Origin of the sequence: Pandoraea cepalis, assembly GCF_902459665.1 — a bacterium.
Classification (GTDB): domain Bacteria; phylum Pseudomonadota; class Gammaproteobacteria; order Burkholderiales; family Burkholderiaceae; genus Pandoraea; species Pandoraea cepalis.
On the sequence record NZ_CABPSL010000011.1, the window covers coordinates 115,343 to 166,561 of the forward strand.

At 65.2% G+C, this 51,219-nt stretch carries 45 protein-coding genes (1 of these 45 running past the window's edge); 16 read left to right on the forward strand and 29 right to left on the reverse strand.

All coding sequences use genetic code 11. The features are described from left to right. Positions 1-15 carry the final stretch of a LysR family transcriptional regulator gene (locus PCE31106_RS14910; protein ID WP_150563787.1) on the forward strand. 912 nt of this gene lie to the left of the window's left edge, so only the last 15 of its 927 coding nucleotides appear in the window; its start codon lies off the left edge, out of view; the stop codon is at positions 13-15. Between the two features lie 41 nt (positions 16-56). Here PCE31106_RS14910 and pdxA read toward each other — a convergent pair whose 3' ends face one another. The 3 genes from pdxA to PCE31106_RS14925 form a co-directional block, all read right to left on the reverse strand. Further along, a complete protein-coding gene (gene pdxA, locus PCE31106_RS14915; protein ID WP_150563788.1) occupies positions 57-1,058 on the reverse strand; it encodes a 4-hydroxythreonine-4-phosphate dehydrogenase PdxA in 1,002 nt (333 codons plus the stop codon). 91 nt (positions 1,059-1,149) lie between these two features. Next, complete coding sequence (locus PCE31106_RS14920) at positions 1,150-2,424, reverse strand: four-carbon acid sugar kinase family protein (protein ID WP_150563789.1); 1,275 nt, start codon at positions 2,422-2,424, stop codon at positions 1,150-1,152. Next, the gene (locus PCE31106_RS14925) at positions 2,421-3,410 is read right to left on the reverse strand and encodes a 2-keto-3-deoxygluconate permease (RefSeq protein ID WP_150551945.1); all 990 of its coding nucleotides are present in this window, start codon (positions 3,408-3,410) and stop codon (positions 2,421-2,423) included. Before PCE31106_RS14925 ends, PCE31106_RS14920 begins: the two co-directional genes overlap by 4 nt. A 337-nt stretch (positions 3,411-3,747) precedes the next feature. Between PCE31106_RS14925 and PCE31106_RS14930 the strand changes: the two genes are divergently transcribed. After that, complete coding sequence (locus PCE31106_RS14930; RefSeq protein WP_150563790.1) at positions 3,748-4,512, forward strand: DeoR/GlpR family DNA-binding transcription regulator; 765 nt, start codon at positions 3,748-3,750, stop codon at positions 4,510-4,512. A gap of 70 nt (positions 4,513-4,582) precedes the next feature. Here the strand turns inward: PCE31106_RS14930 and PCE31106_RS14935 are convergent, their stop codons facing one another. Both PCE31106_RS14935 and PCE31106_RS14940 read right to left on the reverse strand, forming a co-directional pair. Then, on the reverse strand, positions 4,583-4,735 hold the full coding sequence (locus tag PCE31106_RS14935) for a hypothetical protein (protein WP_174975204.1): 153 nt from the start codon (positions 4,733-4,735) through the stop codon (positions 4,583-4,585). After that, complete coding sequence (locus PCE31106_RS14940) at positions 4,732-5,658, reverse strand: PhzF family phenazine biosynthesis protein (RefSeq protein ID WP_150563791.1); 927 nt, start codon at positions 5,656-5,658, stop codon at positions 4,732-4,734. The genes PCE31106_RS14935 and PCE31106_RS14940 overlap by 4 nt, the downstream gene beginning before the upstream one ends. Before the next feature lie 334 nt (positions 5,659-5,992). On the opposite strand from PCE31106_RS14940, the gene PCE31106_RS14945 reads away from it, so the two are divergent. After that, the gene (locus PCE31106_RS14945; protein WP_150563792.1) at positions 5,993-6,892 is read left to right on the forward strand and encodes an AraC family transcriptional regulator; all 900 of its coding nucleotides are present in this window, start codon (positions 5,993-5,995) and stop codon (positions 6,890-6,892) included. 21 nt (positions 6,893-6,913) lie between these two features. On the opposite strand, the gene PCE31106_RS14950 is transcribed toward PCE31106_RS14945, so the two are convergent. From PCE31106_RS14950 to PCE31106_RS14975, 6 genes are all read right to left on the reverse strand, one after another. Then, positions 6,914-7,666: a cupin domain-containing protein gene (locus PCE31106_RS14950; RefSeq protein ID WP_150563793.1), complete on the reverse strand. Its 753-nt coding sequence runs from the start codon at positions 7,664-7,666 to the stop codon at positions 6,914-6,916. Between the two features lie 89 nt (positions 7,667-7,755). Then, positions 7,756-9,228, reverse strand: coding sequence for an NAD-dependent succinate-semialdehyde dehydrogenase (locus tag PCE31106_RS14955; protein ID WP_150563794.1), 1,473 nt, complete (start codon positions 9,226-9,228; stop codon positions 7,756-7,758). Positions 9,229-9,315: 87 nt separating this feature from the next. Further along, positions 9,316-9,810, reverse strand: a complete 495-nt coding sequence (locus PCE31106_RS14960) for an Lrp/AsnC family transcriptional regulator (protein WP_130025303.1) — start codon at positions 9,808-9,810, stop codon at positions 9,316-9,318. A 119-nt stretch (positions 9,811-9,929) separates the two neighbouring features. Next, positions 9,930-11,333, reverse strand: coding sequence for an aminotransferase class III-fold pyridoxal phosphate-dependent enzyme (locus PCE31106_RS14965; protein ID WP_150563795.1), 1,404 nt, complete (start codon positions 11,331-11,333; stop codon positions 9,930-9,932). Positions 11,334-11,496: 163 nt separating this feature from the next. Then, positions 11,497-12,423 carry a 2-hydroxyacid dehydrogenase gene (locus PCE31106_RS14970; RefSeq protein WP_150563796.1) on the reverse strand — a complete coding sequence of 309 codons (927 nt, stop codon included), beginning with the start codon at positions 12,421-12,423 and terminating at the stop codon, positions 11,497-11,499. A 13-nt stretch (positions 12,424-12,436) separates the two neighbouring features. Next, positions 12,437-13,321, reverse strand: coding sequence for a GNAT family N-acetyltransferase (locus PCE31106_RS14975; RefSeq protein ID WP_150563797.1), 885 nt, complete (start codon positions 13,319-13,321; stop codon positions 12,437-12,439). A 333-nt stretch (positions 13,322-13,654) separates the two neighbouring features. Between PCE31106_RS14975 and PCE31106_RS14980 the strand changes: the two genes are divergently transcribed. The 11 genes from PCE31106_RS14980 to PCE31106_RS15030 all read left to right on the forward strand — a co-directional run bounded on the left by PCE31106_RS14980 (position 13,655) and on the right by PCE31106_RS15030 (position 26,465). After that, complete coding sequence (locus PCE31106_RS14980; protein WP_150563798.1) at positions 13,655-15,133, forward strand: aldehyde dehydrogenase family protein; 1,479 nt, start codon at positions 13,655-13,657, stop codon at positions 15,131-15,133. 310 nt (positions 15,134-15,443) lie between these two features. Then, positions 15,444-16,112 carry a haloacid dehalogenase type II gene (locus tag PCE31106_RS14985; protein WP_150563799.1) on the forward strand — a complete coding sequence of 223 codons (669 nt, stop codon included), beginning with the start codon at positions 15,444-15,446 and terminating at the stop codon, positions 16,110-16,112. Between the two features lie 48 nt (positions 16,113-16,160). After that, entirely contained in the window at positions 16,161-17,438 is a 1,278-nt protein-coding gene (locus PCE31106_RS14990) for an NAD(P)/FAD-dependent oxidoreductase (RefSeq protein WP_150563800.1), read from the forward strand. Positions 17,439-17,512: 74 nt separating this feature from the next. Beyond that, positions 17,513-19,126, forward strand: coding sequence for an ABC transporter substrate-binding protein (locus PCE31106_RS14995; RefSeq protein WP_150563801.1), 1,614 nt, complete (start codon positions 17,513-17,515; stop codon positions 19,124-19,126). A 115-nt stretch (positions 19,127-19,241) separates the two neighbouring features. Continuing rightward, on the forward strand, positions 19,242-20,198 hold the full coding sequence (locus tag PCE31106_RS15000) for an ABC transporter permease (protein WP_150563802.1): 957 nt from the start codon (positions 19,242-19,244) through the stop codon (positions 20,196-20,198). Then, on the forward strand, positions 20,195-21,139 hold the full coding sequence (locus PCE31106_RS15005; RefSeq protein WP_150563803.1) for an ABC transporter permease: 945 nt from the start codon (positions 20,195-20,197) through the stop codon (positions 21,137-21,139). Before PCE31106_RS15000 ends, PCE31106_RS15005 begins: the two co-directional genes overlap by 4 nt. After that, positions 21,136-23,022 (forward strand): ABC transporter ATP-binding protein, encoded by a 1,887-nt coding sequence (locus PCE31106_RS15010; RefSeq protein ID WP_254441072.1) that lies wholly within the window; start codon positions 21,136-21,138, stop codon positions 23,020-23,022. Before PCE31106_RS15005 ends, PCE31106_RS15010 begins: the two co-directional genes overlap by 4 nt. After that, positions 23,019-23,393 (forward strand): (2Fe-2S)-binding protein, encoded by a 375-nt coding sequence (locus tag PCE31106_RS15015; protein WP_150563804.1) that lies wholly within the window; start codon positions 23,019-23,021, stop codon positions 23,391-23,393. The genes PCE31106_RS15010 and PCE31106_RS15015 overlap by 4 nt, the downstream gene beginning before the upstream one ends. Continuing rightward, positions 23,378-24,817, forward strand: coding sequence for an FAD/NAD(P)-dependent oxidoreductase (locus tag PCE31106_RS15020; RefSeq protein WP_150563805.1), 1,440 nt, complete (start codon positions 23,378-23,380; stop codon positions 24,815-24,817). The genes PCE31106_RS15015 and PCE31106_RS15020 overlap by 16 nt, the downstream gene beginning before the upstream one ends. Beyond that, the gene (locus tag PCE31106_RS15025; RefSeq protein ID WP_150563806.1) at positions 24,814-26,031 is read left to right on the forward strand and encodes an NAD(P)/FAD-dependent oxidoreductase; all 1,218 of its coding nucleotides are present in this window, start codon (positions 24,814-24,816) and stop codon (positions 26,029-26,031) included. The genes PCE31106_RS15020 and PCE31106_RS15025 overlap by 4 nt, the downstream gene beginning before the upstream one ends. Before the next feature lie 92 nt (positions 26,032-26,123). After that, positions 26,124-26,465, forward strand: a complete 342-nt coding sequence (locus PCE31106_RS15030) for a helix-turn-helix domain-containing protein (protein WP_246176629.1) — start codon at positions 26,124-26,126, stop codon at positions 26,463-26,465. 26 nt (positions 26,466-26,491) lie between these two features. Here the strand turns inward: PCE31106_RS15030 and PCE31106_RS15035 are convergent, their stop codons facing one another. The 3 genes from PCE31106_RS15035 to sauS form a co-directional block, all read right to left on the reverse strand. After that, entirely contained in the window at positions 26,492-27,868 is a 1,377-nt protein-coding gene (locus tag PCE31106_RS15035) for an MFS transporter (RefSeq protein WP_150563808.1), read from the reverse strand. A gap of 128 nt (positions 27,869-27,996) precedes the next feature. After that, on the reverse strand, positions 27,997-29,604 hold the full coding sequence (locus tag PCE31106_RS15040) for an AMP-binding protein (protein ID WP_437343821.1): 1,608 nt from the start codon (positions 29,602-29,604) through the stop codon (positions 27,997-27,999). Between the two features lie 8 nt (positions 29,605-29,612). Further along, positions 29,613-31,076, reverse strand: a complete 1,464-nt coding sequence (sauS, locus tag PCE31106_RS15045; protein WP_150563809.1) for an acylating sulfoacetaldehyde dehydrogenase — start codon at positions 31,074-31,076, stop codon at positions 29,613-29,615. Positions 31,077-31,363: 287 nt separating this feature from the next. On the opposite strand from sauS, the gene PCE31106_RS15050 reads away from it, so the two are divergent. Next, positions 31,364-32,128 carry an IclR family transcriptional regulator gene (locus PCE31106_RS15050; protein WP_017235448.1) on the forward strand — a complete coding sequence of 255 codons (765 nt, stop codon included), beginning with the start codon at positions 31,364-31,366 and terminating at the stop codon, positions 32,126-32,128. Here the strand turns inward: PCE31106_RS15050 and PCE31106_RS15055 are convergent. The 6 genes from PCE31106_RS15055 to PCE31106_RS15080 form a co-directional block, all read right to left on the reverse strand. Next, complete coding sequence (locus PCE31106_RS15055; RefSeq protein WP_150563834.1) at positions 32,118-33,506, reverse strand: four-carbon acid sugar kinase family protein; 1,389 nt, start codon at positions 33,504-33,506, stop codon at positions 32,118-32,120. The genes PCE31106_RS15050 and PCE31106_RS15055 overlap by 11 nt on opposite strands. A 35-nt stretch (positions 33,507-33,541) precedes the next feature. After that, positions 33,542-34,822: a ribulose-bisphosphate carboxylase large subunit family protein gene (locus PCE31106_RS15060; protein WP_150563810.1), complete on the reverse strand. Its 1,281-nt coding sequence runs from the start codon at positions 34,820-34,822 to the stop codon at positions 33,542-33,544. Beyond that, positions 34,819-35,373 (reverse strand): VOC family protein, encoded by a 555-nt coding sequence (locus tag PCE31106_RS15065; RefSeq protein WP_026132269.1) that lies wholly within the window; start codon positions 35,371-35,373, stop codon positions 34,819-34,821. Before PCE31106_RS15065 ends, PCE31106_RS15060 begins: the two co-directional genes overlap by 4 nt. A gap of 163 nt (positions 35,374-35,536) precedes the next feature. Beyond that, on the reverse strand, positions 35,537-37,456 hold the full coding sequence (locus PCE31106_RS15070) for a TRAP transporter large permease (protein WP_150563811.1): 1,920 nt from the start codon (positions 37,454-37,456) through the stop codon (positions 35,537-35,539). Position 37,457: 1 nt separating this feature from the next. Beyond that, complete coding sequence (locus tag PCE31106_RS15075) at positions 37,458-38,510, reverse strand: TRAP transporter substrate-binding protein (protein ID WP_017235443.1); 1,053 nt, start codon at positions 38,508-38,510, stop codon at positions 37,458-37,460. A gap of 111 nt (positions 38,511-38,621) precedes the next feature. Continuing rightward, positions 38,622-39,437 (reverse strand): SDR family NAD(P)-dependent oxidoreductase, encoded by an 816-nt coding sequence (locus tag PCE31106_RS15080; protein ID WP_150563812.1) that lies wholly within the window; start codon positions 39,435-39,437, stop codon positions 38,622-38,624. Between the two features lie 217 nt (positions 39,438-39,654). Here PCE31106_RS15080 and PCE31106_RS15085 point away from each other — a divergent pair, with 217 nt between their 5' ends. Then, positions 39,655-40,677, forward strand: a complete 1,023-nt coding sequence (locus PCE31106_RS15085) for a LacI family DNA-binding transcriptional regulator (protein ID WP_017235441.1) — start codon at positions 39,655-39,657, stop codon at positions 40,675-40,677. Positions 40,678-40,803: 126 nt separating this feature from the next. On the opposite strand, the gene galE is transcribed toward PCE31106_RS15085, so the two are convergent. From galE to PCE31106_RS15130, 9 genes are all read right to left on the reverse strand, one after another. Then, the gene (gene galE, locus PCE31106_RS15090) at positions 40,804-41,826 is read right to left on the reverse strand and encodes a UDP-glucose 4-epimerase GalE (RefSeq protein WP_150563813.1); all 1,023 of its coding nucleotides are present in this window, start codon (positions 41,824-41,826) and stop codon (positions 40,804-40,806) included. A gap of 30 nt (positions 41,827-41,856) precedes the next feature. Next, the gene (gene glmS, locus PCE31106_RS15095; RefSeq protein ID WP_150563814.1) at positions 41,857-43,689 is read right to left on the reverse strand and encodes a glutamine--fructose-6-phosphate transaminase (isomerizing); all 1,833 of its coding nucleotides are present in this window, start codon (positions 43,687-43,689) and stop codon (positions 41,857-41,859) included. A 162-nt stretch (positions 43,690-43,851) separates the two neighbouring features. Further along, entirely contained in the window at positions 43,852-44,751 is a 900-nt protein-coding gene (locus tag PCE31106_RS15100; RefSeq protein ID WP_254441074.1) for an endo alpha-1,4 polygalactosaminidase, read from the reverse strand. A gap of 26 nt (positions 44,752-44,777) precedes the next feature. Continuing rightward, the gene (gene pelG / locus PCE31106_RS15105; protein WP_150563815.1) at positions 44,778-46,157 is read right to left on the reverse strand and encodes an exopolysaccharide Pel transporter PelG; all 1,380 of its coding nucleotides are present in this window, start codon (positions 46,155-46,157) and stop codon (positions 44,778-44,780) included. Further along, positions 46,157-47,704, reverse strand: coding sequence for a GT4 family glycosyltransferase PelF (pelF, locus tag PCE31106_RS15110; protein ID WP_150563816.1), 1,548 nt, complete (start codon positions 47,702-47,704; stop codon positions 46,157-46,159). The genes pelG and pelF overlap by 1 nt, the downstream gene beginning before the upstream one ends. Continuing rightward, positions 47,704-48,705 (reverse strand): hypothetical protein, encoded by a 1,002-nt coding sequence (locus PCE31106_RS15115; protein ID WP_150563817.1) that lies wholly within the window; start codon positions 48,703-48,705, stop codon positions 47,704-47,706. The genes pelF and PCE31106_RS15115 overlap by 1 nt, the downstream gene beginning before the upstream one ends. After that, positions 48,698-50,110 (reverse strand): PelD GGDEF domain-containing protein, encoded by a 1,413-nt coding sequence (locus PCE31106_RS15120; protein ID WP_150563818.1) that lies wholly within the window; start codon positions 50,108-50,110, stop codon positions 48,698-48,700. The genes PCE31106_RS15115 and PCE31106_RS15120 overlap by 8 nt, the downstream gene beginning before the upstream one ends. Before the next feature lie 11 nt (positions 50,111-50,121). After that, the gene (locus PCE31106_RS15125; protein WP_150563819.1) at positions 50,122-50,667 is read right to left on the reverse strand and encodes a penicillin-binding protein activator LpoB; all 546 of its coding nucleotides are present in this window, start codon (positions 50,665-50,667) and stop codon (positions 50,122-50,124) included. A 30-nt stretch (positions 50,668-50,697) separates the two neighbouring features. Beyond that, entirely contained in the window at positions 50,698-51,156 is a 459-nt protein-coding gene (locus tag PCE31106_RS15130; protein ID WP_150563820.1) for a hypothetical protein, read from the reverse strand. Between the last annotated feature and the right edge of the window lie 63 nt (positions 51,157-51,219).

The following is a 51,219-nucleotide window of genomic DNA, read 5'->3' on the forward strand; positions in this document are numbered from 1 at the left end:
ATGGGGGTGGAATGATCCACTGACGACGATGCGCGAAGCGTCGGCGTCAGCGGCATTCATGCCCGACGCGTCGCCAGTTCGGCCCCTTGGCGCAGCGCTTCGAGCAGGCTGCGCTCGTCGGCAATGCCCTTGCCTGCGATGTCGAACGCCGTGCCGTGGTCGACCGACGTGCGCACCACCTGCAAGCCGACCGTCACGTTCACGCCCGCCTCCAGGCCCAGCACCTTGACCGGGCCATGCCCCTGATCGTGGTACATGGCGACCACGAGATCGAAATCGCCGCGCCCGGCGCGGAAGAACAACGTATCGGCGGGCAACGGACCTTCGATATCCCAGCCGCGCTCACGCAAGCGTTGCACGGCCGGCACGATCTTCTCTTCCTCTTCCCCGTAGCCGAACAAGCCGTTTTCGCCCGCGTGCGGGTTGATGCCGCACACGGCAATGCGGGGATTCGCGATGCCCGCCTTGACCAGCGTAGCGTGACCGCGCTCGATCGTACGCTGAACCAGGCCCGGCTCGATCTTGCGAATCGCATCGATGATGCCGATGTGGGTCGTGACGTGAATCACCCGCAGGTTCGGCGCGACAAGCATCATCGACACCTCTTCGATCCCCGTCAGGTGAGCGAGCATCTCGGTGTGTCCGGGGAACTTGTGCCCCCCCGCGTGCAGCGCTTCCTTGTTCAGCGGTGCCGTGCAGATCGCGTCGATTTCCCCGGCTTCGGCCAGCTTCGCCGCGTGCGCGATGTACCGGTACGCGGCATCGCCCGCGATCGCCGACAGTTGGCCAAACGGCAAGTCCTCGGGGATCAGGCCCAGGTCGATGCACTCGATCACGCCTGGCGTGAAGCGCGCTTGCGCGACCGTCTCGATACGACGCACGCTCAGCGGCATCTTGACGATGGCGATGGCCTGCTCGAGACGTCGCGCGTCGCCGATCACGACGGGGCGGCATTGCTGGTACACGCTGTCGTGCGCCAGGCTCTTCACGATAATTTCCGGGCCGACGCCAGCCGCGTCACCCATGGTGATGCCAATGACGGGGAGATATTGATTCATGGCGTTTGCGTTGATATCCATTTCGTTGGGAGGACGTCCGGAAAGTATTCCGGGATGATGTTCTGTTGTTGCGTTACCGGCTCGCGTTGCCTCAATGGCGCTCGCGCAGGTCGGGCGTCGTGCGCAAATATCGGTAGGCGCTATGCAGCGCCGCTTCGCCGCCGAAAGCGCCGGCCTTCGTCACGATGCGCATCGGCGCCCCATTGGCCGGCCGCCCCACGGCGACGCCAGGCTCCACTTCAGCGAGCAGTTCGAGCGCGCCGATACCCACCGCGCTCAACATCGCGCGCGCCGTCTCGCCGCCGGTGACGACAAGGCCCGACAAGCGCGCGAAGTGCGGCGCGATCAACGCCGCCAGCGAGGCCGAAAGCTGCGCACCCTCTGCCGGATCGAAGGCATCGTCACGCCCGATTCGCACCAGCAGGTCGCTTCCCTGCCCAATGGCATCGCCAATCGCCGCACACCATCGTGCGCTGTCGGGATGCGACGCCCCGGCGCGCAGAACCGCGGGCGGCACGATCCATTCGACCACCGCGTGCTCCGCGCATAGCCGCGCGCACTGCTGTTGCGACACGGCGGACAGGCTGCCCACCAGCGTCAGCAAGGGACCGGTCGTCCCGGCGTCGCTCGTCACGCGCGCATTGTCTCGCACGTCGCCCGTGCCATCCGTTGGCTCGAACAATGCCGATTGTTCAGCCAGTGCGCGAGCGAGACCGCCCGAGCCGACCCAAAAGATGTCCGTCAGCCCGACGCTCGCGCGCGCCAGCATGACGAGATCGTCATCGGTCTGCGCATCGACGATCAACGCCGTCACGCCGTTGGCGCGCGCCTGCGCAACGACATCGGTCAACGCTGCACGCGCCGCCACAAAATCCTTGCGCAGCAAATCCGAGGACACGATCTGCGCCCTCACGCCCGCCGCCGCCAACATCGGCGCGAGTCGCGCCTCCTGAGCCTCATGCTCCAGTCGCCAGGTGTCGGTCTCGGCCAATGGCACACCGCGCACGAACACTTCTCCGTCTCGCACGACACGCCCCGTGGCAGGGAACGCCGGCGCCACAATGGCCAGGCCCGCGAGCGGCTGCAGCGCAGCGACTTCCGCGACCCAGTTGCCACGCAGTGTCGAGTCGATCTTCTTGTAGAGACGCCGTTCTGGCGCGGCAAGCCGCTGCCAAGCCGCGACTGCGCGTGCGGCGGCCTCGTGCGCCGACAGACGGCGCGTGTCGATGTCGATCGCCACCACTTGCGCCGTCGCATTGAAGCCTTCGATATCGAGCGACACGACGCTGCGACGACCGGCGTTGGTAAAGCCGATCGCGCAGTCGGCCGCGCCGGACAAGTCGTCGGCGACAATGAGCATGCTCACTGCACCGCTCCCTTGGCCGCAGCCCCCAGACCCCGGGCCGCCACACGCTTGGCAACCGCGGCCGTCAGGATCGGCGAGACGATGGCCGTCACCACCACGCAGGCGGCCACCAGCAGCGTTGCGCTCTTGGCGGCGGCCTCGTAGACCGGATTGGCGGCAGCGATCAGCGCCGGCACCGCGGCGGCATTGCCAGCCGTATTCGCGGCGGCCGTACCCGCCACGCCCGTCCCACCCGTCAGGCGGTCGACGATGTAAAGCGGAATACCGGTGACGACGACGACGGCAAAGCCGAGCAGGATGCCCAGCAGGCCCGCCTGCCAGACCTTGTGCAGATCAAGCCCCGCGCCGAGCGCCAGCGCGAAGAACGGAATCATCACCGGCACGGCACGCCCCAGAAAATCACGCATTTCACGATCGAGATTGCCCAGCAACATCCCTACGGCCAGCGGCAGGATGCTGCCCACCAGCGTCGGCCACGGGAACGCGGACAACCCCGCGACACCCAGCGTGACCATCGTCAGGAACGGGCCCGATTCCAGCGACATGATCGTGTAGGCGCCCACGTCTTCCGAGCGACCGTACTGCCCCATCAGCGCCATGTACAGGCCACCATTGGTGTCGTTCATCGCCGCGACCACGGCCAGCGTGGAAATGCCCGCGAACATGCCCGACGCGACCGGTGCCTCACCCAGGAAATGCCCCAGCACGATACCGACCACAATCGCCGCGCCGATCTTGGCCGCGAACAACGCCCCGCCTTTCTTGATCAGGTACGGCGTTGCCTTGACATCGATGCTGGCGCCCATGCAGACATAGAACACCGCGAGGATCGGCAGCGCGCCCGTGAACAACGCGTTGGTAAACGAGCCGAAGAACGTCGGCATCCCCGGCATGAAGGTGGCAATCAACGAACCGATCAGCAAGGGAACGATCATCATCCCCCCCGGCACGCGCTCGATGGCGCGCTTGATACGAATTTGAGCCATGGTTGTCTCCCGACCAATGTGGATATAAACCAATCGATCATTATTTTGATCGATTTGATCAGACGGAAGTCTAATCGCTGCCAGAAAAATGTGCAAATATTGTGAGAAGTGGGGAGTTTCCAGGTGAACCCCACTCCCCAAGGGCTTTCATTACTTCGGGATTGTCGACAAAATGATCGAATCAATCATTTTCTCGACTCCCAGCGTGAGTGTATCGTCGTCGTTCGGGGCGGCGCGTTGGACGATGGCTGCACGCGGGGACGCTACACTATGCGCGCCGCGCGGCGAACCCGTCCTTCGCTCGCATTTCTCTCGTTTTCTCAGCACCGATCCACCCATGAAAGTTGCGAACCGCCGTGAGGCGATTTTCAAAGCCGTCCTGTCAGGCATGACGGATGTCGCTGCCTTGTGCACCCATTTCGGCATGTCGGAGGCAACGGTGCGCCGCGACCTGCGCGCCCTGGCCGACGAGCGTCGCGTCGTGCGCACCTACGGCGGCGCCGCTGCGCCGATACGCATGCACGAACCCGAGGAGTCGTTGGAGCTGCGTCGTGAGAGCTTCCGCGAACAGAAAGATGTCATCGCACGTGCCGCCGTGGCACACGTCGCCGACGGCGATACGATCTTTCTCGATGGGGGGACGACCACCGAAGCGATGGCGCGTTTTCTTGCCGGGCGTGAGGGGGTGCACGTCGTCACGAACAACTTGCTCGTCGTCGGTGCGCTGGCGGCCAACAAGGTGCCTGTGACGCTGATCGGCGGCGACGTGCGACCGTCGAGCATGAGCGTACTCGGGCCGTTGGCACAACTGGCGCTCTCGCGCGTGTCGGTCGACAAGGCATTTCTGGGTGCCGACGGCGTCGTTGCCGGACGCGGCCTGTGCGAGGCCTCCGCCGAGCAGGCGTGGCTCAAGGAGTGCATCGTCCGCCAGTCGGCCGACGTGTATGTGCTGGTCACCGCCAATAAGCTCGATCGCGCGAGTCAGCAGCACTGGACGCCGCTGGAACGACTCTGGACGCTCATCACCGAAGCGCGCGCCGACGATGACAGACTGGTGCAATTCCGCACGCATCCCGAGATCACGATCGAGTCCGCAGACTGACGCACGGCTGACTTGAGAGGCCGCCGGATGTGACAGGCATAGCCAACATCGATGCCAGGCAACATCTCGATCAGTCCAGTCGACGACGATGCGAACCGCGCATCTCGCTCATCGCACTGAACTTGACGTCGCCAAGACCCAGTCGCGCGCGCGGCTGCAGCGCCGCGACCACCGACGGCACATCGAGAACACTGGCCACTTGTGCATTGCTGAAGGTCTTCATGTCGTCGGCTCCAGCATGGCAAACTCCACCGCGCCACTGATCCAGCAGCCCGCCTCGATATGATCAGCATCACGTAATGCCACGCGGATACACGACGGACGCCCCATCGCGAAGCCCTGATAGACCCGCATCGACGATTCGCCTTCGCTCAGCAAACCATAGTGAATCGCGCCGTACAGCGTCGCCGCGGCAGCAATGCCGGTGGCCGCGTCTTCCGGATAACCCGACAACCGTGGAAACTGGCGCGCATGCAGCGTCAGTGGCCGCGCTCGTTCGAGCGCGAACGGATACAGCCCCGTCGAGTCCAGTGCGTCGCACAACGTGCGCACGTCGTCCAGGGCGGGCGACAACGCATTGAGCACCTGCACCGACCGGACCGGGATCAGCGTTTTCGTGCGACTCGTTCGAGCATTGACGATGCCCAGGGACGCAAGATCGTCCGCGTCGATTTTGAGCACCCGACATACGGCGTCCACGAGTGCCCGATCGCCAATGGGCTCGACAATGCCACGCGGCTGGCCGACATCGATACGCCGCGACGTCTCGTCGTAACGTACGTCAACGAGGCCGCTTAGCGTCTCGACGGTAGCATGGGGTGTCGTCCACCGACCGGCTTGGCGCAACAACCACATCGCGCCGAGCGTCGCATGACCGCACATCTCCATTTCGTGCGCCGGCACAAAAAAGCGGAGCCGAACGGTGTGGCGCGGGTCGCGGCTTTGACAGACGAAGGCGCTTTCGTGACCATAGCGCGATGCGATGGCCATCATCTCATCGGATGACAAGTCGTCCGCATCGAACACGACAGGCGCAGGATTACCGCCGCCCGCACCTGCGGAAAACACGCTGACGAAACGCAAATCCGGCGCATCGTGGCGGCGCACGGGCAAATCGGTTGGGGGGTAAGTGTCTTCCAAGTTCATCGGGGCGTTCCGGGAGTCAAGTAGCGCAAGCATGCCGAAGCCTTGAAAAACCGTCGCGCCCGATCGGGCCACTCGGCACGCCCTATCCGGCCAAAGGCGGGCGGCGCCCGTATTTTCGCCCCCCCAGGATTCGACGGTCGCCCTGCAGGGAACCGGCAGCCGTTGCCGTTTTCCGTCACCCGGCAGCCTGATGCCGCCGCGCCTCTCCCGCGCCTCTCATCGCCCTTCGCCAAGCGTTATACTGAGCCTCGACTGCCAACACGCCATCCACCGCATTGCGTTCACGGCCGTCTGCGCGGGCTGCAAGTGTCCCGTCACGCAAAGGAAGCGCCTGGTGAAACCCTATCCGACTGCCCCTCGTCATCTCGATGGCGACCGCGTCGCCGATGTCCGGCATGTCTCGGTCGGCGAATACCGCACGCGACCGCATCGACACGACGATGAATTCATGTTCCTGCTCCCCAGGACGGGACAACTCGTACTCAACGTCGAATCGAATGTCGCGCCGGTACGCGTTGCGCCGAAATCGTTCGTCGTCGTGCCGCCTCAACGCCTGCACGACACGCGAGGCTACCGCTCCGATCAGGCGCATGTGGCGGTGTACGTCGCGAGCGATTTCGTGGTCTTTTGCGAACGCAAGGCGCGACGCAAGCTATCGTGCGCGCGCATCTCGATATGGTCGGCGCCATTGCTGTTGCTCGACGCAGCACGCGTCGCCACGGGAACGGCGCGCTCAAGTGAGGGCCCGACGAGCGAGCTTGCGGAATTCCGCGCGGAGCTTGCCGCCCGCACCTTGGCCGCAAGCTGTGTGCAAGCCGGCTTGATGGCCGCCGCGTTGCCATCAAACCGCGCCGATGCGCGTGCCGAAATCGTGCGCGACATCTGCGCATTTCTCGATGAAACGCTCGATCAGCCGATCTCGCTGGAACGTATCGCCTACGAATTCGGGCTATCGCAGCGTTCTCTGACGCGAGTCTTTCGCGAGGGCACCGGCGAGTCCGTCGTCGACTATCAATCCCGGCGACGCGTGGAAATCGCGGCAACGCTTCTGAACTCGCCCGGTATGACGGTGCTCGCGGCCGCGGCGGCCGTCGGCCTGGAGTCGCCATCGTATCTCGCGCGGCTATTCAGAAAGTATGGTTATGGGCCGCCGAACGGTTATAAGGGCGACGCCACGCCGATCGGGTCTGCCGCCTCCCTTGCGGCGATCACGCGCGGCGTGCCGACGTCGTAGCGACACCGTCGGCGGGAGGCGTCAGGTGGGGCGGTAGATCGCGTACACCTTTGCCACGTTGCCCCGACTTTCCCAGCTGCACTGCGCGTGCTGTTCGACGAGAAAGATGTCGCCGCGCGAGAACGTGCCGCTGCGTCCGGTTTCGTCCACGAAGGTCACGCTGCCTTCGAGCAGATGCATGAGTTCGTAGTGGGCGTAACGCATCGCGATGCGATGATAGGGCGTCGAATCCCACGTGCCGCACGTGAATGTCGCATCCGATGAACGAAAGTCAGTGAAATTGCGGCACACGGGCGCCGGCGTGAGGAGCAGTTCAGCGGCAGGCGCCCCCGAGGGCGCCAACGACGGGCTCGGATCGATCTGCACGAGACTGCGATCGGTAACATTCCCGCCCTCGCAGCGCATGAAGACGATCGATGTGGAACCCTGCGTCGACCACATGAATGCCGAGCCCCGAGGGAGCACCGCGCTGCCCCCCGGCCCGAGCGTGAATGCGCGCTCCCCCTGCTGGAACATGATCGCGCCTTCGGAGACGATGACGAATTCGTCCGCTGGGTGAGACGACACCGCTCCGTTCGCCGCGTCGAGGGCAATGACGCCGACCGTCACAGGGCCCGGCAGCAGATCCGCCAGACGGCGGCTTGCCAGAAAGCGGTCGTCGCTTGCCGACGTCGCCGGGGCAGTGCCCTGGCGCGCATCCGACGCAAAGGCCTTGAGGTCCAAAAACGATCGGGGGCGATCACACGGCGCCATGGCGCGTTGCAGTTCGGGCATTTTGTCTTCCAGCGAGGTTCATTGGGTGAGCGCGGTTGCCGCCCGGGACTCGGGGACGGCACCGAAAGTCATCGTGCAGGCAAATCCCGTCAGCCCAGATTGCCCTGACAGAGATACTTGATGGCGAGATAGTCGTCCAACCCGTACTTCGATCCTTCCCGACCGTATCCCGATTCCTTGATACCGCCGAATGGCGCCACCTCGCTCGCGAGCGCGCCCTCGTTGATACCGACAATACCGGCTTCGAGCGCGCTCGCCACCCGTTCGATGCGCCGCAGATTCTCGCTGTAAAAGTAAGCCGCGAGGCCGAAAGGCGTATCGTTGGCGCGCGCAATGCCCTCGCCTTCCGTCTCGAACCGGAACAGCGCCGCCACCGGCCCGAAGGTTTCCTCGCATGACAGCGCCATGGCTTCATGGGCGTCGCACAACACGGTGGGCGCATAGTAGTTCGGCCCCAGGGCCGCGAGACGCTTCCCGCCGGTCATCACGCGCGCCCCCTGAGCGAGCGCGTCGTCCACGTGACGCGCAATCTTCTCGACCGCTCGCGCATTGATCATTGGGCCGATCTGCGCGAGGGCATCCGTCGCGGGTGCCACCCTGAGCGAGGCCACGGCCTCGGTCAGCAACCCGGCAAAGCGGTCGTAAACGCCCGCCTGGACATAGATCCGATTCGGGCTCACACACGTCTGACCGCCATTGCGGAACTTGGCCGCCATCAGCCCGGCGACGGCCGCCGGCAGATCCGCATCGTCGAAAACAATGAACGGCGCATTGCCTCCCAGCTCCAGCGACAGCTTCTTGAGCGTGGCCGCCGACTCACGCGCCAAATGCTTTCCGACAGGTGTCGATCCCGTGAACGTCACCTTGCGCACACGCGGATCGGCGAGCCACTGCGCCACGGCATCGACCCCCTGCTCTCGCGACGCGACAATCATATTGAGTACGCCGGCCGGCAGACCCGCCTCGTGCGCGAGATAGGCCAGTGCCAGCGCAGTGAGCGGTGTGTCCTCGGCGGGTTTGGCAACCACGGTGCAACCGACGGCGAGCGCCGGGGCGATCTTTCTCGCAATCATCGCGAGCGGAAAATTCCACGGCGTGACGGCCGCGACGATCCCGATCGGTTCTTTCACGGCGCTCATGCGCTTGCCACGCGTCTGAGTCGGGAGTAGATCGCCATACACGCGCGTCGCTTCGTCGGCAAACCACGCGACATACGACGCGCCGTAGTTGACCTCCCCAAGTGCCTCGGCCAGCGGCTTGCCCTGTTCCCGCGAAATGAGGCGAGCAAGATCGTCGCGATGCGCCACGATCGCCGCATGCCAGCGCCGCAGGAATGCCGCGCGCTCGGCGGGTAACGTCGCTCGCCACGCCGGCAGCGCGCGTTCGGCGGCGTCTACCGCCTCTCGCGCATCGGCCGGTCGCGCGTCGGATACCATCGCAACGGTATCGCCCGTCGCCGGGTCGACGACAGTGAAGCGCTGCGCGGTGGCAGCGCCCCGCCATTGTCCAGCGATCCATTGTTGCGTGCGCAGCAAATCGCCACGCGTGAGGTCAAGCGTCATGATGGGGTTCTCCGACTTGCGGGATAGGGTCGCACGTCTGCCGCCCCGCCACCGGGGGGCAGACGACTGCGCAAGCCGACGACGATGTCAGCCTTGCGGCGGGAATAGAGTTTCGAGCGGGTAGTGCGTCTTGACGAAGGGTGACTTGATGATCACGAAGCTGAAATACTTCTCGATGCCGATATCGCGTTCGAGCAGCCCCTCGATGATGCTTTGATAATGACTCACGCTGCGTGTGACGAACTTCAGCAGGTAGTCGTAGCCACCACTGGCGAGATGGCATTCGACGATCTCGTCGACGTCTCGGATGGCATCGACAAAGCGGATGAAATCCTCCCGTCGATGGTCGGCGAGCGTGACCTCGGTAAACACGATCTGAATGTCGCCGAGCTTTTCGAGTTGAATCCGTGCGCCGTAGCCGACGATATAACCCGCCTTCTCCAGGCGCTTGACGCGAATCAGGCAGGGGCTGGGCGACAAGCCCACGGCGTCGGCGAGTTCCACGTTCGTGATACGCCCGCGCTTTTGCAGTTGGCAAAGAATGCGCAGATCGATGCGGTCGAGTTTGCTGTCCGTGCCCATCGTAATTTCGAAGCGCCAACAAGGGCGCGGTCAATCGTGAATCGTGAACGATCTTAACACAGCGGATTGGCCGCACAGGCGGGATCCTCACCGTACCGGCTATCACGTCAACCTCCTGTTTACGCGGCTTTCCGGGCACCTGACGCGGCGCGTCGAGCAGCGCTGACCGCATCGTCCGCCAGCACTTCGTCGAGCGTCGCTCTCACACGCTCGACCATGAGGGCCACGTCGTGCTCGGTGAAACACAGCGCCGGCGCAAATCCCAGAATGTTGTCGGCGAACGCTCGGAAGATCACGCCGTTCCGATACGCCGCGGCCGATATCTTGTCGGCCAGTCGCAGCGACGGATCGAAACGCGCCTTGCTTGTCTTGTCCGCAACGAGTTCCAGGGCACCCAGCAATCCGCGATGCCGCGAGTCGCCGACCAGCGGATGATCGAGCAGCGAATCCAGACCGGCCCCAAACGCGTGGGCCACGGCCTGGCCGTTGGCAATCAGACCGTCTTCGTACAGACGAATCACCTCGAGCGCCACGGCGGCACTCACGGGATGCGCAGAATAGGTCTGGCCGTGCCCCACCACCTGCCCCTGCTCGCCGTCGGCGATCGCCTGATAGATGGCGTCGCTCATGAGGACTGCGCCCATCGGCGCGTAGCCCGCGGTCAACCCCTTCGCGATCGTCATCATGTCGGGCTCGACGTTCTCTGCCTCGCACGCGAACATCGGCCCGGTACGACCGAAGCCGGTGATGACTTCGTCGGCGACGAACAGGATATCCAGGCGGCGGCAGGCATCGCGCATCGCCTTGAGCCAGCCCACGGGGGGCACGATCACACCACCGGAACCCTGTATCGGCTCACAGAAGAATGCGGCAACGTGATCGCTGCCGCCCAGTTCGGCAACCTTCGCTTCGAGCGCGGCAACACTTGCCGCGATGAGCGCCTGCCCGTCGCGCCCGAGCGGGTCGCGATACGCATAGGGCGACGGAAGGTAGTGTTGCGTCGGCAACGGCACGTCGAAGCCGCGATGAAACGACGCGATCGCCGTCAGACCCGCGCCGATCGACGACGAACCGTGGTAGCCGCGTTCAAGCGAGATGAAATGCTTCTTCTGTGGGCGGCCCGTCACATTGCAATAGTGCGTGATGAAGCGCAGCGCTGCGTCGACGGCATCTGAACCACCGAGCGAAAAATACACATGCTGCAGCGAGCGCGGCGCGATCGACACCAGCTTCTCGGCGAGTTGCGCGGCCGGTGCACTGCCGAAGTGAAAGTAGCCCGTGGCATACGCCAGTTTCGCCATCTGGGCCGAGGCAGCGTCGACCACACTCTGCTGTCCATACCCCACATTGACGCACCACAACCCGGCAAAGGCATCGAGCAACTCGTTGCCGTCGATGTCGCGCAGATAAACACCGTGCCCGGATTCGAGCAACGTGGCCCCTTGCTGCTCGTGGGCGCGAAAGCTGACGACGGGATGGATGAGATGCCGGCGGTCGGCATCGAGGAGTGATTGCTTGGACATGGGATCTCTCGGCGTGTCGGATGGGACGGGGGATGAACCTGTGTCCATACTAAAGAGCCGGCAGCGCAGATGCGTCGCCAAATTAAGCCGTAAAAAAAACGCGCGCCGCGAAATTGCGGCGCGCGCAGCATTTTGTGCTGCCGGTGTGGGCACCCCGGCGCGCTCAGTACCCCTGTGTGCGATCGATCTGCCCGACCATCGGTACGCCGGCGCGATGCCTGCGCAGGTTTTCCAATACCACTTCCACCGCAGTCTCCGGTCGCGTGGCGCTGGCGATATGCGGGGTGATGCGCACCTTCGGATGCGCCCACAGCGGATGCGACGGCGGCAGCGGTTCGGGGTCGGTGACATCGAGAATCGCGCCCGACAGATGCCCACTGTCAAGCAACTCCATGAGCGCGTATTGATTGAGATGAGGGCCACGTCCGACATTGATCAGCCAGGCGCCGCGCGGCAATCCGCTCAGCAAGCGCTTGTCGAGAATGCCACGGGTCGCCGACGTCAGCGGCAACAGGCAGACAAGGATGTCGGTGCGGGCAAGGAAGGCGCCGAGCGACTCGTATCCCGCGTAGCCATCGACCCCATCCACCTGCCGCGGCGTTCGGCTCCACCCTGCGCAGTCGAACCCGAAAGCACGCAGGCGCGACAGCACTGCCTGCCCGAGCATGCCGAGTCCCAACACCCCAACACGGCGCTCGCTTGCCGGCTCCACGCTCAGTTCCGTCCACTCACGCATGGCTTGCTGCCGTGCGTAGGTAAAGATGTCGCGGTGAATCGAAAGGACCGCCTGCGTCACATACTCGACCATGCCTTCGACGATGCCGGGCTCGACCATGCGAACGACCGGAATATGATCCGGCACCCGCGACAGGTCGAACTGGTCGATGCCCGCGCCCGTCGAGAATACGACTTCCACGTTCGGCAGCAGCGTGACGAGATCTTCCGGCGGCTTCCAGGCAGCGAGGTAACGCACCTCGCGCGCGTCGCCAACATCGGGCCACAGTCGGAACGCCGTCTCCGGCGCCCGCTGGGCGAACAACCGCGCCCACACCGCACCGCGTGCCGGATCGGCCTTGTAAAGAAACGACATCTGCGCTCCCGCGTCAGCCGATGGCTTGATTGATGATGGCGAATTGCCGAACCTCGTCGTCGACGACCGGCGTGCCGTTACGGGCCATCTTCACGACCGTGTCGACGCGTTCGAGCCCAAGCACCTCGAGCCACTCGGTCAGTCCGCTGTCGGAGGGCGTGTCGATGCGCACAAAACGGCCTTCATGCAACGTCAGCCAGTGGGCAATCATGGCCTCGGCACGCTGACGGGTGAGTGACTCGGCGTCCGCGCCGCTGACGACCACCACCGGGCCGATCACAAAACCGCGGCCAAAGCGCCTGAACAACGAGAAGCCGAGCAGCTCGCCGTCGCGCTCGATGGCAATGCCGTCGGCGATATCGAGAAGCGCGGGCAGAATGCGCCCCCTGTCGAATCCGCTCGCGCGGCTGGCGAGGGTGACGAGCCGGTCGGGATCGTTGGCACTCAGCGGCCGCAAACGTTCGCCGGGCGGCAGCTCCATGAGCGGCGGGCGACGAGCCGTTCCCTGGTGCTGATCGATGCTGCCCACCGCATTGAACCCGAGCTTTTCATATAGCGGCTGTCCGGCCGGGGTGGCATGCAACAGCGTCAGGCGGGTTCCGAGTTGATCGAGCATGCGCTCCATCAACGCGCGCCCGATGCCGCGCCCTTGCTGTTCCGGCGAGACGATCACCATACCGAGCGAGCCGCCGGCCTCACCGTGCTGCCAATACAGTGCGGTACCCACGACATCGTCGCCATCCAGGGCGACGAAGCCTTGTCCCTGGCGCGCCAGAAATCGCCAGTCATCGGGTTTGTGCGGCCAGCGCACGGCGCTGGACAGACGATAGCCAGCCGCCACATCTGTGGCCGTAAATGGCCGGTAGACGAGTTGGGAAGATGCATGGAATTCGGACACGCCGAGCCTCCTTGGGGCATTGCCGGATGCGAAACAGTGGGCCACGCCCACCACGACTGCACTATGGCGACCTGAGCAGACGCTGCATAGGACGATTCTGTTGTTCGCCCGCACGATCGAAGGCCGCAGGACAAACGGCGCATTCATGCCGCCATCGCCCGCAAAAACCCATGCCGCGTGCGGTCCACGTCATTGTTTCGATGCAATCTGCCAGCCCGCTGCCCCTACCATGAAGAGCGTCGCCATGCTCAGGCGGCCACGATTACCCGTGCCCTTCCCCTTTGTCGATTGCCCGCCCCGGCGCGTGCGCCGTAACGGCTCCGGAGAATCATCATGGACAGTTTCGATCCCGCGCAGGTGGGTATTCCCACCGGTCATTTCATCGACGGCAAGTTAGTGGAAGCCGGTGGCACCCCACTGGACGTCATCTGCCCGTCGAGCGGTCGCCCCTACGCCGACCTCTCGCTCGCCTCACCCGACACGGTAGCCCGCGCGGCAGACGGCGCATGGCACGCCTTTCGCCACAGCGGTTGGGCCACCTGCGCACCGCGCGAGCGCGCGCGCGTGCTGCGTCGCCTCGCCGATCTCGTCGAGTCCGACGTGCGCACACTCGCGCCGCTGGAGGCCATCGGCTCTACGCGCCCGGTCCGCGAAACGGCGGCCTGGGACGTGCCCTACACCGCCGAGTGCCTACGCTTTTACGCGGAGCACGCCGACAAACATGGGGGCGAGCTGGCGGCCACCGACCCGGCACACCTCGGCATGACGATCACCGAGCCGATCGGCGTCGTGGCGGCCATTGCACCGTGGAACTTCCCGCTTGTCATGGCCGCCTGGAAGATCGCCCCAGCGCTGGCGGCGGGCAACGCGGTCGTGCTCAAGCCGTCGGAGATGACACCGTTCTCGGTACTGCGTCTTGCCGAACTGGCCATACAGGCGGGCGTCCCGGCCAATAACTTCAACGTCGTGCAGGGAGACGGCAGGACGACCGGCGACGCACTCGTACGCCACCCACGCGTCGGAAAAGTCACCTTTACCGGATCCACGCGGACCGGGGCCGCCATCATGGCGGCCTGCGCCCAATCGGGGACCAAGCCCGTGACGCTCGAACTGGGCGGCAAGAGTCCACAAGTGGTCTTTGCCGATGTGCCCGATCTCGACGCAGTCGCACGACGCGTTGCGATGGGCATCACCGGCAATGCGGGCCAAGTGTGCAACGCAGGCTCCAGGCTTGTGGTCGAAGCGGGCATCGCCGGCGCACTGCTCGAAAAGCTGCGCGCCATCTTCGCGTCACTGCATCCGGGCGCCACGTGGTCGGCGGGCACAACGCTATCGCCCATCATCAGCGAAGCCCAGGTGCAGCGCATCGACGCGCTTGTCGCGCGGGCACGCGACGCAGGCGCCAGCGTGTACTGCGGCGCCGAGCGCGCGACCGCTTATCAGAATGGCGCTTGGTATACCCCCACCGTCTTGACCGGCGTTACGCCGCACGCTGAGATCGTGCGCGAGGAGGTGTTCGGCCCGGTGCTCACGGTGCAGACGTTCACTTCGGAAGAAGAAGCATTGCAACTGGCGCAGCACGACGACTACGGACTGGCGGCGGGCGTTCACACGGCCAACCTGGGGTGCGCCTTGCGCATGGTGCGCGGCATCGACGCGGGCAACATCTGGGTCAACCGTTACGGCCGGTCGTCGGACTTCGTGCTCCCCACGGGCGGCTTCAAGCGCTCCGGCCTGGGCAAGGATCTTGGCCGTCAGGCGTTCGAAGCCAATCTGCGAAGCAAAGCCGTCCTCATCGACTTGAACGGATGAGCGTCTGGTGTTCGCGTTTGCCGCAGCGCCTTGTCGCCCAGCGTTGATGCGGGTTAACACGGCATCGGAAAAGCACAAAGCATTTCGTGCTGTTCATGCCCCCCAAAACGCATCGAATTCTATTTTTGCCTTGGATATTTCAACGCCAAGCCGAGATTTTGACCTGATTTAATTTTTCACAGGGACGTCGCAGATCGCGCATCAGGCCGCAAGCCCGCTTCGCCATTCTCGACCCACGCCGGACCGCTTTGACGCAATCCCTTTTGCCCAAGAATCCCCCGGGATTCGCCTTACACAGAGGATAAAGATCATGATCGACTTCGAGCCGAAATTCATTACCTTCGACTGCTACGGCACGCTGGTCAAATTCCGCATGGCCGACATGGCCCGCGAGATTTACGGCAACCGTCTGCAGGGCGAGGCGCTCGAGAATTTCGTCAAGGTGTTTGCCGCCTATCGTCGCGATGAAGTTCTCGGCGCATGGAAGCCGTATCGCGACGTCGTCGTCGATTCGGTGCGCCGCACCTGCGAACGCACCGGCGTGGTGTTCAACGTCGACGAGGCCGAACAATTCTATCTGGCCGTGCCGACCTGGGGTCCGCACCCTGATGTGCCGGAAGGCCTCTCGCGCCTGGCCAAGAAGTACAAGCTGGTGGGCCTGACGAACGCCGCGAACGAACAGATCATGAGCAATATCGAGAAGCTGGGGGCCCCCTTCCACGCCGTGATCACCGCCGAAGAGGTCGGCGCTTACAAGCCTCGCATGCAGGGCTTCGAGTACATGTTCAAGAAGCTCGGCGTGCAACCGCACGAAATTCTGCACGTCTCGTCGAGCCCGCGCTACGACCTGATGACGGCCCACGACCTCGGTATCAAGCACAAGGCCATGGTGCTGCGTGGCCACGAACCCGAAGCGCCGTTCTACGAATACACGCCGGTCAAGGACATCATCGATCTTGCCGTGCAGCTCGGGTTGTAATCGACGCTTGCGTTGCCCTTCCCTGCGGCCTTGGACCCTCGCCCCGACATGAAACTCGAATCGTACTGGCTCGACACCATTGCACGCTTTACCGGTACCCAGGAGGGTCCGGTGGAGGGTCGCGCCGACGTGGTGGTGATCGGCGCGGGCTTCACGGGACTGTCCGCTGCGCTGGCGCTGAGCCAGCGCGGTGCAACGGTCACCGTGCTCGATGCGGGCGCTGTCGGCGCGGGGGCATCCGGTCGCAACGGCGGCCACTGCAACACCGGCGTGGCGCAGGACTACGTCGCGCTCACGGCGCAACTCGGTGCCGAGCGTGCGCGGGCCTGCTATCGCGCCTATGCGGCGGCCGTCGACACCGTGGAACGTGTGATCCGGGAGGAAGGCATCGACTGCGACTACAGCCGTCGCGGCAAACTGAAGCTGGCCGCCAAGCCTCACCATATGGCGCATCTGGCGGCGACCGCCGAGTTGATCGCGCGCGATGTCGATCCCGACGTTCAACTGATCGACCGCGCCGGCATCGGCGCCGAAATCGCCTCGGACGCCTTCCACGGCGGCCTGCTGCAACGCCATGGCGGACAGATGCACATGGGCAAGTTTGCGGCAGGTCTGGCGTCGGCAGCCGTCCGTCACGGCGCTCGCCTCTACGAACATGCGCCGGTGACACAGATTGCGCGTCAGGGCGACGGGACGTATCGGGTCAAATCGGATCGCGGCGAGGTGGTCGCCACGCAAGTCCTCGTCGCCACCGGCCCGTCCCGTCATGGCCCATTCGGTTGGTATCGCCGGCGCATGGCACCGGTCGGTTCGTTCATCATCGTGACCGAGCCGCTGGGCGCCGCAACGCTCGACCAGCTCCTGCCGAACCGCCGCGCCTACGTCACCAGCCGCCTGATGCACAACTACTTCCGCACCACCCCGGATCACCGGCTCGTACTCGGCGGGCGAGCCCGCTTCACCGCGTCGGAGCAACCTTCGGACGAGCGCAGCGGACGCATATTGCGCGCCAACCTCGCCACGCTGTTCCCGTCGCTCGCGCAGGCACGCATCGACTATTGCTGGGGTGGACTGGTCGACATTACCGCCGACAGGCTGCCGCGCGCCGGGCAGCACGACGGCATCTATTACTCCATGGGTTACAGCGGTCATGGCACGCAGATGGCCACGCACATGGGGCAAATCATGGCCGATGTGATGAACGGCCGCGTCGAGGCCAACCCCTGGCGTGAATTCGACTGGCCCGCGATCCCGGGACACACCGGCAAACCGTGGTTCCTGCCGCTTGTCGGCGCGTATTTCCGCATCAAAGACATTTTCTATTGATTGACCCGGCGCGCAATCGCCGATGAAGGCTGGCAGTCCTGATCCCTCGGCAACCCCACAAGTGGAGATGTGCAATGAATTCAGATAAAACGGTCAACGGTGTCGACCTGAGCGCAGCACCGGACGAGAACCTGAGTCAGCGCGGCGCGCAGCGCCGGGATCTGCTGCGCGCGATGGCCGCCAGCGGGCTGCTGACCCTGACCGGCACGGGCCTGCTGAGTGTGAGCGGTCAGGCCTTTGCCCAGACGCCGAAGCGCGGCGGCAAGATTCGCGTCGCCACGCAATCGGCGTCGGCCGCCGATACGCTCGATCCGGCCAAGGGCGCGCTCGCTACCGACTACGTCCGTGCCAACATGATCTACAACGGGTTGACCGAACTGGATTCGAAGCTTGGCGCCCAGCTTGCGCTCGCTCAGTCGATCGATACGAAGGACGCCAAGGTCTGGGTGATCAAACTGCGCAGCGGCGTGCAATTCCACGACGGCAAGCCCCTGACGCCGGCCGACGTCACGTATTCGATCCTGCGGCACAAGGACCCCGCGACCGCGTCCAAGGCGAAAACGCTGGCCGACCAAATCAAGGAAGCGAAGGCGACCGGGCCCAACGAGGTGACCATCACGCTCGAAGGCCCGAACGCCGACCTGCCGGTGATTCTCGCCACCTCGCACTTCCTCATCATCAAGGACGGCACCAAGGACTTCACGACGGCCGTGGGTACGGGACCGTTCAAGGTGAAAGAGTTCTCGCCAGGGGTACGCACCGTCGGGGTGCGCAACGAGAAGTATTGGAAGTCCGGACAGCCTTATCTCGACGAGATCGAGCTGATCGGCATCGGCGACGAATCGGCCCGCGTGAACGCCCTGCTCTCCGGCGACGTCCAGTTGATCAACGCCGTGAGTGCGCGCTCGACCGAGCGTATCAAGACCACACCGGGATACACGGTGCTCGAAACCAAGACGGGGCAATACACCGACCTGATCATGCGTGACGAGGGCGGCATCACCGGCAACACGGATTTCCGCCGGGGCATGATGCATCTGTTCGACCGCGAGCAGATCCGGAAGACCGTATTCCGCGGCTTTGGTGCGATCGGCAACGACCAGCCCATCGACCCGAGCAACAAGTACTACATGGCCGGACTGCCGCAACGGACCTACGACCCCGAGAAGGCGGCCTGGTACTTCAAAAAGGCCAACCTGCCCACGGCGCCGCTTCAGGTCTACGCCACGCCCGCCGCCGAAGGGTCGGTCGAAATGGCGATGATGCTTCAGCAAATCGGCCCGAAGGCCGGCCTGAATCTGCAGATCACCCGCGTACCGGCCGATGGCTATTGGTCGAACCACTGGATGAAGCACCCGCTCACTTTCGGTTCGGTGAATGCTCGCCCGAGCGCCGACGTACTGCTCACACAGTTCTTCCGCTCGGATGCCCCGTGGAACGAAGCGAACTGGAAGAACCCCAAGTTCGATCAGTTGCTCCTTGCCGCACGTGGCGAACCCGACGATGCGAAACGCAAGGCGCTCTATGGCGACATTCAGACGCTGATTCACCAGGACGGCGGCATCGGCATTCCCATGTTCCTCTCGTCACTCGACGCCCACACCACCAAGCTCAAGGGATTGGGGTCGATCCCGCTGGCCGGTCTCATGGGCTTCGCCTTCGCGGAACATGTCTGGCTCGACGCCTGAGATTGACCGAGCGCTGCAGCAGTAAGCGGGCGATGCGCGCCGCCAGGCACGGCGCGCATCAGTCTGACACCGTCGTTTCCCCACGAACGGCGTCGTATAACGGGAGAGGTTTCCGATGAAATCCCAGGTGCAACGACTTATCGCGGCGCGCTTCGGCCTGGCCTTGCTGACACTGGTGCTGGTGTCCGCAATCGTATTCACGATCACGGCCCTGCTGCCGGGCGATGCCGCCCAGATGGCGCTCGGTCAGGCCGCGACCCCCGAAGCCGTCACCGCGCTGCGTCACCAGCTCGGCCTCGATCAGCCTGCGGTGACCCGCTACTTCCAGTGGCTCGTTCACATGAGCGCGGGCAACTTCGGCGAATCGATGTCGAACAATCTGCCGGTCGCGCAACTCATCGCCAGCCGTCTGCCCAACTCGCTCGTTCTCGCTGCCCTGACCACGCTCGTCTCGGTGCCGCTGGCGCTGGCCATCGGCATCGCCGCCGCCATGTGGCGCGGCTCGCTGCTCGATCGGGTCCTCAATATCCTGACGCTCTCGGCGGTGGCCGTGCCGGAATTTCTGGTCGCCACCATCGCCGTGCTGATCTTCGCCGTCAAGCTGCGCTGGCTGCCGGCACTGTCGTATTTGTCGTCCGTCAATTCGTTCGACGATCTGGTTCGGATCTACGCCATGCCGGTCATGACCCTGTGCTGCGTGATCGTGGCCCAGATGGCGCGAATGACACGCGCCGCGGTGATCGATCAGTTGAGTTCGTCATACGTGGAGATGGCCATCCTCAAGGGGGCGTCGCCCATGCGCGTCGTCTGGCGACACGTGCTTCCGAACGCCATCGGCCCAATCGCCAACGTGGTCGCCCTGAGCCTGTCGTATCTGTTCGGCGGCGTGGTGATCGTCGAGACGATCTTCAATTACCCGGGCCTCGCCAGTTTGCTGGTCGACGCCGTCACCAACCGCGATCTGCCGCTCGTACAAGGCTGCGTCATGGTGTTCTGCGCGGCCTATCTCTTGCTCGTGTTGATCGCCGATCTGTGTGCGGTCGTCTCCAATCCGAGGCTGCGTCAACGATGAATCCGATTTCTCGCCCACCTGTCAGCCCCGCGGAAACCCTGCCGCCCGCCCTGCCCGCCCCTGCGGCGCCCGACACCGTCACCTCGCCTGCGGCCTCTCGATCGAGCCGCTTCGCCGGTCTGCGCGAACGCGTCTCCTGGCTTGGCATGATTGGTGCGGCGCTGGTGCTGTTCTGGCTGGTCATCGCCTGCATCGGCCCGCTGATCGCGCCGCATCCGGGCGGCGCCTTCACGTCGGCCGATGTCTTCGCGAGCTACAGCGCAGCGTATCCGCTCGGTACCGACTACCTCGGGCGCGACATACTCAGCCGAATTCTTATCGGCACGCGCTTTACCGTCGGCATCGCCCTGGCGGCCGCCGTGCTCGCCAGCACGGCGGGCACCTGCTTCGGCCTGTGTGCGGCGGTCGCGCCGCGCTGGGTGGACGAGGTGCTCTCGCGCGTGTTCGATGCGCTGGTGTCCATCCCGAGCAAAGTGCTGGCGCTCGTCGTCATCGCGGCGTTCGGCTCCGGCAACACGCTCCTGATTCTGGTCACCGCGTTTGCCTATATTCCGGGCGCATTTCGTATCTCGCGTTCGCTGGCGGTAAATCTCATGACGCTCGAATACGTGCAGGTCGCCCGCGCTCGCGGTGAAAAGCTGCTCTACATCGCCCGCGTGGAAGTACTGCCGAACATGATTCATCCGATGCTGGCCGACTTCGGGCTGCGCTTCGTGTTCATCGTGCTGCTGCTCTCCGGCCTGTCGTTTCTCGGCCTCGGCGTGCAACCGCCAAACGCCGATTGGGGCTCGCTGGTCCGCGAAAACATCGGCGGCCTGGCCGAAGGCTCTCCCGCCGTGCTCATGCCGGCCCTGGCGATCGCCTCGCTGACCATCGGGGTGAACCTGCTGATCGACAATCTTCGCCGGCGCGGTGCGTTCGGCACCGGAGCACCGAAATGACGATGCAGCCCCCAGCAGGCACCTCGTGCCCACCCGTGATGATCGACGTTCGCGGTCTGCGCGTCGTGGCCCGCAGCCGAGGGGTCACCACGGAGATCGTACGCGGCGTAGATTTTTCGGTGCGGCGAGGCGAAGTCCTCGCACTCATCGGTGAATCCGGTTCCGGCAAAACGACCATCGCGCTGTCCTTGTTAGGGTATGCCCGCAACGGCTGCGACATCGCGGGGGGGCAGATCCGGATCGGCGACGTCGACGTACTCTCGCTCGACGACCGGGGTCGGCGTGCGCTTCGTGCTCGCACGGTCGCCTACGTGGCGCAAAGCGCCTCGGCGGGCTTCAACCCGGCACGCACGATCATGGATCAGGTGATCGAACCCGCCCTGCTTCATAAAACCGCCACGGCGGCGCAAGCGCGCGTGAAGGCCGTCGAGTTGTTCAGGGCGCTGGCGTTGCCGTCACCGCAGACCATTGGCGAGCGGTATCCGCACCAGGTCTCGGGTGGGCAGTTGCAACGATTGATGGCCGCCATGGCGCTGATCACCGATCCGGCCGTGGTGGTGTTCGATGAGCCGACCACCGCGCTCGACGTCACGACCCAGATCGAAGTCCTCGCCGCGTTCAAGAAGGTGATTCGCGAGTTGGGCACCACGGCGGTGTATGTCTCGCACGATCTCGCCGTCGTGGCGCAGATGGCCGATCAGATCGTCGTGCTCAACGGCGGCACGGTCCGCGAGATCGGTGCGACCGCGAAAATACTGCGCAGCCCCGACGATGCCTACACCCGCGAGTTGCTCGCCGCACGCCGCCACGACGATCTGTCGGTCGCAAGCGCGGCACGCAGCGACACGCCCGCCCCGCCGCTGCTCGAAATTCGCGGGCTGCACGCGGGATACGGCAGTCGCGACCGGCATGGCCTGCCGGCGACGCGCGTGCTCGACGATGTCAGTCTTCGCATCGCCAAAGGCAGCGCGCTGGGCGTGATCGGCGAATCGGGTTCCGGAAAAACGACGTTGGCCCGCGTGGTCGCGGGCCTGGTACCCCGCGCGCGCGGCGAAGTATGGTTCGACGGCCAGCCGCTGCCCGATTCGTTGAGCGAGCGCAACGCCGAGCACTATCGTCGCATCCAGATCGTCTTCCAGAACGCCGACACTGCGCTGAATCCGAGTCACACCATCGCCGACATTCTGGCGCGTCCGCTCAAGCTGTACCACGGCCTGCGCGGCAACGCCGCGAAGCAGCGAACGTTGGCGTTGCTCGACCGGGTCCGGCTGCCGGCCACGCTGCTCGATCGCACACCGGGCGGCTTGTCCGGCGGGCAGAAGCAGCGCGTGAATCTGGCGCGCGCGCTGGCGGCCGAGCCGTCGCTGATCCTTTGCGACGAAGTCACCTCGGCGCTCGACACGGTCGTGGGCGCCGCGATCATCGATCTGCTCGCGGAACTTCGCCGGGAACTGGGGCTGTCCTATCTCTTCATCAGCCACGATATTTCGACGGTGCGGGCGATCTGCGACGAAGTGATGGTGTTGTATGCGGGCCAGCGAGTGGAATCGGGGGCGCGCGAAGTCCTGAGCTCGCCTCCCTGGCATCCGTATACCCGGATGCTCGTCGAGTCGGTACCGGACTTGCGTCAGGGCTGGCTCGACGAGCGTCGCGCGTGCGTCACGAAGCCCCTCCCGCCCTTGGCAGCCAGCGCCGACGTGGCGGAATTGTGCGCGTTTCGCGATCGCTGCCCGGTGCGTATCGACGGCAAGTGCAACGTAACGCCCCCGTCGCTCAAATGGCTCGATAACGGTGCCGCCATTCTTTGCCACCATGCGAGCGGCGACCTCGATGCGCTGCAGGTTGCGCATCGCATGCCACGCGAACCGGAGCTGAGCGCATGAGCCCCTCGCGAGATCCCTCGCAAGCACGCTTCGTGCGCGTTGCCGAGACCGGGCGCGCGACGGTGTCCTTGCGCGTCGATGCCCGTCCCGTGCAAGCCTACGAAGGCGATACCGTCATGGTCGCCATTCTGACGACGCAGGGCGGCCTTCGGGATGCCGAATTCGGCCCCGAGCGCCGCGCCGGCTTCTGCGTCATGGGCGCATGCCAGGACTGCTGGGTCTGGACCCGTACCGGGCAACGGTTACGCGCCTGCACCACGCCCGTAAAGGCCGGCATGGACATCGTCACACGGCTCGTTCGCGGGGACGACGACACCGCTCCCATGCGCGCGACGACCGGCGGCGAGGAGGCACTATGGCCGCTCGCGTGATCGTCATCGGCGCCGGCCCGGCCGGGGTCCGTGCGGCCGAAGCGCTGGTCGAGGCGGGTGTGCGGCCGCTCGTGATCGACGAAGGACGCCGCGACGGCGGCCAGATCTATCGCCGTCAGCCGGAGGGCTTTCGCCGCACCTACGCTGCCCTTTACGGTACGGAAGCCGCACGCGCCCAGCGCCTGCACCATCGCTTCGACGCGCTGCGTCCCCACATCGACTATCGGCCGGAAACGCTGGTATGGAATATCCGAGAAGGCGTCGTCCATCTGGCCAATGCGCAAGGCGCGAGCCATGCCCCCTTCGACGCGCTGATCGTATGCACCGGCGCCACCGACCGGCTCATGCCGGTTCCGGGTTGGCAGTATGCCGGCACCTACAGTCTCGGCGGTGCCCAGGTCGCCCTCAAGTCGCAGGGTTGCGCCGTCGGCGAGCGAACGGTCATGCTTGGCACCGGACCGCTGCTGTATCTGCTCGCCGCCCAGTACGTAAAGGCCGGCGTGACGCCCGCCGCCGTGCTGGATACCGCTCCCGCGCGTGCGCGCCTGCGCGCATTGCCGCAATTGCTGGTCAAACCGGCCGTTCTGCTCAAGGGCGCGGCCCTGCTGCGCACGCTGCGCGCGGCAGGCGTACCGATACATCGTGGCGTCACGCCGGTACGCATCGACGGCGATGAGGAGCTGGGCGTGCGCGGCGTACACGTGCGATTGGCCGACGGCACGGCGCTCGACGTGCCGGCCAACGCCGTCGCGATGGGCTTTCACCTGCGCCCCGAAACGCAGATCGCCGATCTCGCCGGTTGCGCATTTGCCTTCGACGACGCCGCGGGGCAGTGGCTTCCCGAGATTGACGAAGACGGGCGCAGCAGTGTCCCGGGCGTCTACCTTGCGGGAGATGGCGCCCGCGTACGCGGCGCCGATGCCGCCGAGCACGCAGGGCGGCTTGCCGCGCTGGCCGCGTTGCGCGACGCAGGCGTCGAACCGAAACACGACGACGCCGCGCGACTGCGTGCCGAACTAGCTCGCTTCTCTCGCTTTGCGGCCGGGCTGCGTGCGGCATTTCCCTGGCCAGCCCACCATGCGCGGCAATTGCCCGACACGACGGTGGTCTGCCGCTGCGAGGGCATCACGGCCGGAGAATTGCGCCGCGTTTGCACGCAGGACGGCGCCGTGGAGGCCAATCGGGCGAAGGCGTTCTCGCGTGTCGGCATGGGGCGATGCCAGGGCCGTTTTTGCGCGCACGCGGGGGCAGAGGTGATGGCCGCCGCGCTGGCAGTGCCATTGGCCGACGTCGGCCGGCTGCGCGGTCAGGCACCGGTCAAGCCGCTCGCGGTCGCGCTCGACCCCGCGCCGTACGCAGACGTCACCGTCGCAACACAAGACAACGCGGCGAGCGCAGCGCCCCGCAGCATGGAGCTTTCATGAGCACGCATGCTTCGCACACGGCACATGCCGACGTCATCGTAATCGGTGGCGGCATCATGGGCTGCAGTACCGCCTACTTCCTGCGCCGGCACGGGTTATCCGTGGTGCTTATTGAGCGCAACATGACCGGGCAGCAAGCCAGCGGCACCAACTTCGGCGGCGTACGCAGGCAAGGTCGGGCGCTGCCACAGTTGGCCATGTCCAATCGCGCGTTGCGGATATGGCGAGCTTCCCGCGAACTGCTCGGCAGCGACGTCGAGTTTCTGCCCTCCGGGCACACGCGCGTGGCCTACCACGCGCACGATGCCGAGTATTTCGACGACTATGCCCGGCAGGCGCGCGACTATGGGCTCGACCTCGAGGTGCTGCACGGTGCAGCGATGCGCCGCCGCTTTCCGTTTCTCGGACCGGACGTGCTCGCCGCCTCGATCTCGCCGCTCGACGGGCACGCCAACCCACGCCTGGCCGCGCCCGCTTTCGCGCGCGCGGCGCGCGCACTAGGGGCCGACATTCGGGAAAATGCGTCCGTACGCCGGGTCGAGCGAACCGCGACGGGGTTTCGCGTCGAGACCGTCGCCGGCGAGTCCTTTGTGGCCGAACGCCTCGCCATTTGCGCAGGCGCATGGACGAATGCGTTGGCATCGCAGTTCGGCGAATCCGCGCCGCTGACCGTGCGCGGTCCGCAAATGGCCGTCACCGAACCGGTGCCCTACGTGTTTCGCTCGTCGATGGGCGTCTACACATCGATCAAGGAAGAGAGCATCTATTTCCGGCAGATCCCCCGCGGCAATCTCATTCTGGGCGGGGGCCCGCCGGGTCCGGCCGACGCGGCAACGTCGCGCGCTGCCGTATTGCCCGAGAACACGCTCGGTCAGTTGCGGCAGTTCAGGCGGCTGGTGCCGGGCGTCGCGCCGCTGCACATCATTCGCGTCTGGAGCGGCGTCGAGAGCTATCTGCCCGACGGCGAGCCCGTCATCGGCAAAAGCGGCACGACCGACGGACTCTATTACGCGTTTGGGTTCAGCGGCTCCGGCTTTCAGATCGGCCCAGGCGTGGGCGAGACGCTGGCGGAACTGATTGCCACCGGCCGCTCGGAGATTGATCTGCAACCGTTCCGGATCCAGCGCTTCGACGCTCCCGGGCCAAGTTCGCCGGCATCGGCGCCGATCATGGCGCAAGGCGGCCCGCCCTCCCCCACGGTAACCTCGTCATGAACGCGACCTCACCTTCGTGCTCGTCGGCCCCAAGGGCTGTGGCGTATCGCAAACCCGCGCCGACCGGCACGCTCGACGACGCACGCGCCTTCATGGAATCTCATTTCAACGAAGCGCTCTCCGTACCGCAGTTGGCCGAGATGTGTGCGCTGTCGGTGTCGCGTTTCGCCACGGCGTTTCGACAGCGATTCGGCGAGGCCCCCCATCGCTATCTATGCAGCGTGCGCGTTGCCGCTGCGCAGCGACTCCTGCTCGCGGGGGTGCCGGGCTCGCACGTGGCCACCGATGTCGGGTTCTTCGACCAGAGTCATCTGGCACGCCACTTCAAGCGCCTGTGTGGCGAGACCCCGAGTGAGTTCGTTCAGCGGCATCGAACTCACGAACGGCACCGCCCACGCGTGAGGTGGGCGGACACGTCCCTGCCTTTAGGGTGAAGCCGGCGGCGGCGCCGCCGCCCCCGTCACCGGCGCCACCGCAACGGCCGGCGCAGCGGATGTCGCTGCGGTCCGACCCCGACCCAGGCCGGCGCGGCGTCGGCCGCTCCAGCGCTCGCTTCGCGCTCCGCCGCTTCCTCATCCTTCTCGACGGTCTTGCTCGTGTCGATGAACAGTGCCGCAATCACGCCCACCCCGAGCAACGCGGCCGAGATCGCGAACGGCACGTTGTAGCTGCCGGTCGTCTCGATGAGATACCCGAACGCCACCGGCGAAATCATGCCGGCAAGGCCGAAGCCGGTGTTCATCATTCCGCCCGCCGTGCCCGCATATTTGCCCGCAATGTCGAGCGGCAGCGTCCAGAGCACCGGGTTGGTGATTTCGAGGAAGAAGAACGATGCCGAGAGCAGCAGCACCGCCACCATCGGATCGGACACCCTCGTCATCGGCAACAGGAACGCCAGCGAACCGCCCATGCCGACCACCATCACCGATACCCGCGCGAGGCGCAGCCGGCCGGTCATCTTGTACAGCTTGTCCGAGACCACGCCACCGAGCGTGTCGCCAATGACCCCGGCGAGCAACGGCAGCGACGTGAACAACGCGAGTTGCTTGAGATCGAAGCCCTGCGATTCACGCAGATAGGAAGGCATCCACGTGAGGTACACCCACAGCAGCCAGCCATAGCAGAAGTCCACGAACGTCACCAGCCACATGCGACGCACGAGCTTGCGCCACGGCGTCGACGCACGTTTCGCCCGTTCGCAATCGCCCGCGCGGTAGCCGATCTCGGCCGTCTCCTCGGGCGTGATGCGACGATGTTGCTCCGGCGTGTTGGTAAACACCTTCATGTAGAGCATCGTCCAGGCGAGGCTCACCACCCCGAGCACGATGAACGCCTCGCGCCAGCCAAACGCCACGACGATCGCCAGCACCACGGGCGGCGTGATGGCGCCCCCCAGGCGTGCGAAGCTGTGCGTGATGCCCTGCGCGAAACCGCGTTCGCTGACCGGCATCCAGTACGTGAAGGCGCGCGTGGCCGTCGGAAACGCGCCGCCCTCGCCCACGCCCAGCACGAAGCGCAACGCCACCAGCGTCGCGATGCTGCCGGCAAACCCGGTGGCCAGCGTTGCGGCGCCCCAGATCAGCGAGAGCACCGTGAGCACCAGCTTCGGCCCGAAACGGTCAGCGAGCCACCCGCCAAAGATCTGCATCGCGGCATACGGATAGGCGAACGCGGAAAACACGAGTCCGAGTTGCACCGTCGTCAGCCCCATCTCCTGTCGGATGAACGGGCCGGCGACGGCGATGTTGACACGATCGATGTACGAGATGAAATACATCAGGCACATGACCGCCAGGATGATGTGGCGCGTCTTCACGCGACCGGTGCGCTTGTCCATGTTGTCTCCTATGTATTTACGTCACACGCGTCTTGCGCATGCGATCGTGTCCTGCACAGTGAAGCGGGTTGCCCTCGCCGGCGTTGGGCCCCGGGGGCCTTGAGCGTTCTGCCTTGCGCTGTCGGGCGTTAGCTTTTCAGCAGCTTGAGGCGTTGCACCTTGCCCGACGGGCCACGGGGCAAATCCGTCACGAAACGAAATTCCTTTGGCGTCTTGTAGCGCCCCAGCGTTTGCAGGCAGTGTTCGCGAAGCGCCCCCGCATCGGGCGGCGCGCAGTCGCGGCCGTTGGTGTCACTGCATCGCTCGCGGACCACGACGAACGCCACGATGTCCTGTCCATACGCGGGATCCGGTACCCCCACCGCAGCCGCCTCCAGCACACCCGGATGGCGCATGAGGGCTTCGTCGATCTCGCGCGGTGCAATGTTTTCGCCGCCCTTGATGATCAATTCCTTGGCACGTCCGGTGATATAGAAATACCCGTCGCTGTCGCAGTAGCCAAGGTCGCCGGTACGCAGCCAACCATCGGCCGTGAAGGTGGCCGAAGTCTCGTCCGGGCGCTTGTAGTAACCGCACATGACCTGTGCGCCGCGCAACACCAGTTCGCCGGTCTCGCCGGGGGCCGTCTGTGCGCCATCGCGCCGGATCACCTTCGCCTCGCCGCCCGACGGCAAGCCGATGCTGCCCACCCGTCGCCGGGTCGCGTCGAGCGGATTGCTGAACACTGGGGCCGCCGTCTCGGTCATGCCCATCGTCTCGATGATGCCGATACCGAAGCGCGCCTCGAAGGCTCGATGGTGATCCGCCGGTAGCGCCGCCGAGGCACTTCGGCAAAATCGCAGCGCCGCCAGCGCGGTACGTTCCGGCACCTCTCCCTCGAGCAGATAGGCCACGATGGTCGGCACCACGTTGATCCACGAGCATTGCGCGGCCGTTACGTCGCGCCAGAACGTGCGCGCCGAAAAGCGCGGCGCCATCGCGACCGAGCCGCCGTGAAACAGCGGCGCGAGCAGTGTGACCACGAGTCCGTTGATGTGATAGAGCGGCAGCGACGCGAGCACACGGTCGTCCGGCGTCAGACAATGTTCCGCGCTGATGAACCCCGCGTTGGCCAGCAGGTTCCCGTGCGTGAGCATCACCCCTTTCGGCACGCCTGTCGTGCCCGACGTGTACATGAGCAACGCGACGCCGTGCATCTCCGCCGGTACTGGCGCGGCAAGTTGCGTCAGCGGGGGAATCTCGGGCAACGTTGTCGCCTCGGGCGAAGTGCAGACAAGCGCCACCGGTCGCGTCATGCCTTGCGTGCGCAACGCGTCCACCGCTTGCGCGATGGCGGGCAGCATCGCCTCGGACACGAAGATCAGCCGTGTGTCCGAGTGCTCTACGATGTACTCCATCTGCGCAGGCTGGCACAGCAGGTTGATGGGGTTGACGATCAGCCCGCTGTACATCGCCGCGAGAATCAAACGCGCCGTCTGCAGGCCGTTGCCCATGCAGACGGACACAATGTCCCCCTGGCGCAGTCCTGCGTCGGCAAATCGCCGGGCGAGTTCGCGGCAATCGTCGCGCAAGCCGGTAAAGGTGAGCGTGGCCGCGTCGTCGCCCGTCTCGGGGGTCGTCAGCAGGTAGGTCTTTGGGCCGAACGCTTCCGCTTGGGTGTCGATGAGCTCGCGCAGCGTGCGCGGCGTCATCTGGGTTTCGTGGGCCGTGACGTCGGCAACCGACGCCGGATTCATGGGCGCGTTCATCGTCCGACGCTCCCGAAATAGTCGCCCAGCAAATCGTCGACGTCGGGCACGGCCGCCGCGATGGGGAACGCCACGCGTGTCACGTTCAGGTACTGGCGAAAGCCGAGGTTGTCGGTGAAATTGTTCTTCCCCCAGGTGCCGCAGCCCATTGACAACGAGAACGGCAGGCCGTTGTCGAAATTTCCACCCGTGGCGAAGCAATGCGCCTGATTGACGATCACGCGTGCGACCGGCAACGTCTCGGCCAACGTCACCGCCTGCGCCGGGTCCGACCCATGCAGTCCGACGGAATGGCCCGCGCCCATGTAGGCGTAGATCCGCTCGACGAGCGATGCCGCCTCGGCGAAGTTCCCGGCGCGGTAGACCGTGAGTACCGGCGAGAGTTTTTCGCCCGAGAACGGATGATCGGCGCCCACGCCCGACTCCTCGACCATCAGGAACGCCGGTTGCTGTGCCGCCACGTCGTCGAGCCCGGCCAACTGCGCGATCGTTTGCGCCGCTTTCGCCGTGCAGCCGCCCGCCAGCTTGCCCTCCACCCACATGACGTCCTGAAGTGCACGCTTCTGGCTGGCGGTCAGCAGCACGCCGCCGGCGGCACGCAGCGCGTCGATCATGGCGTCGTAGACCGGGCTTTCGATCACCACACTGTTCTCCGACGAACAGCTCGTCGCGTTATCGAAGGTCTTGGAGCGCGCAATTTTGCCCGCCGCATCGGTCAAATCGGCGCTGGTCGTCACGATCGACGCCACGTTACCCGCGCCGACGCCGAACGCCGGCGTGCCGCTCGTATAGGCCATGCGCACGTTCGCCTGCGAGCCGGTGGCGACGATCAGGTCCGCCTGACGCATCAGCGCCGCCGTGGCGGTCTTCGTAATCGGCGCAGGCAGCATCTGCACGAGGTCCGGCGACAGTCCGGCCTTGGCGAGTTCGGCGTGAATGAATTCGAGCAATAACGCGCACGCCGAATGTCCCTTGGGCGACGGCGCGACGATCACCGCATTGCCACACTTGAGCGCGTTGACGATTTTGTTCGCCGGGGTCGCCGCGGGGTTGGTGGATGGCGTGATGGCCGCGACGACGCCCACCGGACGCGCAATTTCCACGATGCCCTTCTCCGTGTCCCGCGCGATGACGCCATGCGTCTTGCGCCCGTGCAGATCGCGCAGCAGGCCGAGTGTCTTGCGGAAGTTTTTCTGGAACTTGTCGTCGACGTTGCCGAGTCCGGTGTCGCGCACCGCGAGTTCGGCCAGCTGGCGGTTGCGCGACGGCTCCATGATCGCCCACGCCGCCGCACTGGCTGCCATGTCGAGCGTTTGTTGCCCCGCGCTCGCGAAGTCGCGCTGCGCCGCGTGCGCGCGGGCGACGAGTGCCGCGACCTGGGCGTCGACGTCCTGCTGCGCAAGCGCGTCGGCGCGGGTGCCGGTGGGAGGAACGATGGCTCCGAAGGCCCGTGAATTCATGTGATGTCTCCTGATGCGCAAGGCGCCGGTTGTTGCTTGGTTTCGCGACTCCAATCTAGCCAACCGGGTTGCGTCGCAGGTCTCAAATTCCCGGACAAACCGGACACATTGGACAGGTGTATCGGTCGTCTCGATATTCGGGACCGAAGCGGTCCGCAAAAGTGATGAAAACGATGCAAAATCACGTTAAACAGCGCAGCCGGAATGAAGGCGTCGCAGGTGCGGCGAGTCGGAACCCGTCGCATCGGCAGACCAGGACTGCGCGAGGCATGGCATCAGGAGACAACATGACGGCATCGAATCAATCGAACGCAGCCGCGGTGCGGGCATTCCGCGTGCTCGAGACACTGGCGACGGCTGGCGGGCCGCTCTCGATGATGGATCTCGTCAACGCGCTGGATTTGCCGAAGCAGACGGTGCATCGCATCCTCACCCAGCTCAAGGACGCCTGGCTCATCACGCGCAGCGCCAACGACCGCCGCTACGAATGCTCGCCGCGCGTTCGTGCGCTGGCGATCAACGTGCTGATGCAGACCGGCGCCGCCGCCGCGCGGCATGGCTTGCTCGAGCAACTGGTCACGCGTATCGGCGAGACGTGCAACCTCACGATGCTCTCGGGCAACGACGTGATTTATGTGGATCGTGTGGAGACGGAATGGCCGCTGCGCATGCACCTGCAACCGGGTTCGCACGTGCCGATGCACTGCTCGGCCAGCGGCAAGCTGTTACTGAGTTTTCTGCCGAAGGAACGGCGCGAACGGCTGATCGAAACCCTGCCGCTGCGCAAATTCTCGGAGCAGACGTTGACCGACCGCGGTGAATTTCGCACTGAACTCGAGCGCACGCGCCGGCGCAAGATGGGCATCAACAATCAGGAACACTTGCAGGGCTTGATTGCGATTGCGGTGCCGGTCATGCTCAACCGCAATCGCGCCTGCGCGGCCATCGCGGTACAGGCGCCCATCGGGCGGCTGACGCTCGACGATCTCCTCGCCTTCGAGCCGGAGCTGAGATTCGCCGCCGAGGAGACGGCGAAAACCTTCAAGAACTGAGTGACGCGGTGCGTGACGATGTGCCATGCACCAGACGTTCGAACAGGTCGACGCCGCCCATCTGCCCGCCTTTGAGCAATATCTCCATGCCGTCGAGCGCTGGCGCATCGCTGCGAAGCCGGCACAGGGGCGCCCCCGGCGACACCATGCCCGCGTAAGCCAGCCCCCAGGCATCGAGCGCGCGCGCACCGTGACTCGACGTGTCGCCGCCGGCAATCGCCATGCGGGAGATGGGCACCTCGTCCAACACCTGCCTGAGCAGGCGCCCGCCCGCTTGCGCCAATGCCAGCGCAGGGACCGCCCGATCCTGCGTCGACGGGTGGGGCGATGATTCAGTCGACGCGTCGGTGAACGGCACGGTGCAGGCGAGCGTGTGGCGTCCGGCGCGAAGGTGCGTGGCCAGTTGCGCGGCGGCCTCGCGGCAGTAGCGTCCATCCGGCTCGATCAGTCGTGCGGCGTCGAGGCGCACGACCTCGAACGACACAGCGGCCGTCACCTGGGCCGCCGTCACCGGCGACAGGCTTCCCGCCAGCACCAGCACTGGACCCTTCGCCGCCGGGACATCGTCATCCACCGCCTCGCCGCTTCGCGACATCGCGCTCGCCAGCGCCTGCGTCACGCTGCTCGGCCCTACGGCCAGCAGCGGTGAGCGCCGCGCCGCGCCCCAGAGCTGCGCGCCGATCTGCGGCAAGTCGCCCTGCCGGGCCACGTCCCAGAGCACGTTGACCACCCCCTCGGCCCGCAACGCGTCGACACGCGCCGACACCGCATTCGTCGAAGCGGTCGCCCCAACGTCGTCCCCCGGCGGAGTGTCGTAGCATGTCCAAGGCACGAGGCCGATATCGTTCAGACCCTGCTGCGCCAGATGACGCCGCAGATCGGCTTCATGCATCGGCGTCACCGGATGACGGCTCATCGTCGGATGCCGGTCGATGCGCACGACTTCACCGCCCACGCCGGCCGCAGCGAAGAGATTGCCGAAGAGGCAGTAGCGGCCAAGATTGGGTTGTCCCCCGACGATCGCGACCCATGGGCTCGGCATCGACGACGACAACACACGCACGGCCTCGCCGATGCTTCCGACCTCCGGCGCGCTATCGAACGTCGAGCAGGTCTTGTAATGCAGCACCGTGGGTTGCAAGTGCCGGGCCAGCGCCGCAATCGGCGCCAGCTCTTCACGCATGCGGGCTGGCGCGAGCGAGCGCGACACGCCGGCGATTCCCAGGCAATCGAGTGGCCCGAGCGTCGCGAGACGCGCCGCATCCGGGGGCGCGAACAGCAGAATGCTGCGCAAGCCTGCGCGTGCCGCGCTCGCCAGGGTATCCGTCGCACCGGTGAAGTCATCGCCGTAATAAAGCAGTTGGGGGCGATGCGTCATATCCGCCGGAGATTCGATAGGCATGGCAGCACCGGTCAATGGCCGAAAAATCGCAACGCGGCCGCCAGCGCGGGCGCATCGCGAGACGCCGCTTCAAGCGACTGGCCGGCACGCACCGCCGCCCATGCGTCCCGTAGACTCTGCACCCCCGCCGCCGGGCCATCGGGATGCGCCAGAATGCCGCCACCCGCCATGAAGAGCAGATCGTCGCGGCCGACGGCGCGCCAGGTCGCCGGCACCGTGCCGGCCCATTGCCCCGACGAGAACGCCGGCATCACCTGGTCCCGCGCGATGTCCTGCTCGGCAGCATCGACGGCCAGCGGCGCATAGCAGTCGTGCGCCGACTCGATCACCTCCTCGTCGCCCTGCGCGAACTTGCCTTGCAGGCCATGCACATGCATGTGATCGACACCGGCCAATCGCCAGAGCGTTTGATAGGCCTGAAAGCCCATCCCCAGCATCGGATCGCGTGAGATCGCACCGTAGCCGTTTCGATGCGCGTGGATTGCCAGATCGGTGTGACGGCGCAGCGTCTGCACGGCAGAGAATCCGCACCAGTTCAGGCTCACCATGACGCAATTGCCGCCTTCGCGCGTCACGAGATCGGCATGCCGTCGCATTGCATCCGTTTCGTCGGTGATGTTGAAAGCCACCATCACCTGCTTGCCGGTGCGCGCCCGATGCTCGCGCACGGCGGCCATCACCGCGGGCACCCGCTGCGCGAGCGGTGCGTGCACGGGGTTGGCACACACTTCGTCATCCTTGATGAAGTCGACGCCCGCCGCGCACAGCCGCGCGACCAGCGCCGCCGTTTCCGCGGCGCTCATGCCGACGTTCGGCTTGAGGATCGTGCCGACCAGCGCGCCTTCGCGCACGCCCGTCGCCTCGCGCGTACCTGCGATGCCATAGCGCGGAAAGTCGAACTGCTGTCGGTAACTCGCCGGCAACGCGATGCGCTCCAGCCGCATGCCCGTCACTTCGCCAAGGTCATACAGATTGCCCGCAAGCGTGGCCGCGAGCGTTGGCAGATTGACGCCGACGTTGTCATACGGAAACGCTATCCGAACACGGGCCCGATGCCACGGGCCACGGATGCCCTTGCGCTCGAGAAAGGCGTTCGGCAACGACGGCTGCGCCACGTCGCCTGCGAGGTCGACCGCTTCGACCACGGCACGCGCGCGCTCACGCAGTGCATCGGTCTCGCCGACCACGCGGGTAAATGTGCCGCAGGACTGCTCGCCGGCCATGACTTCGGCGACCTTGCGCGGATCGAGCGGCGTCTCGATCAGATAGGTGGCAGACAGGGTCGCGCTCATAGCGTCGTGAGGTCCGGAAAGGCGCGCACGGGATCGGTGCCGTCCCAGGCGGCCGCAGCCTCGCGAATCATCGTGAAGAGCTTGCCCTTCGGGCCGGCGACTTCGGACAGCTCGATGGTCGTCCCGGGATGACAGCCGGGGTCGGCGCTGCGATCCTCGAAGTAAACGAAGCGGCCGTTCTCGCCCACCTCGCCGCTCATGCAGACTTCGAACCCCGCGTCGCGCGCGCGCGCCAGATCGGCGTCGAAGTCCTCGGTCCAGTACGCCACGTGCTGCGCGCCGCTGCGCCCGGCGTTGAGGAAGTCGCGGTACATCGACGGCACGTCGTTGCGGATCTGCAGCAACTCGATCTGCAACCCGCCCGCGTTCGCCAGCGCCACGGCGTTGTGCGGTTCGAAGCGCTCGCCGCGGTAGGTGTAGTTGCGGATCGGCACCTTGGGGTTGTAGTACCACGGCCCGACACCGAGCACGTTCGACCAATAGGTCATTGCCGCCTCGATGTCCGGCACAAGGTATGCCACCTGGCGAATCTCGCCGAAGAATCTGCTCATGGTCTTCTCTGTAATCGTCTGTTGCGTAAGGTACGGATGGGCGGCGCCACGCGAGGCGAATCGATCGCGCCCGCCGCCATCCTTGAATGTGGTGATGCATACCACCGCATGGGGCACTTGCCGCGCCGTGGTGTCGTCGGTGTCGCCGGTGTCTGCGGCTTCGTCAATGAAGGAAGCCGATCGAGATCCAGGGAATCGCAGCCACGCAGATCAAACCGACGATGAGCGCCACGAGATAGCCCCAGATCGCCCGCATGCCCTTCGCGGGATCGACCTTGCCGATGGCACAGGCGGCGTAGTACCCCACGCCGAAAGGCGGTGCGAACAGACCCAGGCCCATCGAGAGCACCACGATCATCGCGTAATGCACCTCGTGCACGCCGACCGCGCGGGCGATTGGAAACATCAGCGGTCCGAACAGCACGATGGCCGGAATGCCCTCGAGCACGCTGCCCAGCACGATGAACGCGACGATGGACACCACGATGAAACCCGCACTTCCACCGGGCACGCGTTCCATCGCGGCCGCGAAGTCCTGCGCGAAGCCCGATTGCGTGAGTCCCCACGCCATGCCGGTCGCCGCACCAATGATGAAGATGATCGCGCCCGACAAGGCCGCCGTCTCGATCAGCATCGGCAGCAGCCGCCGCGCGTCGAACCTGCGATAGAGCAGCAGGCCCGCCACGACCGAATAAGCGATGCCGATGGTCGATACCTCGGTGGCCGTCGCAATGCCCTCGACGACCGCCGCACGAATCACGAACGGCAGCGCCACCGCCGGCAACGCGTACACGAAGGCGCGCCACACGTCGCCCTTCCTGGCCTTCTCCACACCGGACAGATCCTCATGGCGATAACGCCACCACACCACGCTGCACAGCGCAATGCCGAGCACCACGCCCGGCAGCAAGCCCCCGGTAAACAGCGCCGAAATCGACACCCCGGTCACCGACCCGATGGTGATCAGCACGATCGAGGGCGGAATGGTCTCGGTCTGTGCGCCCGTCGTCGAGAGCAACGCCACGAGATCGCCGGGATCCGCCCCGCGCTTCTTCATCTCGGGGAACAGCACGGGCGCGATGGCCGCCATATCGGCCGCCTTGGAGCCGGAGATGCCCGACACCAGGTACATCCCGCCGATGAGCACATAGCTCAGGCCGCCACGCACATGACCGAGCAGGCTTGCGAGAAACTGCACCATCGCCCGCGCCATGCCCGTCATCTCGATCAGCAACCCGAGGAAGACGAACAGCGGCACCGCCAGCAGGATCAGGTGCGACATGCCCTCATCCATCCGGCCCACGAGCACGACCATCGGCGTGTGCGTCGTCAGCGCGAGAAAGCCGAAGGTCGCCAGGGCGAACGAGAACGCGATCGGCACGCCCGCGAACACGCACGCCCCGACGACACCCGCGAAGAAGATGACCAGATTCCAGCGCCCGAGCGGCGCCAGCACCGGTCCGAGCAGCCAGAAGCCGACGCACACCACGCCCACCAGCGCTACAGCCTGGATCACCCGCGCGGCGGCCGCGGTGCGCAGCAGTCGCAATACGCTCACCACGAGCATCAAGGCCACGCCGACCGGCAACGCCGCCGCGCGCCAGACGTTGCTGATCTCCATCGCGGGCGTGATCACGAACGCCTCTTCCGACGCGTACTCGTACGCCGGATGCACAATGAGCAGCAGGAACGCGAGCGCGGCAGCGATCGCCAGCACGTCGAGGAATGCTCGCGTCGACGGCGATGCCTTGCCGACGAACGCCGTCATGCGCATATGCTCGCCGCGCCGCAACGCGACCACGGCGCCGAGCATCGACATCCAGAGAAACAGGATGCCGGCGAGTTCGTCACCCCAGACCAGCGGGGCATGGAACACATAGCGGGCGATCACCCCGGCGAGCATCACGAGGATGTCCGCGAGCACGAGCAGTGCCGCGGGAATCTCCGTGAGCCAACCGATGGCGCGATCGAGGCTGCCGACGAACGCCCGCCAGCCATGCAACGGCAGGTCGGCGGCACCGCTCGCCGGCAGCGAGTCCCCGGCGGGTGCGCCGTGCGGGGAATGCGCAGGACGGGGGGTCATCTCAGGCCACCTTGCCAGCCGTCGCTTCGAGAAGCGCCCACGCTTCCGGGCCGAATTTCTTCTTCCACTCGGCGTAGTAGCCCGACTTCTGCAACTGGGCGCGGAACGTCTCCGGCGCGGCGGCATTGAACGCGAGTCCCTTGCTCGAGAGCGCGTTCTGCAGGCCCGTGTTGAGCTTGTAGACGTCTTCGCGCTGCTGGATCGCCGCCTCGTTGAAGGCCCGCGCGGCGATGACCTTGAGGTCGTCCGGCAGCGCGCGCCACGAACGGCCATTCACTACGAGGTGATAGCCGTCCCAGCTATGGTTCGTGACCGAGCAGAACTTCTGCACTTCGTAGAGCTTCGCCGTCTCCACGATGGCGAGCGGGTTCTCCTGCGCGTCGACAACGTGCGTCTGCAGTGCGGAATAGACCTCGCTGAACTGAAGGCTCGTCGGCGACGCCTGAAGCGACTTGAACAGCGAAATGCCCATCGGGCTGACGGGCACACGAATCTTCATGCCGGCAAGATCGGTCGCCTTCGTGATGGGCTTGTTGCCGCTCGTGATCTGACGGAAGCCGTTGTCCCACATCTTCTCAAAGGTGTAGAGCCCCGTCTTCGCGAAGGTCTCGCGAATGCTGTTGCCGAGCTTGCCGTCTACCGCGTGCCACACCTGGTCGTAGTTGGAGAACGCAAAGCCGACCGCCGTAATGGCACTGATCGGCGCGAGCGTCGCAATCACCATCGTGCCGGCGTTGAAAATGTCAATACCGCCGTTGCGCACTTGCGCGAGCATGTCGGTGTCGCCGCCGAGCTGATTGTTCGGGAAGATGCGCAGTTCCATGCGCCCCTTGCTCTCCGAAGCGATGCGCGCCGCGACCTCCTGCGCCCGCACGTTCAGCGGATGGCTGACCGGCAGATTGTTGCCGTACTTGAACACGTATGCCGGCGCCGCGGCACGCGCCATGCGCGGCAGCGCGCCCGTCACACCGGCAACGCCCGCGACACCCAGTGCGGGCAAGGCGGAAAGCGCACGCAAAATGTTGCGTCGGCCCTGAGAAGTTGAATCGGTCATCCGCATGTCTCCTGATTTATGGTTTTTACACAAGCGTCGGCGCGGCGGTCAGCGCGACGGCGCGAAATCCCGACACCCCGCTCGCCGATTGATCCGCCCGGCGGCGTGGCGTCAGTTGCAGCGAACGTGCATGCCGCCGTCGACGAGCAATTCCACGCCGTTGATGTAGCGCGCCTCGTCCGAGGCCAGAAATACGGCCGCATTCGCCACATCCCAACCATCCCCCATGCGACCGGTCGGGGACAGACGGTTGCGCGCCTCCACCATCGCCTGCGCGCTCGGGTAAAAGCCGGAAATTTGTTGATAGATGTGCGGCGTGTCCATCACGCCCGGCAGAATGCAGTTCGCCCGGATGCCCTTGGCCGCATACTGCAATGCCACGCTCTGCGTGAGCGAATTCACCGCGCCCTTCGATGCGGCGTAGGCGCAATACGCATAGCCGGTCCAGCGCACGCCGCCGAGCGCGCCGATGTTCACGATCGCGCCGCTGCCCTGGGCTTCCATGAGCGGCAGCACGGCCTTGCACGTGAGGAACATGCTCTTGACGTTGACCGTCATCACGCGATCCCAGACGTCCTCGGTGGTTTCCACGGGCCCGCCCTGGGAGGTAATGCCGACGTTGTTGTGCAGGATATCGACGCGGCCGTAGGTCTCGATGGCGGCCGCCACGGCACGCTGCACGTCGTCCCAGCGCGTAACATCGGCGGCCAGCGCAACGGCGTCGTTGCCTTCGTCGGCGATGACACGGCATGTGACGTCGGCCGCGCCCTGCGCGCGGTCCACGGCCACCACCCTGGCGCCGCTGCGAGCATAGGCCACGGCGGCCGCCTTGCCGTTGCCCCACCCGTCGCCGACCGATCCCGCGCCGAACACCAACGCCACGCGTCCCGCCAACCGACGCGGCGCCGACTCACCGACTGCTGCCATCACAATGTCTCCTGTGCATTCGCGTACCGGCCTGGCGGTACGTTCGTGGATGTCTTGAAGACGTACGATAGGTCGCAACGCCATGATCGACCAACTCGGAATCGTGATGTGATTTGATGTGTTTTGATGAAGTATGCTGTGATCGTCGACGCGACGGCACGTGAAGCGAGGCCGCCGCCGCACATCACATTGAGGGGGGAAGCGAATGAGACGAAACATGCCCAATCTGGCCGACATCGCACGTCTGGCGGGCGTTTCCACGGCAACGGTCGATCGCGTGCTGCATCGCCGCGAGGGCGTGCGGCAGACGACCGTGCAGCGTGTGCTGCATGCGGCCGGTGAACTGCAATACCTGCCCGAGCCGGCACTGGAAGCCGTTCGGGCGGTGCCTCCCACGCAGGTGCTGTTCGTTCTGCCCGGTCGCAGCAGCAAGTTCCTTCGCATGCTGGGCGAATGGGTGCAGTGCTCGCAAAACCAATGGGCGCCGTATCACGTGAACTGTCGCGTCCAGTTCATCCAGGGGTTCGATCCGGACGCCCTGTCAGCCGCATTGCTTAGGCGTGGACGCGGGTGCAACGGGGTGGCCTTCATGCCGCTGGAGCATCCCAAGGTGCGCGAGGCAGTCGACACGCTGGCCGACGAGGGCGTGGCGGCCGTGACGTTGGTGTCCGACCTGTCGCACTCGCGGCGCATCGCCTATGTGGGGTTGGACAATGGCTCGGCCGGGCGAACGGCGGCGTATCTGATCGCGCGCTTCGTCGGCGCGAAGCGGCACGCGAAGGTGGCGCTCATCGCGGGCTCGCTCAGCTACAAGGCGCACGTTGAACGCGAGGCGGGGTTTCTGCAGCTCTTCTCAGAGCAATACCCGCAGATGCAGGTCGTCGGGCTTCGCGAAGGCTACGACGACGAAGCGGTCAACTACCGGCAGACGCGGGCACTGCTCGAACAGCATCCGGATCTCGCGGCAATCTACAACATCGGCGGCGGTTCGGAAGGCGTTGGGCAGGCGCTCAAGGAAGCGGGAATGCAACACAAGGTGGTCTTCATCGGGCACGGTCTGACGCCGGATACCCGCGCACTGCTGATCGACGGATCGATGGATGCCGTCATCACGCAAAGCCCGCAAAGCGCCATCATGAACTGCGTGCGCATCTTCGCGAATCTGCGCGAGAAACGCGACCTGTCCGCCGGCATCGAGGCGAATCGCAGCCAGGTGATCTTTCGCGAGAATCTGCCGTAAGCCATCGCGCGGCGGCGAGGCGTTGCTCGCCGTGCCCGCAGCGTTGCGTGAAGCGTACCGGCGCGTCGAACCCGCGAATCCGTCCCCGTGCTCGACACGCCGACCGACCAAAACAAAACACCAGGCTCAGCGATAGCCGTTCGGGTTCTGCATCTGCCAGCGCCAGTGGTCGGCGCACATACGATCGATACCGTATTCGGCTTCCCAGCCGATGAGATCGCGCGCCATCGCGGTCGCCGCGTAGCAGCTACCGATGTCGCCGGCGCGTCGCTCGACGATTTCGTACGGCACCGGCTGGCCGCTCGCGGCTTCGAACGCCTTCACAACCTGCAGCACGGTGTAACCATGTCCGGTGCCCAGGTTGACCGTGAAGCCGCCATCGCGTTGCTTGAGCGCATCGAGTGCGGCCAGATGCCCGCGCGCGAGATCGACCACGTGAATGTAGTCGCGCATGCCCGTGCCGTCCGGCGTCGGCCAGTCGCCGCCGAACACCCGCAGGCGCTGGAGCTTGCCGACCGCCACTTGCGCCACGAACGGCATCAGGTTGTTCGGCACACCTGAGGGATCCTCGCCGATGCGCCCGCTCTCGTGTGCGCCGACCGGATTGAAGTAACGCAACAGCGCGATACGCCAGCTCGGGTCCGCCTTGGCCACGTCGTTCAGGATCGTCTCGGCCATGAGCTTGGTCTGACCGTAGGGATTCGTCGCCGACAGCGGGAACGACTCGTCGATGGGTACCGTTGCCGGATTGCCGTACACGGTCGCCGAAGAGCTGAACACGAGATCCTTGACGCCATGCGACTGCATGGTCTCGACCAGCGTGAGCAGGCTGTCGATGTTGTTGCGATAGTAGGCGAGCGGCATTTCGACCGACTCCCCCACCGCCTTGAGCGCGGCGAAGTGAATGGCGCCGGTAATGCCAAAGCGCGTGAACAGGTCGTCGAGCACGGGCTTCGAGCACGCGTCGCCCTCGATAAAGACCGGGGCGCGCCCGGCAATTTCACCGATGCGCCGCACCGCCTCTCGATGGCTGTTGACCAGATTGTCGAGAATGACCACGTCATAGCCGTGCGCGAGCAGCTCGACACAGGTATGCGAGCCGATGTAACCGGCGCCGCCGGTCACGAGAATGGTTCCGAGTGTATTCATGCTTTGCCCTTGAGGCATCTCATCCGTTGGCTATTCGACGGTCACCGATTTCGCCAGATTGCGGGGCTTGTCGACGTCGGCGCCCCGGGCACACGCCGTATGATAAGCCAGCAATTGCAGAGGCACCACGTGGAGCACCGGCGACAGCTCACCGTAATGTTCGGGCATGCGGATGACACGAATACCCTCGGCGCTGGCAATGCGCATATCGCCGTCGGCCAGCACGTAGAGTTCGCCGCCACGCGCGCGCACTTCCTGCATGTTCGACTTGAGCTTCTCCACCAGCACGTCGTTCGGGGCGACGGTCACCACCGGCATCTGCTCGCTGACCAGCGCGAGCGGGCCGTGCTTGAGTTCCCCAGCAGGATACGCCTCGGCGTGGATGTACGAAATCTCCTTGAGCTTGAGCGCCCCTTCGAGGGCGATCGGATAGTGCAGCCCTCGCCCGAGGAACAGCGCGCTCGGCACGTCGGCAAATTGTGCCGCCCAGGCGATGAGCTGCGGCTCGAGCGCGAGCACACTCGTGAGTGCCGCCGGCAAATGACGTAACTGCGCGAGGTGGCGCGCCGCCTCGGTCGCATCGATGCGCTTGCGCTCGACACCGAGCGTGACGGCCAGCATGAACAGCGACACGAGTTGCGTGGTGAACGCCTTGGTCGACGCCACGCCGATTTCCGTGCCCGCGCGCGTGATGAACGACATCGCCGTCTGCCGCACGAGCGCGCTGGTCGCCACGTTGCAGATCGCCAGCGTGCGATCGTGTCCCAGGCTCTGGGCATGCTTGAGCGCGGCAAGCGTGTCGGCGGTCTCTCCCGACTGCGAGATGGTCACGACGAGCGCTTGCGGATTCGGCACCGACTCGCGATAGCGGTACTCGCTCGCGATCTCGACCTGCGTGGGAATGCCGGCGAGCGCTTCAAGCCAGTATTTGGCGGTGAGCCCCGCGTAGTAGCTGGTGCCGCAAGCGAGAATCAGCACACCGTTCACCTGCGGCAAGACGTCGGCGGCGCCTTCGCCGAACAAGGCCGGAGAAAATTCGGTGATATCGGCAATCGTGTCCGCAATCGCCCGCGGCTGCTCGAAGATCTCCTTCTGCATGTAATGCTGATACGGCCCCAGTGAGACTTCGGACTGGTACGCCGCCATCGCGCGTACCGAACGCTCGACCTCTACGCCCTGCGCGTCGAGCACCGACACGCGCGCTGGTGAAAGCAACGCCACGTCGCCTTCTTCGAGATACATGAACCGGTCGCAGTGACCGGCGAGCGCCATGGCGTCGGAAGCGAGGAAATGCCCATCCGCCGCAAAGCCGATCACGAGCGGCGAACCTTGACGCGCGCACACCATGCGCTCCGGTTCGTCCTTGCTGATGACGGCGATGGCATAAGCGCCCCGCAATTGCGCAATGGCCGAGCGCACGGCATGCACGAGCGTGCCGCCGTCGTTCGCCGCGAAATGCGCATCGACCAGATGGGCGATGACCTCGGTGTCGGTCTGGCTCGTGAACTCGTAGCCCTTGGCCCGCAGCGCGTCGCGCAGCGCCTCATGGTTCTCGATGATGCCGTTGTGCACCAGCCCGATCCGTTCGCGCGAGAAGATCGGATGCGCGTTCTCGGTCGCCGGCGCGCCGTGCGTCGCCCACCGCGTGTGCGCGATGCCCAGTCCCGCGCCCATGGCCGCGTCGGCCAGTTGCGCCTGGAGTTGCGCCACGCGCGACACGCTGCGCACGCGTGTGAGCTGATGTGCTGCGTCGAGTACGGCCACGCCGCACGAATCATAGCCACGATATTCGAGACGGCGCAGTCCTTCGACCAGCACCGGTACCACGTCACGGCGTGCCACGCCGCCCACGATTCCACACATGACTTCCCCTCAACAATCAATTGGATGAGCGCAGCACGCCGCCGCCGCCCGAATGGCCGGTTGCGTTCGTCTGCGTGTTGACCTGTCTGATGTCCGGCGTTGTGATGACGGCTCGCCGGGATTGTCTTCCGCCTTCTTCGTTGTCTCGCCCGGTGCGCTGCGTCAGTCCTGCGCCGCGGCGGGATTGACGTGCATGAGGTGACCGTCGCCCACGTAAGGAATGAGGCCCTGCGCACGAATCTGCGCGACGGCTTGCCTGGCGCACTCGGTATCCGCGGGGGCGCAGTAATCGATCGAGATCACCGGCAGGTCGTAGCGCTCGCGCACTTCGCGCGCTCGCGCAAGCAGCCACGCGCGATCGTCTTCCGGCACCGCCACATAGCGCTGATTCCCCTCGTCCCAACCGCGATAGAGCGATTCGAACGCCACGGCCGCCACGTCGCCGTGTACCTCGGGCATCAGCACGAAACCGCGATTCAGAATCAGTTCGGCGCGCGGGAAACGGCGCCGAATTCGCTTGATGACCGCGACCAGCCCGGCTTGCTGACGCGCACGCTCGGCATCGGTCTTGGCGACCAGTTCATACGAATCGAGCGTGTCGAGGAAAAAGCCACGATAGCCCTTGGCCCATAACGGCGCGATGACCTTCTCCACGAAAAACTGCGGCCAGCCCGGGGCGCCCTGATCGATCACTTCCGATTTCCAGTCGCCATTGCGGCCAATGCGCCAGGCTTTCGGGATCGCGGCGTAGTAGTCGCGCGTGGACAAGACTTCGCCCACGCTGACGTAAGCGATCCAGCGCCGGCCCTTGGGCTCGGTGGCCGGGTCGACGGCCTTCGGCACGAAGCCGTTGTCGGGCTCGATCACCACCTGATCGTAGCCGGCGAGCGCCTTCGGGTCGAGCGTCGCGCCATAGAAAAACGCAATGCGCCCGAAGACAGGCGGCTGCGCCGATGCGGTGTTGAGGAAGAAGCCGGCAAAGACCCCCACCACCCCGCCCATGAATCGAGCCAGTGGGCGGCGCCACCAAGTGGCATGCGGTTGCGTCGTGTTGTCAGACATGGCGATCGGCAGCGGCAGTATCAGTGTCAGCGCTGCTGTTGCAGCATGTAGGTCTCATATTCGAGCGCGTCGAGCCGGCGATCGAGCAACTGCATCGCCACCATCACGACGACCAGCAGCGCCAACGCGAAACCGTAGCCGTACGCATTCGGTCCGAGCATCAGCGTGACCCACGTAAACAGGCCGTTGGCGACGACCATCGCGGCGGTGAGCGCCAGCACCGTGCCACGCCGGTCCAGATAAAAGAAGATGTTCAGAATCCCGAGGAAAAGCACTTGCAGGCTCGCGGAAATGACGTCGATGTGCAGCAGCGGCAGGTACAGCACCGAAATGCCGATCAGCCGCAACAGCTTGTCGCCGAACGCGAAGATCAGCAGCGTAACGACCGCCTGGATCTTCAGGATTTCGTACAGACCGGTGCGGACCGAGCGCACCATCATGTCGCGCGATTCTTCGATGTACTTGAGCGTTCCGCCGGTACGCACCGCGTTGAAGAACTGATCGTAGTACTCGACGAAATCCGTCTCGATACGCAGCAGGAACACCGCCATGCCCGGAATCACGCACAGGTACGAGAGGAACACCGGCAGATCGTAGATCACCGACGCGCGCAGCGGGCCGATCACGTCCTGCCCGGTTACCGGATAGAACCAGAACATCAGCTTGTCGAGCCAGATGCCCAGATTGAACAGCAACCCCACGAACATCAACGACGGATACGAGAAGCGACGCGCGAAGACCTGCCAAAGCAGATATTCGTCCGTGCGGTAATTGCGGTGAATCAGGCAGACCATGCCGAGCAGCAGGATCAGGTGACCGATGACGAAACCGCCGAGCAGCCCTTCGAGCCCGTATCGGTTGAGCAGCACCGCACTCACCACCGTCACGGTGTAGCCGACGAAGAAGATCGCCAGCACGGCACGGTATTGCTTCACGCTCGTGAGAAACAACACGCCGATCCAGATATTGCTCACGATCACGAAGCCCGTGAGCATCAACAGCCGATAGCCCGTGGACTGACCGCGGAACACGGTCAGCGCGAGGATGAGGCCGATGATGCCCGTGCCGACCGTCGTTACCAACGCAACCGCGTTGTAGTTCGGCAGCACCAGATCGGGACGCCGCTCGAACAGCCGGTCGCTCAGAAAGCGTGTGAACGAGAGTTGAAGTATGCCCGTGACGATGAGGCTGAACGCGATCAGATACGTCACCGACACCTGGAACTGCACGATGAGGCCCGGCGGTTGCACGACGGCGAGGCTCATCAGGCCGATGAGCAGAATACCGAGAATCGAGAGAATCAGCGGGCCCGCGCTGATGACCCCGGCGTAGCCATAGGCCGCCAGCGTGCTGGTCAGCGTGTCGCGCCGGAGAATCTTGCGAAGTTCAAAGCCAATACCGGCCATCAGTGGTCTCCCGCAACCACCCCGGCGGCGGGACGCGCCAGCAGTGTCTCGTACAAACTGCGATAGGCGTCCTGCATCTGGGTGATCGTGTAATAGCGTTCGACGCGCGCGATCGCCGCGCGCTGGGCCGCATGCCAGGTGGTGGGCTCGAGCACGTCGAGCAGCGCCTGGGCGAATTGCTCCGGGTTGGCGATCTGCACGACCTTGCCGGCAGGCCCGAGGGCGCGATCCTCATCGCCCAGGCCTTCGACCAGTTGGCGGCACGAACCGACGTCGGTCGTCACCACGGGCACTCCGGCCGCGTACGCCTCCAGCACCACCAGCGGCAACGCTTCGGAAATCGACGACAGCGCCATGACGCCGACCTGCGGCAGGATGTCGGATACCTTCTGAAAGCCCATGAACCGAAGGCTGTCTTCCAACCCCAGGCTCGCCGCAATGTCACGACACTCCTGCGCGTAGGCCGGATCCTCTTCCTCGGGGCCGACCACCCACCCCTGCAGTCCCGGCATGTGGCGGCTGGCGATGAAGATCGCCCGAATGAACGTCTTGATGTCCTTGATCGGTACCACCCGGCCGATCAGCGCCACCACCGGCGGGATGTCGGCCGGACGCTGCTCGCGCAGCGGCGCGAACTGCGCCACCGAGATGCCATTGGGCGTGTTGCGGGTCTTGTACTCGGGCGCGCCGTCGGCGATCTGGCGCAGACGATTGCCCTCGAAGAGCGCGGTGATCTCGTCGGCCGCCTCGTAGCACACGCGTCCCATCGCTTCGAAGAAGCGCACCCACAGGTTCTGGAAATAACCGACCTGCGAGATGTCGCGCTCGAACAGCCCCCGGTTGTCGCGAATCCACTGGCTCTGCAGCAGATCGATCTTGCGCTCCTTGGTGTAAATGCCATGCTCCGAGACCAGCAGCGGACGCTGGTGCTTGAAGCGCAGCAACGCGCCCAGGAAGCCCGCGTACCCCGTGGAAACGGTGTGGTACACCTTGGCCGGGATCAACTGGTCGCAAATGCGCGCGAGTTGCCACAGCGGCTTGTGCATGATCCGGATCGTCCAGAAATAGTCCGTGAACGACGGATCCAGGCAGTACTTCTTGTAGCGATCGGTGATCATGTCCCACGAGCGCCGGCTGTGCAGAAAATTGGCCTCGCTGATCTCGCCGTCTTCGGCGAGCATCGGAATCACGTCGTGAATCAGCTTGCCGATGCCTTGCAGGTCGTCGCGCCGGCGCAGCATGTCATGCATCTTCTCCATCTTCTCGAACGCCTGCGCGTCGCCTTCGGCGGCACGCATCGGCGCGGGCGCCTCGAATTCGTACAGATAATGCGCCTCGAAATGCACGATGTTGTCGTACAGCGGATAGACCATGTCGCCGTAGTCTTCGCGACGGCTGCCGATGAACACGACGGCAAACGTCAGATCCGGGAATGCGCGGATCATTTGATCCACCCACGACGACACGCCGCCCCGCACATACGGGAAGGTGCCTTCGAGCAGCAAAGCGATATCGGCCGAGTCAGCGCGACGTTCGTTGGTACGCATTAGCGGGTCCAGAAACGCATGACGGGCTGCAGCATCGGGGTGGCCGTGCCATTCCCGAGGCCGGCGAGCATCTGCCCGACCCGTGCGTATTGATGTTTGAGGAACGCGACTTCGGCAAGCCAGGGCACGAGTCGGTCCGCCGGAAATTGATGGTACTCGGCACGCAGCAGACACTGTTCCGCTTGCTCCGGATCGTGACGCATCAGCGCGCAACGGCCCAGCAGGTACCACATGACCGCATCGCTCTCGCGATGGGCGAGCGCCTCGCGGGCAAATCGCTCCACGCGCTCCATCGTGAATCGGTACACCTCGCCGCGCACGAGGTTCTGATAAATCAGCTCCCAGTACAACTCGGCGAGCCGATGGCTCGCGTCGGCACGATCATCATCATTCTCTGCACGATCGCGCTGAGTGCGCGCGTCGAAAATACGCTGCATGATCTGCTTTTCCACGCCGTCGATAATCCCGTAGGCGAGCAACCGGATCTCTTCCACCGGATCGGCCAGCAGGTCCCGCATGATCTCGCCGGTGGCCCGCGACGGCAGCGCCTGCACCGACACCAGTGCGGCCACGCGGTCTTCGCTGGTGCCTTGGGTGTTGCGCAAACGCGCACGCAGGCGCGCACCGGCGCCGTGCGTGACGCGCGAGACCAGATACGTCACGAACTCGGGGCGATCAACCGCCCCGGAGCGGGCGAGCTCTTTCGGCGCGGGGAACAACACGCTGATCGCCATCACGCCGAGGAACAGCAGCAAACCGCCCACCGGCATGAACAAGCTGATCGCCAGGCTGTGCCAGAACGCCCCGGTACGCCCGTGGTAATGCTCCGGCAGTACCGAACGAACGAAGGTCGCGGTGAGCACTGCCGTGAGCAGTTGCCATCCAAAGAAGACCACGAGCGGGTCGATCCGCCAGGCCGGTTCGAAAAGCGTGTGCACCGCCTGGGCCTGCGCGAGCAGGGCCAGGATACCGAGCGCGATCGCCAGCAGTTTTTTAAGCATGATCGCGGCAGCGCTCCAGCAATTTGCTCAGCCCCTCGCCCGGGGCGCGCTCGTCCACGCTCGCCGAGTGCACTGCCACGTGACCGGTCTGGAAATCCAGCCCGTATTGCTGACGCAGCGCGCTCTCAATGCGGATGAGGTACCCGTCGATGCCATTCTCATCGGTAATCGGCATCAGGGCGATGGCGATTTGCTGACGAGGGCCTGATTGAATCCACAAGGCGTCGAGTGCCCGGCGCGAACGCACGGTCTGCTCGAACAGCGAATCGCCGCTCGCGCCGCGCGGGAAAACGAGCGCCACGAGCGAGGACTGGATGCCGCTCTGGCGCTTCATGCGCGCAAGGCGACCCAACTCCAGCGCGAAGTCGTAGGGCACGCTTGGCACCTCGTCGCGCACGCTGGCCACCACGCCCTGCTGTGCCACGCCGTCGGCGTAATAGGCCAACAGCACCAGCAGCAATTGCAGGTTGTCGTGATTGAGCGCGAGGAACGACATGCGGCGCACGATCAGCATGCCGTTGATGTTGCCGTCCGTGTCGGTGAGCGGTGCGCACACAATATACGCACTGCCCTCGCCGACCGTCACGTCGTCGCGCACATGCGAGAGCGTGCCTTCGCGCAGGCAAGTCTGCACGAGCGGATCGCTCTCGACCGGCGTGAACGCCTCGCCCACGCACGCTACCGCCGTGGGCACCAGCCGCCCGAGGTGCACCGGGAAGACCGACGCCACTTCGATCTGGCACGTCAGCGCGGCAAACTCGAGCATCGGCTGCGCGTTGGGCAACGTTTGCGCCGCGGCGCCCGCCTCGTTGGACGTCGTCAGTTCCCGCAATCGCATGATGGCGTCGCGCAGGGTGCTCGGCTTGGTGAGCAAATCGCGCTCGAGCCGTTCGTGCGAGACACGCAGCAGGTAGTGATTGTTCGTAATGGCGACGAGGCGATCGTTCAGATACGTGTTGATGCCTCGAGCCCGCGTCGCGCGGTTGCCCCAGATGTCGCAGAAGTGCCCGCCAACGACGATCATCGTGAAGCCGCCGACGAAGAACATCGCCGGGAACGGCTCGCCATGCAAGCCATACAAGCCGTACCAGACGGCGGCAAGCACGAGCCCCGCCACCACGCCGAGCAGCGCGCCGTAGCGCAGCGCCATGACCAGGGCGACGAGCCACATCCATGGAAAGCCCAGCCCGATGAGCAGCGGATCGCCGGGTCGCAGCAGCCAGGCAATCGCCACGGCGAGCGCCATGCCGGTGACCACCTCGAAGACCGCTACCGGTCGCGCCACGGCCGGCGCGATCAGTCGGCCATAGGTGCTCACGTTGCCGAACGGCTCCGAGCGTCGCACCTGTTCCGGGCCGACGGGCTTCGCGTCGATGGCAGCGTCCTGTTGAGTCGCGGTTTTCACGATGCGGCCCGTTACCGTTGCGCCAGCGGTGCCAGCAGATTGCGAATCAACGTCTGACCGACGCCGGCCAGGCTCGAACGGCTCCAGCCGCTGCGGCTGCCGGTCGCGCTCCAGACGATGCTGCCGTTCGAGACATCGATGACATCGAACGTCAGGCCGGCCACCGGTTCACCATCGACACCGACCTTGTAGCGCCATTCGGTCACAGCCCCCGAGAGCGCATACTTCGCCCCGGTCTTGCGCGCCCATTCCAGGGCACGCATGCGCGCCTGTGCGTTGTTGCCGCCGACGAGCGAATCGCCGCCATCCGGATCGCCGACATAGCGATGCAGATCGGTAAAGCCGTTCTGGACCAGAATGCTTTGAGCAATGCTCTCGGCGCGCTGGCCGGCATCCGGCGTTTCCGTCGTATTGGCGATCGGCAGAATCGCCCAGGCGGCCGTCTTGGGCAGATTCGGCGCGTCGCCGACATTCATCGTCGAACAGCCCGCCACCAGCGCGGTCAGGACGGCAGCGCCGGCCAGGCGGCGCCACAGCTTACTCACGATTGTCTTCATGGTCTTGCTCTCCCTTGCGGATGCGAAATTTCAGTAGAACAGCCGGTACGCGATGCCGACCTGCGTCGTGGCAACACCGGTGCCGTTGGTGATGTCGTGCGAGTAATACACGCGAGCGTGATCGTTGCCGAGCACCGACCCCGCCATGCCCAAGTTGACCTGCGGCCCCCAGCCCTGCTGACTGTCATGAATGTAGCCCACGTCGAGATACGGCCGCCAGGCACGCCGGTAAGCGTTCTGATAGTCCTGTCCGAAGCCGGCCATGACACCGTACTGGGTCGTCGTGATCGGCATGAACTCCGAGGCCACCGGCGCGGTGCCGGTCGGCAGCAGCACGGCGAGCGACGGGATGGTGGCCGTGCCCGGCGTATAAATGCCGCGCTCGGCCACGAGCCTGACGTTCAGGTCGGGGTAGTCGATGCGCAGCTTGTACCCCAATTCGCCGCCGAAGCGCCAGCCACGTCCGAGGTACGCGCAGGGCAATCGCATCAAGAGACCTGCATTCCAAGCACTTGAGCCCGATAGTGTTCATCGAATCCGGCCTTGAGCCGC

Excerpts from the sequence above, each read along its gene's own strand:
- PCE31106_RS15000 (WP_150563802.1), top strand. The coding sequence starts at position 19,242 with ATGAAATCCCAGGTGCAACGACTTATCGCGGCGCGCTTCGGCCTGGCC.
- PCE31106_RS15100 (WP_254441074.1), bottom strand. The coding sequence starts at position 44,751 with ATGTCTGACAACACGACGCAACCGCATGCCACTTGGTGGCGCCGCCCA.
- PCE31106_RS15060 (WP_150563810.1), bottom strand. The coding sequence starts at position 34,822 with ATGAGCGCGACCCTGTCTGCCACCTATCTGATCGAGACGCCGCTCGAT.
- PCE31106_RS15010 (WP_254441072.1), top strand. The coding sequence starts at position 21,136 with ATGACGATGCAGCCCCCAGCAGGCACCTCGTGCCCACCCGTGATGATC.
- PCE31106_RS15020 (WP_150563805.1), top strand. The coding sequence starts at position 23,378 with ATGGCCGCTCGCGTGATCGTCATCGGCGCCGGCCCGGCCGGGGTCCGT.
- pelG (WP_150563815.1), bottom strand. The coding sequence starts at position 46,157 with ATGGCCGGTATTGGCTTTGAACTTCGCAAGATTCTCCGGCGCGACACG.
- PCE31106_RS14995 (WP_150563801.1), top strand. The coding sequence starts at position 17,513 with ATGAATTCAGATAAAACGGTCAACGGTGTCGACCTGAGCGCAGCACCG.
- PCE31106_RS14950 (WP_150563793.1), bottom strand. The coding sequence starts at position 7,666 with ATGCCCGAACTGCAACGCGCCATGGCGCCGTGTGATCGCCCCCGATCG.
- PCE31106_RS15085 (WP_017235441.1), top strand. The coding sequence starts at position 39,655 with ATGCCCAATCTGGCCGACATCGCACGTCTGGCGGGCGTTTCCACGGCA.
- PCE31106_RS15080 (WP_150563812.1), bottom strand. The coding sequence starts at position 39,437 with ATGGCAGCAGTCGGTGAGTCGGCGCCGCGTCGGTTGGCGGGACGCGTG.
- galE (WP_150563813.1), bottom strand. The coding sequence starts at position 41,826 with ATGAATACACTCGGAACCATTCTCGTGACCGGCGGCGCCGGTTACATC.
- PCE31106_RS14985 (WP_150563799.1), top strand. The coding sequence starts at position 15,444 with ATGATCGACTTCGAGCCGAAATTCATTACCTTCGACTGCTACGGCACG.
- PCE31106_RS14980 (WP_150563798.1), top strand. The coding sequence starts at position 13,655 with ATGGACAGTTTCGATCCCGCGCAGGTGGGTATTCCCACCGGTCATTTC.
- PCE31106_RS14935 (WP_174975204.1), bottom strand. The coding sequence starts at position 4,735 with ATGAAGACCTTCAGCAATGCACAAGTGGCCAGTGTTCTCGATGTGCCG.
- PCE31106_RS15040 (WP_437343821.1), bottom strand. The coding sequence starts at position 29,604 with ATGAATCCGGCGTCGGTTGCCGACGTCACGGCCCACGAAACCCAGATG.
- PCE31106_RS14965 (WP_150563795.1), bottom strand. The coding sequence starts at position 11,333 with ATGTCCAAGCAATCACTCCTCGATGCCGACCGCCGGCATCTCATCCAT.
- PCE31106_RS15030 (WP_246176629.1), top strand. The coding sequence starts at position 26,124 with ATGGAATCTCATTTCAACGAAGCGCTCTCCGTACCGCAGTTGGCCGAG.
- PCE31106_RS15005 (WP_150563803.1), top strand. The coding sequence starts at position 20,195 with ATGAATCCGATTTCTCGCCCACCTGTCAGCCCCGCGGAAACCCTGCCG.
- PCE31106_RS14925 (WP_150551945.1), bottom strand. The coding sequence starts at position 3,410 with ATGGCTCAAATTCGTATCAAGCGCGCCATCGAGCGCGTGCCGGGGGGG.
- PCE31106_RS15015 (WP_150563804.1), top strand. The coding sequence starts at position 23,019 with ATGAGCCCCTCGCGAGATCCCTCGCAAGCACGCTTCGTGCGCGTTGCC.
- PCE31106_RS15050 (WP_017235448.1), top strand. The coding sequence starts at position 31,364 with ATGACGGCATCGAATCAATCGAACGCAGCCGCGGTGCGGGCATTCCGC.
- sauS (WP_150563809.1), bottom strand. The coding sequence starts at position 31,076 with ATGAATTCACGGGCCTTCGGAGCCATCGTTCCTCCCACCGGCACCCGC.
- PCE31106_RS15125 (WP_150563819.1), bottom strand. The coding sequence starts at position 50,667 with ATGAAGACAATCGTGAGTAAGCTGTGGCGCCGCCTGGCCGGCGCTGCC.
- PCE31106_RS14970 (WP_150563796.1), bottom strand. The coding sequence starts at position 12,423 with ATGTCGTTTCTTTACAAGGCCGATCCGGCACGCGGTGCGGTGTGGGCG.
- PCE31106_RS15130 (WP_150563820.1), bottom strand. The coding sequence starts at position 51,156 with ATGCGATTGCCCTGCGCGTACCTCGGACGTGGCTGGCGCTTCGGCGGC.
- PCE31106_RS15055 (WP_150563834.1), bottom strand. The coding sequence starts at position 33,506 with ATGACGCATCGCCCCCAACTGCTTTATTACGGCGATGACTTCACCGGT.
- PCE31106_RS14960 (WP_130025303.1), bottom strand. The coding sequence starts at position 9,810 with ATGGGCACGGACAGCAAACTCGACCGCATCGATCTGCGCATTCTTTGC.
- PCE31106_RS15070 (WP_150563811.1), bottom strand. The coding sequence starts at position 37,456 with ATGACCCCCCGTCCTGCGCATTCCCCGCACGGCGCACCCGCCGGGGAC.
- PCE31106_RS15115 (WP_150563817.1), bottom strand. The coding sequence starts at position 48,705 with ATGCTTAAAAAACTGCTGGCGATCGCGCTCGGTATCCTGGCCCTGCTC.
- PCE31106_RS14940 (WP_150563791.1), bottom strand. The coding sequence starts at position 5,658 with ATGAACTTGGAAGACACTTACCCCCCAACCGATTTGCCCGTGCGCCGC.
- PCE31106_RS14955 (WP_150563794.1), bottom strand. The coding sequence starts at position 9,228 with ATGACGCTTGACCTCACGCGTGGCGATTTGCTGCGCACGCAACAATGG.
- pdxA (WP_150563788.1), bottom strand. The coding sequence starts at position 1,058 with ATGAATCAATATCTCCCCGTCATTGGCATCACCATGGGTGACGCGGCT.
- PCE31106_RS15075 (WP_017235443.1), bottom strand. The coding sequence starts at position 38,510 with ATGACCGATTCAACTTCTCAGGGCCGACGCAACATTTTGCGTGCGCTT.
- PCE31106_RS15035 (WP_150563808.1), bottom strand. The coding sequence starts at position 27,868 with ATGGACAAGCGCACCGGTCGCGTGAAGACGCGCCACATCATCCTGGCG.
- PCE31106_RS15025 (WP_150563806.1), top strand. The coding sequence starts at position 24,814 with ATGAGCACGCATGCTTCGCACACGGCACATGCCGACGTCATCGTAATC.
- PCE31106_RS14990 (WP_150563800.1), top strand. The coding sequence starts at position 16,161 with ATGAAACTCGAATCGTACTGGCTCGACACCATTGCACGCTTTACCGGT.
- PCE31106_RS15065 (WP_026132269.1), bottom strand. The coding sequence starts at position 35,373 with ATGAGCAGATTCTTCGGCGAGATTCGCCAGGTGGCATACCTTGTGCCG.
- PCE31106_RS14930 (WP_150563790.1), top strand. The coding sequence starts at position 3,748 with ATGAAAGTTGCGAACCGCCGTGAGGCGATTTTCAAAGCCGTCCTGTCA.
- glmS (WP_150563814.1), bottom strand. The coding sequence starts at position 43,689 with ATGTGTGGAATCGTGGGCGGCGTGGCACGCCGTGACGTGGTACCGGTG.
- pelF (WP_150563816.1), bottom strand. The coding sequence starts at position 47,704 with ATGCGTACCAACGAACGTCGCGCTGACTCGGCCGATATCGCTTTGCTG.